Here is a 57671-nt window from a genome sequence, read left to right as displayed (position 1 = left end):
AAACTACACGTTTTTCTTTTCCATTACCAATAAAATTCGAAAGTGAACCAGAGTCATTACCTTGTTCATCTTTTAACTCTAGAATTGCATTACTTTCTCCTGTATGTTCTACTTCCGCAATAACAAATCCGGATTTTAACTCAAAAAAATCAGAAGAATTCGCACCATCACCTTCTAACGAAACACTATGATCTTGTGATAATCTCTCCACTGCACTTTTTTCTTTTATCTCTTTAGCTTTCGGGCTAGTTGTTGCTGTTTGCTGTTCAGTATTCTTATCTTTTTTTTCATTCGCTTGTACATCTTTTGTTTGCTCCGTTGAATTACAAGCAGTTAAAGATAAACATACCGCAGCAATTGTTGCTAATAATTTCTTTTTCATAATATCCTCCTATTAACATAAAACATTCTTAATAAGAATAACATATTTTTACCAATTCATCAGTTTATTAAAAATTGAATTTTATCCTAAAATAGGAAACATACTAAAAATAGAAATTAAAATAAAAAACTGCTAGAGCATAAAGCCCTAACAGTCTTATTGTTCATCACTATTAAATTTCGCTAATGCGTAAATACCTTCTTCATCATCTAATTCAAGTTGTAATCTCGCTGCGAATGAATTGACATTATATTCTCTGTCAAGCAATAAGCGTAATGCTTCGATTAAGTTTGCTTGAATTAAAATTTGCTGGCGACCATTTACCTCTACTTCCGCAGAGAAACCGTAGTTATCGTCATACATGAGTTCAACTAACACTTCTTCTGGACCCACTTGTCTTTTTTCAGCTATATATACGCAAAGCGCATTTATTAATTCTTGTTCAGAAATTTTTATTGTTTCCATGCTACTTCATCTGCCTTCTTTTTACGTTGGTCTTTGAAGTATTTAAATGCACGAACTGCTAACATTACGATACCAGCCATTACTAACATATTTACCATAAATGCTAATACAGAACCAAGAGCTCCCATATTTGCAAATAAGCTACCCATTAGTAAACCACCAAGACCACCTAGTAATAAACCTTTCATAAAGCTTCCTTTATTACTTTTTGGTGCTGTGTTTGTTGCTTTCGTTTTTGAATCTGGAGTCGTTTTTTGAGAATTTACATTTGAGTCTTTTTTGTTTAAATCAACTTTTGACTTTTGACCTGAACTTGGTGTAAATGATTTTTTACCAGATTTGTAACTTTTCGCTGCTGCATGATCTACGAACATAAAGCTGCTAGCCCCAAAGATAACCATGAATGCTGTCATTACTGCTACAAGTTTTTTCAACATATTATATCCATTCTCCTTTTATATAGATATATGTGAAATCTATCTTTCTAGTAAATTCAGAATGATAGATTTATTTTTAAGAACATTTTAAAGGTTCTTATGAACTTATTATATGAACTTTTGTCGAAATATGCAAGTATTATTTACTTTCAACAGTTTGGTGACAAAGGAAAAATTAAGCAAAACAGAATTGACTTTAAATGAAACAAAACATATTATAAGTTCATAAGAACTTTTTATTATTTTGGAGGTGAAAAGATGGAAACATTTCATCTCACACGAAACGAAATGGCTACCCTTCTTCTATCACTAAGAGGATGGAATACGAAAAAGCCTCTCGGTATTTTACAAGAAGCTTGGGCAAAGTCACATAAAAAAGATATTGAAAGCGGACAAAGCGTTACAGCTTTTATTACTACCGCACTTTCACCTATTTTTGAAAAACTGATTAAAATTGACGATACTGATGTCGGTTTTTCTTTAAATGAAATAGTTGCGCTTGGCAATCAGATTGAAAACACAAGTTTCTCTGTAACTGCTATGCAAAACTGGGTGAAACGAGATATAAAAGAAATGATTGGCTCTCCTCAAAAAGGGAAAAAATATTCGATTGAACAAGCAGCCTTACTGTTCATTGTCGAAGATTTAAAAACAGCACTTGATTTTGAATCCATTCGTAAGCTATTACGCCTTATCGTTAATGACCCAGCCGATCGAAGTGATGATTTAATCAATCCTGTTCATTTATATGTAGCATACTCTTCTCTATTTGAAGAACTCAATCAAGGGAATTGCTTACAACTAAATGCAACAGATACAGTTCATACAATTGAAAACATCGTAAAAGAAAAAGCTGATAAAATCGCAAGCAAGTTCGATCAAATTAATAACGAACAACGCGAAGCAATTCGTAACGCTATTATCATTGCGACCCTTTCTGTACATACCGCTTATGTACAAATGTTAGCAAAGCGTTACGTAACAGCAACTTTATTTTTACAGAACTTAGATGTGAAGCCTTAAAAAAACAAGCATCCCCCCCGTCATATACCTAGGACAGGGGGATGCTTGTTTTCAATCAATATAAAATACAAAAATCATTTTACATCTAAGTTTCATTATAAAATAACTCTTGATTATGTATTATGTAAAAAACATTACTAACCTAACATTCAACAATGTTCATTTCTTTCTATTAAATTCCTATCACATTTTCTCGATAAACTTAATTACTTCATCTTTATAATTATATTTGTCATTAATTTCTTGTAATAATTCAATATCATGCGTATGAGTTTTTCCTGTCTCTAACAGCTCACGATATAAATCAATGTAAGGAAGATTTTTATTCATGGCATTTTTATATTCCTTTTCTACATCGTAAAAAACCTTTTTAAACCTCACATCAGTAATCCCTGCCTCATCAATTTCAAGAATTGCATACTGAGCACGCAAGTCAGAGTTTAGCTTATTCCACTTGTAAAAAGGTTGTCCAACTGTTCCTGGGTTAATAATTAATTGATCATTGCTACTATAGCGCAACAATTGATGGTGGGTATGAGCGTAAATCGCAATATCATAATCACGATCAAATAGCCGATCAAACTGTTCCTGATTATTAGTGGGCCACAAATCTCCTCCGTAATTTTTATTTTGTAGATTATGACTAATACTGATTGATAAATCATTAACCTGTTTTGTTATATGTAATGGTAAATTTTTAACATGCTTAATATAGTTTTCATCCAGGTTTTCACATTGATACTGAACTAATCTAGAAACATAAATATCAGTTGCGTTATCAATATCAATATTTTTATTAAGAACGTCAAGAAAACTATCTTCCCAGTTTCCTTGTACATAAGTATCAACGTTAATACTTTCTAATATTTCAAACAAATCATTCGATCCAGGACCAGGCATAATTAAATCTCCTAAAAACCAATAATCAGTCACACCTTCTTTCATAGAATCTTCGATAACTGCTTTTAAAGCAGTTGCATTTCCATGTACATCTGCCAGTACAGCAATTTTATGTTTCATGTATTTTATTCCCTCCTCTAAATTTACGTTTCCATCTCATTCATTTTTTATTTTCGAACCAAATCAAATTGAATAGGCATATTCTTTTTTAGGCAATTTTACTATCTCTTGAATGAAATTTGATTTCTCTAAAATGTCCTCTAACTGCCCCTCATTATGGACGTAAATACCACCTGCATATGAACTGTACGCCTTTTTCTCAGTTATTATCGCTAAATTGTTATTTTCCTTTTTAAAATCACCCTCCACTCCTTTTTGAAATGATAAACTTTTAGTTGGTGAAACATAAAGTTGAATTAAAGATACTATTTCAACATCATCTGATTTTGCAAAGCACTGTATTTCATTTAAAATCATTTCATCTTGTAACGGAAGAAAGTCTTCTACTTCTAACTTCTCTCCTTTATGAAAGAAGTTTTGAAGTTCAGGAGTATAGAACGAAAGATTTTTCTCCTCTATCATTTTAAAAATTGTTTGCAGCAATATGTCTTTTCCTATCACAAACGGGTGGCCAAATCCATTATTGTAAAGCCCTTCTTTCATTTTCATTAATTGTTCGATGAAGGGGATTCCCGATTCTTCAATAACAAGTTTACCGTCAATTAAACGCATGTTAGCAATCAATCCTTCTATCTGTAAACCTTCTAATTCAAGCGACGAGTAATATAAATCTCTATTCCAAAAATCTAATTGATCCATTCCTAATGAATTAAATAAGAGCTCATCTATAATTGGAAAAACTCCATCTTCTGTTAAAGCTTTCGTTACATCATCTAATAATCTAGGTGTTTGATTTAAAATCGTACGTATTTCTTCGTCCTCTTGAATGATTCGTACCGTCCACTCACTATGATCTTCACCCGATATTTGCTGAAAACAATGTGAAGATGGCCCATGTCCAACATCATGTAGAAGGGCTACAGTAGATACTAGCTTTCTTTCATATTTCGATAAATGTATGTCACCAATCTCAGTAAGATGTTCTATCACTTTATTTACTAGCACATATACACCTATCGAATGTTCTTTCCTCGTATGTATTGCGTTCTCATGTAAAAAATAAGTATGTCCTTGTTGTTTAATATTCGCCAACCTTTGAAATGCTTTTGTATCTATCAATCGAAGGATATCTCTATCACGAATAGAGATTGGTCCATAAATCGGATCTGTAATATACATACGTTCTCCTCCTATTTTTGTAAATGAAAGACCTATATTATTATACTTAATTTTCAGTCTATTATCATTGATATATGAGAAATTTTTAATAATCTTTTCATTAACCCTTCATGAAAACGTAGCTTATATACTTTACTATAATACTTATGAGAGACATAAAAGAATTGAAATAGCAATCCCCTATGTAAATAAGGTATAATCTACATATAGTGAACCTTTTACGTAATTAAATAAAAGGTTCTTATACTCAAAAATTCATAAACTAGAAGGTGCAACAATGTTAAGTAGTTTTATTCATTCAGTATTAACGGTTTTTGAAGGATTAGGTTATTGGGGCATTATGCTTGGACTTATGATTGAGATTATCCCAAGTGAAATTGTCCTTGCTTATGCAGGATACTTAGTATTCAATGGAAGTATCTCATTTATAGGCGCAGTTGTATTCGGTACAATTGGCGGTGTTATTGCCCAAATCTTTATTTATTGGCTTGGACGATATGGTGGACGCCCTATATTAGAACGTTATGGAAAATATATTTTCATACATAAAAAGCAAATAGACGCTGCAGAAGATTGGTTTAATCGTTACGGAACTGGTGTCATTTTTACAGCACGCTTCATTCCAGTAGTGCGTCATGCGATTTCAATTCCTGCTGGTATTACAAAAATGCCTTTACTACGTTTCACTACACTAACAGCACTTGCGATTATCCCTTGGTCTATTATTTTCATTTATTTAGGTGAAAAGCTAGGTGAAAATTGGGAAAATATTAACGATATTGCTGGTCCGTATGTGAAATCATTCGCAATTGGTGGCGTCGTACTTATACTTTTATACTTCGTTATAAAAAAATGGACAAAAAAGCGTAAAAATCTTGCTTAAGAATATAAAAAAGCCGCTATAAATTCAGAATTATAGCGGTTTTTTATTTATATTAATCTTCAGGAATTATATAACACCTTTCCATCTACATTTATATGGATAAGCAACCATTCAATCATTTCTTTCGTATATTATCTCAAAAAGGAGTGATTCCCCTATGCATTGGCAGCAAAAAATACCATACTTAATCGGACGCCCTATCGGTATTTCCTTCATAAATGGGCAAGGAACTTCTGGTGGTATTATGTTCAGCTCATGATGGTCAATTATATGTGTATGAATACCTTATCAAGCCCAGTTCGCAATGAAACATTATGATTATAGACAGATTCAAGATATACATGCATTCCCAAATTGTCCTCACCAAAATCCTCTATACTAAAAAAATCGGAACGGCTCATAGCCATTCCGATTTCTATACTTTATTTCTCAGAATTAAATTTTTGCACTGCTTCATCAAAATAAATCCAACCTTTCCAGCCTAAATGAATCGTATCTTTTAAGAAATACTTATCATATTCATGACCAGAGAAATCAACTACTGGATATCCTGCTTTCTCAACCTGCTCTCGAACTTTTTTATAATACACTTCACGGCGTTCTTTCGGGAAGCCAGTATAATCATACCAAGGCCCATTTACAGGTACAGAAATAAAGAGTGGTTTGACATTTTTCTCTTTAAATAAATCTAAAATAATTTGTAAATCATCGTATTCTGGTGATTCATCATATGTTTCATTTGCTCTAAAGTTTTTTAAACCTTTTAGTTTTTTCTTCAGATTATTCTTATGATAATACGGATTTTCAATTCCAAATGTATTTGTAGTAGACTCTGCTTTCCCTTCTTGTTCTGCGTGTTTACGTGCGTCTTCCCAAGAAATTGAACGAAGTCCGATATTTGTTTTCTCTTTCATCGGTTCGATTTTAAATAAAGAGTTAAATAAATCTCTATGATCTAAAATATTTCGATGCATATAAGCAAGTGGTTTAACTAAACCTGCTTTTATGTTATGTTTCGTATCATTATATACAATACCTTCTAATGAATTTTTTAATATATCATCTTCTTGAACAACTTTATAATCTAATAGCCGTTTCGCGATTTGCTTCTTCATTCCTGGATTTATCTCATCATTAAAAATAAAATGATATGCTTGTTGTTTGGAGAAATTATTAGTGAAATCCCCTTGTGATACACCAGTCTTTGTAAACCATTGTGGTGAAAGAACAAACACTACTTTTTTACCTTCTAATTCATCCATAGTAGATGTCATATTTAAAATATGAGCTAAACTTTGTGTACCACCAGTTCCAATTAAAAACGGTGTAAAACCAGCTGGATTTACTTTGAAATAATTAGACGGATGATATGCATCCATTCGTAAAAATTCTGATGAACCGTACATCGGTAAATACTGTGAATTCTCTAACATTTTTTGCTGTAAGAAAACACTTTGTAATTTCTCTTTTTGTAAAGAAGTTGCCGCATCTTCTACCTTCTTATCACTAATAAGCGATACTAAACTTTTCGATGGGATTAGAATGATAATGAAAAAAAGCACACACGCTAAAATTATAGGACCAAAAGCATGCTTCATTTTCATCTTCTGTCCCTCTTTCTATCGTTATTAAATTGTAACCCTTGTTTTTGACACGTCATCTTTTCTCTCCTTTGTCTCTATACATGTTCCATTCTATTTATCTATTATATACATGTATGTATTTCCTTCCTTGTTCTATTAAGCCCTATATAAATAGCGCAAGAAAATGTTTCCATAGAAACATGTTAATTATACAAGATTCTACATAAATTTCACACTGGAATTTTAGTAATAATTTTATTTTTTAACAATGAAAAAATATATGAAATGTCTAGAATTCTTTGGATGATGTATGGAGTTCAAAATATGATAATAAGCGCCCGCTATGATCAACTTCATGAGTATATATAAACCCGAGCTTTCGTAAAAGTTTTTTCGAGCTCTCATTTGCTACTTTAACTCTAGCAATTATTCTTGTTACATTCAAAGTCTCTATTGCATATTTAATGGAAGCCTCTGCTGCTTCTAATGCATACCCATTCCTCCAATGTTCTGGGTCAAGAAGATACATAATTTCTATTTCACCTGTTTCATCTACCTTTCTTAAACCACAATGTCCTAAAAGCTTTCCTGTTTCACTATTAAATAACAACCATACCCCGAAGTCATACTGTTCCCAATGTAAGATAAGTTGCCCAATATAATCATTTGTTTCTTCCTTCGACATTCCTCTTGATTTAGCCAGCCATTTGCCAACAGTATCTTTTTTTAATATGTTATAAAACTGATCAATATCTTCTACAATTGGTTTCCTCATAAATAATCTTTTTGTATAAATTACTTTCTCTTCTTCAAACATAGACATCATTTTCCCTCCAAATACTGTTTACAGACTAATAAATTATACCATGAACTATTTTTCTAACTTTAAATAAGAAAAAACAGACTATCACATACGTGAAGTCTGTTTCCCCATTCTTTTATTTTTGTAAATCTGCCCATTTTAAACTTGTAGCTGGACCAAATTGATGTACATATAAATCTTTCACATATGGTTTTTGTAAGTAAGATAATCCACGCTGGAATACCGGTGCAATTACTGCATCATCAAGTAGCATTTTTTCAGCATCTTGCATTGCTTTCCAGCGAGCCTTTTCATCATTACCTAATTCTGTTTTAATCTTCTTAATTAATGCATCATATTCTGGATTTGCATATTCTGTATTATTAACACTGCTTCCAGAAAGGAATACTTCTAAGTAAGTCATTGGATCTGGATAATCTGGTAACCAGCGTGATAACGACATTTCATATTCTTTCTTCTTCTCAAGTGCTAATTTTTGCGTATGCGGCTGTAATTTCACATTCACTTTTAATCCTGGTAAGTTTTTCTCAAGCTGCTCTTTAATGTACTCTCCAACTTTTTTAAAGTTTTCTAAGTCATAATTTAATAATTCTAAAGTCACTTCATTTGTACCTGTCTCTTGTTTTGCTTTCTCCCAATATTCCTTCGCCTGTTTTACATTTGTCTTATTAAACTCACCAGACGTACTTCTAAAATCTTTCTTATCTGGGCCCTTTAAAAATCCTTTTGGTACGTAATAGTTCGCTGCAACCGATCCATCATTTAAAAATGAATCTGCGAGTCCCTTCTTATCAAAAACTGTACTTAGCGCAAGACGTGCATTTTTATTTTTAAGAATCGGTACATTTTCATTAAATCGGAAGAAGTACATAACTGGATCTGTATATTGTTTTAGCTCTTTATTATTTTTATATTTATCTACGAATTCTGTAGAAATAACAGCTCTATCAACTTTATCTGTTTCATATAAATTTACCGCAGTTGAAATTTCTTTTACAATTTGATAGTTTACTTCATCTAACTTCACTTCTTTTTTATCCCAATACTTATCGTTTTTCTTCATTGTAAAGCTAGCTTCATGCTTCCACTCTGATAATGTAAACGGTCCATTATATACCGCTTTATTTGCTTCTAATCCATATTTATCACCTTGCTCTTTCGCATATTTTTCGTTAATTGGATAGAAGGATGGTAAAATTAATAATTTCGTAAAATACGGTACAGGATGTTCTAGCTCTACGACGAATGTTTTATCATCCTTCGCTTTTACTCCTAATTCATCTAGACCTAGTTGTTTTTTATTTATCTTCTCAGCATTTTTTACATCGTACGCAATGTATGCATATTGAGAAGCTGTATCTGGATTAATCAATTGCTTCCAAGCGTATACGTAATCATGGGCGGTTACTGGATCTCCGTTAGACCATTTCGCATCACGCAATTGGAATGTATATGTCTTTCCATCTTTACTCACTTCATATTTTTGTGCGCCGGCTTCAATTTCTTCATCATTTTTCGATAGACGAAATAGTCCTTCCATTACGTTATTCAAAACGTTAAACGAGACTGCATCTGTTACTTTCCCTGAATTTAACGACGGAATTTCACCCGTTTCTAGTAACTGTAATACTTTCTTCTCATCTTTCGGCTTTGTTGCAGTTTTTTCTTTTGCGCAGCCAACTAAAAATGAAGAAACTAATAGAGTACTAACTAATGAGTAACGAACAACTTTTTTCATTTAAAAACCCCCTCTATTTTTAAGGTAAGTAACGACGAGCACCAGCGTATTCTTCTATATATCCTGGTGTATTTAGCGGTATAATCTCTACCGATCTTTCAGCTCTTGGTGAGTGAATCATATTGCCATCACCAATATACATTGCGACGTGATGGACACTACCTTTCCCTTGATCATGTGCAAAGAAAATTAAATCTCCCTTTTGTAGATTTTCTTTATCAACTGCAACTCCTGCTCTTGATTGCGGTCCAGAATCTCGCGGAATTGTAATGCCGTGCGATTTATAGATCGTATGCGTGAAGCCAGAGCAATCAAATCCAAAACCACTTGTACCAGCCCATATATACGGTAAACCTAAAAACATTTTCCCTGTGTTAATTAAATCATCAGCTGTCGGTTTTGGAATATCAGTTTGAGAACGGTAAACTGTTCCATCATTTTTTCGTAGCCATGCTTTCTGACCATTTGGCAACAATACACGGTATGAAATTGTGTCTTCACTTAATAGCGGCAGTCTTGTATTATAACTGACTTCAAGTGATTTATGTTTTTCAGAAGGATTTATATATAAAATCGCAGTTGGCTTTGTTATTAACACAAAAGGTTCATTTGTTTTATCTGCAAATTCTTGATTATATGTTAATTGCTTTTCAGGCATCCAGCCCGGATAACCTTCTTCATTTCGTGGTGTTGGCTGTCCATGCACTAATACCTTCACCCATTCGCCTTTCTTATCAATAACAGTTACTTCTTGACCGAGTAACGCTTGTGTTTCTAATTTATTTGCATTTGTTAACCATAGTTTCTCGTCAAGTGTCATTGATTTCGTCCATTTCCATAGATCCACTGGATTTGTTGTACTCGGTGTATCGATTGGCCTTAATGAATCAGGTACTGTCCATAACGTTGCAGCAGATACATCTATAAATGCTTTATTATCCTTCTTTTCTTCAGCATTTGCCAATGTAAACGATGAAAATATAAATAAAGTTGTTAAAAATGCAGTTCCTACTTTTTTCATATTTATCCCCCTTAAAAGATAGTTTACTAGTCTCTTCTCCTAAGACTTACTATTCACTGTCGATTGAAGGTTTACCTTTGATCCAGAATAAGTCATTCCTTCTGGCTCTTCCATTAACCAAAGCGGTGCATCAAGATCAAAATAATGTATATTAGGATGCGCTGCCGCTAAATGCGCAACAGCACTAACGGAAAGTGAAGATTCCATCATGCTGCCCACCATACACTTCACACCAGCTGTTTCTGCGATATCTGCAATACGCCATGCTTCACGTATACCACCACATTTCATTAATTTAATATTAATGAAGTCTGCATATCTTCCTTGAACGAGCTTTAATGCGTCACTTGCTGAAAATATACTTTCATCGGCCATAATTGGCGTTTGCACACGATCTTTGACATACTTTAACCCATCCCAATCTTTCGCGTGTACTGGTTGTTCAATAAATTCTATATTTAAATTACGATTTTCCATTTCTTGAATAATAGAGACCGCTTCTTTTGGACTCCAACCTTGATTCGCATCTAAACGTAATATCGTATTTCTTGGTACCACATTTCGAATTGCCTCAATACGTTCCAAATCTAAATGCGCCTCTTTACCCACTTTAATCTTTAATGTTTGAAATCCTTTTTCTATATGTTTCTTCGCTTCTTTTGCCATTAATACAGGCTCATCCACACTCACTGTAATATCGGTATGAATTTCTTTCTTCCCGCCTAACAAGGCATATAACGGCACATTTTGATATTGGCAATATACATCATATAAAGCGATATCTACCGCTGCTTTGGCACTTGAATTTCCAATACAACTCATTTGAATGCCCTGTAGTAACTGCTGAAACTGAATGATATTTTGACCAATTAAACATGAACGCATCGGTCCTAAAATCGCTTCTTCCATTCCGCTGGTGAAATCCCCCGTAATAACTGGCGTTGCGGCTGCAGCCCCCTTACCAATCACTCCTTCGTCTGTATGAATATAAACATCTATACTTTCAATTTCTGTTACAGTACGAAGCGCGGTTTTAAACGGTGTATGCAGTTTTACACGTCTACGATTTACTTTTACATCTGTAATTTTCATTTTGTTCATCCTTTCATTCTCCAATGAAGTGAAATTTTAATCCACCGGAGATTTATACCCACGGATTATTAGGTAAACCTATTGGGCATTTACTCTTCTATCTCTCTACTTTGTTTTCGTTCACTTTTGATGTAGGACGATAATGTGAAATAAAAAAATCCAGCCATAAGAATGATTCTTACGGCTGGATTTTGTCTATGATTGAGTAGACAAAGCAGCAATCTGATTATATTTTTTCTGTGCATCTTTTAGCGCTACAAGTAACGCTTTTTGAGAAGAACCGAAATATCGGTTCTTTACTTCCATTACTAACGCCGGGTCATTTATATTTTTATGTAGAAATAAATATTTAACAAATTGAGATGTTAATGCAATTGTCGCTGAGCAGTCTGCATCTACAATTTCCCCTGTATCCTTAACAAGTATAAATGCTACGAAATAGCTTTTAAACTTTTCAGTAATGGGATTATTTTGAGGTGCTTTCGCATCCCCTACGATATAAATTGTATTTGAAGCGTACACAGCTATCTTCCTTTCTTATACGAGGATAACGGGTTTCTTAATAGTCGTATGAGCGAGGAACTCAACGTTGATTAAAAAATGTATCCGCTTACCTTGTATTATAATATAATTGACAGAATTTTAACAACATTTATTTTAGTGCATATTCCATATTTATGAAAATAGCTTAAACTCTTCATTTCTACAATATGTGATTGTTCCTTGTACCATGACATTCATACATAAAAAACTGCACCCCCAATTGTTAGACGGTGTCTAACAATTGGGGGTGCAGTTCAATGGCTAACTGTTTTTATTACTTTGGCATCACAAATATAGTTTCATTTGACTTAGAAAATTGATACTCTTTTCTCGCTAACTTCAAAATTTCTTCCTCATCGTCTGTTAAATTTTCTATGTTAGTCTTTAAAGAATCTTTATCTTTCTTTAAAGATACTAATTGTTTCTTTTGATCCGTAATCGTATCTTTCTTTTTATCAATTACTTCTTGTTGTTTCGTTAAAATATATTGAACATATAGAGTAGTTGCCGCAATAAAAAGGACCATTAAAATAAGTCGCCTTAACTTCTTTTTATTTATCCTACGCTTGTCACTAGGTTGTGATAATTGCTCTGGTATATTAGGAACATTTACTCGCTCGAGTTTCCTCATTCAAATCCCCCTAACCCATATTTTTCACTACCATCGGCACGTTTTCTTACTAAACTAAATTCTATTCTTATAAAATAAACTCCTTCACAAAAATATCCCATAAATTAACCAATTAAAGATAGCATTCGACGACATTTCCATATTTACACCGATTTTTTTTATACATGCTGCTATAAAATAGTAGTTTCTGTAATTCTTTTTCTACTATTGTAGAAGAGTTTTTTCACACACAAAATTCCTTCCCCACATATCCATGTTATAACATGCTTACAAGGAGGGGGAATATGCATTACCGCACATTAGGTAAAACTGGAATAACTGTTTCTGAAATAGGTTTTGGCGCATGGGCAATCGGTGGTGATGAATGGGGACCTGTTAACGATAAACAATCTATAACCGCTATAAAAAAAGCAATTGAGTGTGGTGTGAATTTTATTGATACTGCGGATGTGTATGGTTTAGGACATAGTGAAAAGTTGGTAGCTACCGCGATTAAAGGACATCGTAATGATATTATCCTATCAACGAAAGGTGGTTTAATCGGACATCACTACGACCCTAATGGAGTTCCTGTATATGATACTCCCGAAAAAATCATCGCCGTATTCGAAACAAGTTTACAACGTCTTCAAACAGATTATATTGATCTTTATTTTTGTCATATTTGGTGGCATAATCGTAGAGAAACAGAAGCATTTCTACGTGCATTTGACATATTAAAACGTGATGGCAAAGTAAGAGCAGTCGGTGTTTCGACTCATGATTTACAATACATTCATCATTTCAATAACAACAACGAAATTGATATCGTACAACTTGATTACAATATATTAAATCGAAAACCAGAAAAAGATATATTACCATTCTTACAAGAGAAAAATCTAGGAGCTGTTATTCGTGGTCCATTAAAAATGGGCATTTTAACTGGAAAATTCACAAATAAAACAATTTTTCCAGATGGAGATTTACGCAAAGATTGGCCAAATGAAACTTGGTTTCAAGAAGACTTACAAACCGTAGAGAAACTTCGGCTGCTCTCAAATAAAAATCAGACCCTAGGGCAACTTGCACTTCGCTATGTACTCTCTCATCCGGCAGTAAGTGTTGTAATTCCTGGTGCAAAAACAGGAACACAAGCACAAGAAAATGCAAATGCATCTGTTCGCCCTATTTTGAGTGATGAAGAGCTTAACTATATTCATTCAATATAAAAAGCCCAATCCGGGCTTTTTAATTTGGCAAACTAATATCATACTCCATTCGCTTCGCTGTGTCCTCCGCAACATGCACACCTAACAAGTTTTTCACAATATGAAATGCCATATTAATTCCAGCTGAAATTCCGGCAGATGTTATAATATGTCCTTCATCTACAAACTTTACATTTTCTATAACTTCAACATTTTGAAACTCATTTTTAAACTTTTCAATACTAGCCCAATGTGTTGTTGCTTTTAAACCTTCCAGTAAACCTGCTTTCGCCAGTAATAGCGCTCCTGTACAAACTGAAGTCATCAGCTTTACTTCTTTCATTTGTTGGCGAATCCATTTTATTACTATTTCATTTTTTATTTCATATTTTCTAGCATCTAGCCCACCCGGAATTATTAAAATATCCACTGGTGGTAAATTTTCAATACTATAATCTGGCTGTACCTTCAATCCATTCCTTGCTGTAATCATTTCCCCATTCTCGCTAACTGTATAAACAGTAAATGTTTTTTCTTCATTCACCTCAGTTACAGAAAAAACTTCAAATGGCCCTGCAAAGTCTAACACTTCTACTTCATTAAATAAAAATATACCAACACTCCATTTATTCATCATAAGTTCACTTCCTGTTTCAAATGATGTAAAAGGTGATTATATCCTTTTTCTAATGCAATATCATACGCTGTTTTCCCATCATTTTTCTTAATCATCTTATTAGCTCCATTTTTAAGGAGCAACATAATTATTTCTTCATTTCCTAATAATGCTGCTTCGTGGAGTCCTGTCCAGCCACCACTTTGCATAATATTTACATCTGATCCTTTTTCAATTAAGAAAGCGACAAGTTCACTTTGCTTGTTCGCAATTGCCGCTTGCAAAGGTGTATTTTCATTTTCATTTTTCGCTCTACTATGTATATCTGCACCGCTTTCTAAAAGAAAACTCGCTATTTCTTTCTGTCCAAAATAAGCTGCTAAATGAAGTGGTGTCCAGCCATCTTCACTACATTCGTTAACAATACTTGGACTCGCCTTTATAAACTTCACTACTTTTTCCTTATTACCACTTATAACAGCTTGTGCTATTGATTGTAAACGCTCCATAATAATCTCCCATCCTTCAAAATATTTAAGCATCTCCTTCTACATGTTCTATTAATTATTATATTTTCCTTTTAAAATCTTAAGTTTACATAATAATATTATATATATTACTTTTTTGTGCTTAATGCTGAATAGCAATAATGTTAAAAATACTGCCTTTAAACAATGAAGACCATAATTTCATTAGAGTTACTGAAAAAGCAAGCAAAAAACTATACACATAGTTTTCATCATATTTGTTCATTTGCATAAAATAAAACAGGTAATGTCTATTCTGCTATTCATGCTTTCAACATATCAAATAATATTATTCCAATAAAAAAACAATCCCTTTTTAAAATGGATTGTTTTTTTATTTCTTTTTTATACTGTTTATTTCTTTTTTGTATTTTCAATGATGAAATAATTACATTTACAAAAATGAAACGCTACTATCTTAACCCCTCTTATAGTAATTTTTTCGTTTGAAAACAAAAAACACACTTCCACCTTACGATTGAAAAAACATATGTAAAAGTCTCTAAACCAGCTGCCTTATCATACTAATCTATAGCAGTTCTGTCTTCTTCCCTTACCCGTTTCCTTTAACACATACGATTTTAAAACTAGCGCCGTTAATGAATCTGTTAATGTTTTATATGATAAATTTGATAATGCCAATAGATCGTTCGTATATAGCATTCTATGCTTCTCTAATAATAATAGTACTAATCGTTCAGACGGTTTTAATGCCTCATCACTTTCTAGTATAAAGTCTATATTTTTCATTTCTCTAATTATTACTCCTTATATCAAAAAATACTTTAGACGCTTATTTAATATAAAAATAATACATAACAAAATTATAAATATATTAAAATAGCACCATCTAAAAACACTATTATACTATAACATAGAAGTAGTGTTTCCCCAAATAGGAAATGCTTTTTTTATATCGCTTATAAGATTCTTGCAAACCTACATAATATTTTGTACCATTACCCACCAAGTTTTCTTCTAATTTCGCTGCTCATCCTGATGTATTTGTAATCAATGAAGTTCTTCTAAATTTATAAACAAATAAAAAACGGTTCGTCTATCATGCCCTAAACATGAATGACAACCGTTTTCCAGCTTCTTCTTAATTAACATGTTCTATCTTAAATATTTCTTGCAATATGCGGCTTACTGTAATGACTTGTTCCACCGCCACCAACTACTACTTTACCGCCTTTTTCGAAAATTAATAATTTACTTGAACCATCTGCAAGAAGCACTATTACTTCAGCATTATTACTTGTTGCTACATAAATTACATAACCACTCTTTGATATACAAGTTTCCCAATTCGAATCAAATTCTGATCTTACTATACGATTTGAATACACTTGATTTTCAATTCTATCTTGTTCTACGTTTTCCAAATTGATTCCTCCCACTTCACTAAAATAGCATTTATAGGAAAATAACAGCCCTATATAAAATAGTAGCCGACTTTAACATAAATAGTATATGTAATTAGTAGGAGAATGCTTGGACAACGAAAACGAAATAGACTTCAAAAATTTCACAATTGAAACTTCTCTTTAATCATTTCCGCTACTTCTTTTGCACTCAAATACGTGTTATTAATTTTTATATACTCTTCTTTTTCAATTTCACCATGAAGAGAGTTTAATCTATGCTTTTTCATCGTTTCTTTTAAATTATTTTCAGACCACTCAATATCTCTTTTTTTCGGTTTATGTTCTAATCTATTCGGGCTTTTATTTCGTTCTAATCTTTCATCTAATTCCGCTTCCAGCTCTACAAAATGCACTGTCCCACCTTTTGATTCAAAAATACTTTCTACATGATGTATATAATCCCAATCCGCTTGGAGGTCAAATGCCCATATATACGTAAAAATCATTCCAGATAAATCACTTTTAGATACTTCTTCAAATATTTCATTACGAAATAAACTTACTAGTCTTTTTGCTTCTTTCGTACTGTAATCAAAAATTGGACTTACTAAATCAATTGTCATGTGGTTATGAAAAAGTTTTAAACCGGTTAATGTTGCTAATTCTTGCCCCACTGTCATTTTTCCAACTGCTTGTGGGCCAAATATTAATATAAGTTTCATTTATTTCCCTCCAATCTTTCTCTATAAACCATTACATAAAATAAAAAATAAGGCAGCCGATTTTAAATCGATTGCCTTATTTTTTATTCATAGTTTTAGTTCTATTCTTTTCGCACAGCTTCAAAAGTAATCATTTGATTTGCATTTGACGGTTCTTTTTCATAATCATATTCAGCAGAGCACGTAATATTAGAGAAACCTATACTTTCTAAAAGAAGTTTAAACTCTTCTATTCCATACCAGCGCAGCGCAAAGCGTTGTAGTTCTGTTTGTACTAACTGTCCTTTACTCCACTTTTCATATTTCAAATATGATACAGTAACTTGGTTCAGCCAATCTATTTCAATTGATTTATTTTCTAATGTGATTCCGTCTCCACTCGGCAAAGAGAAAGTCGATGTATGAATTTCCCCAGTCTTCCAGTCATGCGGAAGCATAATATCTACGATTAATCGTCCATCTGGATTAAGATGTTCATAAAAACATTTCAATGCATTTATAGAATCCACACGATTTTCAATTAAACAAAAAGATCCAGTAGGAATGATAATTGCGTCATATTTATGCGGAAGTGAAAATTGTTGCAAGCTTCCTTCATATAAATTAGGATGTAAGCCTCTCTCTTTACAGCGATTACGGCAAGAATCTAGCATTTCAGGTGAATAATCTATCCCATCCACTTTAAAACCAGCCTCTAGAAGCGGAATGATGACACGTCCTGAACCTACTGCGGCTTCGAGGATTCTTCCTCTACAATCTTTTAAACGTTTTTTGTAATACTCAATATCACCATTTAAAGAATAACCGACTGGTTTTGTGTAATCATACAGTTCTGTACAAAGTGTACTATAAAAGCTAAACATTTATTTTCTCCTCCGTTTTTACGTACGGAAGATTTCAATTCAACTAATCTTCCTGCACCTCTGATTTTAATGATATTTCGAAAGAGCTGACTGTCATAATATATCACTCACTTTCCATAGAATATAATGATATTGTATTACATAACCTTCCAATTTGAAATATAAAAATTAAAAATTCAGACTACAAATTAAAGAGCTTACTTTAGTAAACTCTTTAGAAAAAATATTTATTTCACAATCGGCAATGTCACTTCACTTAATTTCACTGTAAGTTTCGTGCCAGCTTTCGGTCTAATTGTATAATCATAATCACTTGCAATTAAAACAACTCCGATTTGATGCCCCGCTTTAAATACATAATCATCTGGCTGCATGTCCCATGTAAATGTATAATCTTTGCCCGGTTGAATCGCTGTTGAATTTTCTATACTCTTTAAGTTTTGTGGATCCATCCAGCCTCTCGTTACGATTTCCGGCTTCGCTCCTCCATAGTCAACAAGTAATGCTGTTAAATTTGATACAGATCGATCAATATTTCCTGTAATTGAAATCTTTGGTGTACCACTTATACGCGTATCTTTTTGCAGTACAGGCATTGTATATACTAATCGATTTGCTACTTCTAATTCTGGGTTTGCTACTAATTGGTTTGATTTCATTTGTGCATCATCTAAGACTGAGAAAACTTTATTAGCCGCTCCCATACTTAATGGTAAATTGACTGATTTATTACTTAAATACATACGGATTTTTGAAGGTACAGTTGCTGGATCTGGCCAATTTTTTATCTTTTGCCACGTTTTATTTTCTCGTTGCACATCAACCATTGGTTCTTCCATAATTCCATTTTCAATTCCGTACAACCAATAATCTAACCATTTATTTTGTGTTTGCTGCCAGTTATTACTTGATGTCCCACCATGACCACCTTGGTGTAGCCACATTTTACGAGGAACATTATTTTCCGCAAGTGCTTCCCACCATTGCGCGAACTGTTTCGTCTTAACATTCCAATCGTTTAAACCATGAACAACAAATACACTCGCTTTTACATTTTTAGCATCTTTTACATAGTTACGTTTATCCCAAAAATCATTATAATTACCTGTTTTTCGGTCTTGTCCAGCCGTTAATTCTTTTATAACTTGTCCGCAAACTTCAGGATTTTCCCTTGTCAGTACTGCTTCTGCCATATTATCTGTATCTTCTCCTTGATATCCGCCTGGAGCAATGACTGCACCATTTGCACGATAATAATCATACCAACTACTAATTGCTGCGATTGGAATAATTGTTTTTAAACCTTCGACTCCAGTAGTCGCAACAGCATTTGGTAAAGTACCATTATAGGAAGCTCCAGTCATACCTACATTTCCTGTAGACCAATTTGCCTGAACTTCCTCACCCTGTTCTGTAAATGCTTTCGCGCGACCGTTTACCCAATCAATAACAGATTTTGTCCCGAGTATCTCTTGTTCATCTCCAGTTGTAGGGCATCCATCTGATTTTCCAGTACCGATACTTTCGCCTAGAATAACTGCATAACCTCTTGGCACGTAATAGTTCCCATACGAACCAAGATTAACCGCTCCATACGGTTTTCCTTCATACGCATACAATTCTTCATCTACATTATATACAGGAACATCTTTTAATCCAGATCGATATGGACTCATTTCATAAATAACAGGAACTTTCACATTCGGATCTGTCTTTGGACGCATAACTTTTATCGATACTCTGTCTTTCTTACCGTCTCGATCACTATCAACTTCTGTCTCTACATATAAATTTTCGATAATAGCTTCATCGAGAGAATAAATCGGTTTTGTCATCCCATTTTCTAATTCAATTTTCGTACTTTTAGTTTCTTCCTTCTTCTCTGCATGCACATCCATAGTAAAGCTAGGTATAATTGTTGCAGATAGCATTGCTGACAGTGTAATTGCCATTTTCTTTTTACTCAAAATGTTCCCTCCCCTTATTCGTTCTCTTTTACTATATAACAAAATAACTGAAAATTCAGTTTTATTTTTATATAAAAGTTGAGAAACTCAAAGATTTCTTATTAAGTAAAATTTAATGCAGGTATGAAAGTATTTTCCCACTTCCTCCTTCTTTATAAAGTGAAACTTTAATCAGCCCTCACCAATTGGGCGTTTACGAGCAGCAGGGCCACTTCTTTGTTTTCGCTGGATTTTGAGGTGGGGTCTTACTGCCCGGCAAATAGCGGGATAAATAGAGAAAAAGACAACCGATATTTCTATCGCTTGCCTTACATTCCATTTATTATTTTTCTAACTCTTTAAAGGTATCTTTCAAGTCTTTATCAGATACCTTTATATCTGCATTTTTAAGCAGATCTCTAGTAACTTGTTGATGGAATTGAGGATCTTGTATACGTTGCTGTTCTAATTCTTTACGAATATTCTCTTTCTCTTCCTCATACGGTTTAAGCTCTTTTTTATCCGTTAGCTTAATAATATGATATCCGAAAGAAGATTTAACAGGTTCACTCAATTGACCAACTTCTAACTTATACGCAGCATCCTCAAATTCTTTCACCATCATACCAGGTCCAAATTCAGATAGTTCCCCACCTTTTTCTTTAGAACCTGGATCCTCTGAATATTGTTTAGCCAATGCCGCGAAATCTTCGCCACTATTTAATTTTTCTTTAATTTCTTTTGCTGTCTTTTCATCTTTTACTAAAATATGGCTAACTTGAAGCTTTGGCTTATAATGATCTTTAATATCTTTTTCCGTTACGGTTGCTTTAATAGCTTTTTCAAAAGCAAAAGTAAGCTTTAATTTCTCTTTCAACTGATCTTCATTTTTCACACCATTGGATTCCATATATGTATTAAAATTATCGCCCATCTTGTCTTTTAATTCTTTTAGTTGTTTCGTTACCTCTTCATCCGTAACTTTATATTTATCATTTAATACTTTTTCTACTACCATTTCAGATAAATTCTGTTTACCGTAGTTTTCTTTTAATTTTTTGTTAAAATCACTTTCTGAAATGCTTCCTGATTTTGTCGTTACAATATTATCTGATGAACCACATGCAGATAAAGATAACGTCATACCCATTAAAATGCTACCAATTACTAATTTCTTTCTTTTCAAATCTGAATACCTCACTTCATTAAATTCAAATATAACTATGTAAATATAACGTTTTCCTGTGAACTTCACGTGAATTTAATGAAAGTAGAACATTTGCTAATTCTCCATTTAATACATCAATTTTGAAAATTATGGTGATTCATCCTATATCGCTAATCTCTAAAGCTGCAAAAAGGACTAATATTTTCATTAGTCCTTTTTCACATTTATATAAAATTGAATTTCTCCATCTATAGAGGAAACTCCATATTCAAAACCATGCCTTTCTAAAATACTTTTCACTATCGCTAAACCTAATCCTGTACCTGATTTTTCTTTACTACGAGAAGATTCTAGTACATAAAAAGGCTCCCAAATTTTCTCGATATCCTTAATTTTATCCGTAGGAATGCCATTTTTTATTTGGAAATATATACTTTTATTTCTATCTTCTAATGTAATTATTATGTTTTGATTTGCTGTATATTTTATCGCATTAGAAATTAAATTTTGAAACACCATTCTCATTTTATTTAAATCTGCATAAACGATTGTATCGCCCGCATTACAATTTACTTGCAAGTTAATTTCTTTCGAATCCAGTTCAATCTGATGCTTATCTAATATACTCTGGACCAGTGGTTCAATGGGGAATTCTTCTTTTTGTAAAATATCTCTTTCTAGTTTAGAAAATCGTAATAATTCTTCAATTAAGTTTGATATTTGATCTGTTTGTTTAATAATTGTATCTACATAAGTCCCATCATCTAATCCATCTTTAATCCCCATAGAGTATGCTTTTACTAATGCGATCGGTGTCTTTAATTCATGCGTTACATCACCCATAAATCGTTTTAAATGTTCATTACGATCAGTTAAGTCTTGATGTGCTTCATGTAGTTTTTCACTCATGATATTAATACTATTGGCCAACTCTCCTATTTCATCATTCGTTTTCACTTTCGTTCTTTTAAACTGCAAATGTGAAATATCCTGAGCCACATCACTTAACTCTTTCAGTGGTGTCGTTATTATTTTTGAAAGTATCCACACAAGTAAAATAATAAGAATCAGCGAGAAACATACGATGTATAAGTAAAATGTATTTAACGTATTTATAATTTCATTTGAATTCGCAATGGAAGTTCCAATTAAAATTATCGTATCATCTTTCGCAATATATTTAGCAAAAAAACTCGCTTTTACCTTTCCTTGATCGTACAGTTTATTCGATTGCCCTTCCGTCTTCACTTTCATAACTTCGTCTTTCGTAATCCAAAGCTTATTTAACGTCACTTTCTTTTTCGTAAGTTGCATGCGTAACGCGTCGTTCATAGCATCTTCTGACTGATTAATTGGCGTATACGCAATTGTAACATTATTTTCACTTTCAATTGTATGAATAACATCTTCTAAATCATTGACTGGCGTATTTTGTATTTGAGTTGTAAATTCATTTAAGTTTTCACGTGTTTTATAAATATTATATTTCGGCAGGAGAAAGTTAATTAATAATAAAGAAATTGTAAATATAAGAATAACGGTTAAAGAAATGCTGAGAAATAGCTTTTTCCCAAGTTTATTCACTTTGTTCCTCCAAACTATAACCCAGCCCACGATGCGTCTTAATAATATTTTCTCCAATTTTTTTACGCAGCCTTCTTACATGTGTATCAACCGTTCTCTCTTCTCCAAAATAGTCAAATCCCCATACAATGTCTAACAATTTTTTACGAGTTAAAATAGTTCCTTTATGATTTAAAAAGCATTTTATTAATTCGAGCTCTGTTTTTGTAATTTCTAACTCTATATCATTTTTATATACTTTATTTTTGGCGAAATTTATCTTTACATCTTGTACTTGAATAATATCATCATGCTGAATAAGTTTTTTCGCTCGTGTAATTAGTACTCCTGGATGAAATGGTTTTTTTACGTACTCATCTGCCCCACTTTGAAGCGCTGCTAATTCATCTTCACTTTCACTTTTCGCCGTAAGCATTAATACTTTTACGCTTGAATTCTTTTTTATTTCCTGACAGACAGTAATACCACTATGTTTCGGCATCATCCAATCCAAAATAGCTAAATCAATTTTTTCATCATAAAATATTTGAAGTGCTTCCTCTCCGTCTTTCGCTAATAATACTTCAAAGCCTTCTTTTTCAAAATAAGCTTTTAAAATCCTTAACATATCTTGTTCGTCATCTGCAATTAAAACTTTCATATTTTTTCCTCCATTGCTTTTAAACAAAAACCAATTGTATCATACAACATCTTTGTTACATGAATGTGACAGAAAAATATTTAAAGCTTTTGAGGGGATAGTAATGGTGAGGTGTTGTACTATGATAAAAAAAATCGGGGTCATTTCTCTTCTTCTATTTCTATTATCAACAAATGCGTTCGCAAATACAAATCAACAAATTGAAGTATTTGATTGTCAAAAAGAAATGGTCATTCAAAAACAATCTTTAGATCCAATAGTCCAAAAAGAAGCAGTTCAATACGCTAAAGCAATTACTGGTCCATTTAAAAACTTAAATGTCGTTCCAAAAGATGGCTATATGATAAAAATCCCATTATCTAAGCCGGTTTCTATTACTAATCAATGGTTACACACTACAATAGACGAAGTACTTATACTGCTCCCACTAAATGAAAAGCCTTATATTATGCTTTATGATGATGAAAATAACCCGCATTTTTATTATGTAAAAGGTAAACCAGGATTATTATTGAAACAAATGAACGTTAAAACATAATTGACTGAAAAGGAGTCACCTTATAAGCTAAATTTTAAAAGCTAAGGTGCTCTTTTTTATAATAACAATTTAGTAAATGAAATTATAAAAGTTGTCTTTTAATATAAGGATCGCAACTTCATATATCAGCGATTTTTAAGATATATCGATTTACCAACAAAAAACCTGTTCGTAGCTATTATTTGGATAGCAATCTCTATAATAGTTTGTAGTGACTCGATCCCTTATATAATCCCCCTTTTACAAATCCATTCGCAGTATAAAACACATCCCCTTGCTTCGTGTCAGTATGTAAAACAATCACTTCAAAATATTTTTCCGCATGACATAATAGTTGGTTTAATAATAAGTTCCCTAACCCTATACGCCGATAATCCCTTGAAATATAAAATCTCCTTAACCGCCCAATCTTATTGTCTTTTGTGTACGGATCCTCATTTAAACCTCCAACTCCAATTAACATATCACCTTGGAAAACACCATATAAACATTCTCCAGTTTTATTGAATACATTTATTTTGTTTTTATATTCATTTATTAGCCTTATAAGGAAACTAAAACCTTCTTCTTCACTTTCTTGAACGAGATGACTGAATTCATATTCCATTAAATTTTCTATTTGTTGAATATGTATATCTTTTAAGTCCATTCCCCCTAAGTATGAAAATACATAAAAATGCTCGAGAATCATTTATTCTGAGCATTTTTATGCTTATTACTTTATTTAATTCATAGTATGCATATACTTCACTTCATATGTAAATCGATAATACAGTTGATTAATTTTATTATGAAAATATAAGAGCCTTGTTACAATCTAGTGTGTCATAAGGCTCTTTAAAGTTTTTTAATTCTTATTGAACTAAAGCATCTGTTTGTTTAAGTGTATACATTCACCATTTATAATTTCTCTCAAATATACTATCAGTTTATATATTCCTCATTCTTCTCTAACAGGTTCAAGATAAATTATAATTTGTTAATCGATATGTTTGTGTAACCACTGTTCAAATATCTTTAACTGTTCTTCGGTATGAAAGTAATGTTCACCCGTCTCCATAACTTCTAATTCACAACGATGTTTTTCTGTAAAATAGTTAATAGTTTCAAGTTCACACAGTTCATCCTTAGCTCCGTACATAATATATGTATCTATATTCCATATATTAATAGGATGCTCTTTTACATAGCATAAATAATCCCAATATAACTTTTGACCAATAGGTGTCTCTATAGTCATTTCTTTTTGCAAAAGCTCTGGTGTTACATTAAACCATTTCATCATATTTTCGATAATTCGTTCCATATTAACTACTGGTGATAAAAATAATGCCTTTTCTACCACATCATTTTGATAAGCTAAAAGGCTAAAATACGCTCCCATACTACATGCAAACACGTTTATTTCTTTCCAATGTTCTTTTGCATAATTCATAATTATAGATAATTCACTAACACAAATCTGTACTTTGCAAGGAGTATTATCATCTTTTCTTTCTCCATGCTCAGGTAAATCAAAGCTTAATACTTGATAACCTTTTTGTTTGGCTTCTTCAGCTAATATTTGAATAATCGTATCTTCCTTATTTGATATATTTCCATGTACTGCAATAAAAATTTTATCACTCTTATCTCCCCATAAAACCGTAGGAATATTACTAATTTTAAAATTATTTTCAATCATATTACCTCCATAAACTAAGACATATAGGACTTGGAAAAAATGCACACACTTTATTTATCTCTGTACAGCAGGCAGTATCCGCTTTAACTCTATTAAATCATCTATTACTATATCAGCGTGAGCAAGTTCATCTTCTTGCGCAAAATCAAAATTGCACCCAATTGCAAGTAAACCGTTGTCTTTCGCTGCATTTATATCAGATAGCCGGTCACCAACTACCGCTACCTCTTTTATATCATATTTATTCATAATACTTTTAACTAAGTCACCTTTATTTAGCGATTGTATTTGTTCAATACTAAACGTTTCTGTCACCCACTTGTCTAAAGCATAATAAGTTACGATTGCTCGTAAATATTCTTTCAAACCATTACTAGCAATGTAAATTGAACAATTATTTTCTTTTATATATGTAAATATTTCTTTTACATTTGGATATAAAGCGCCTTTTCCGCTTTTTATGTTTTCAATAAGTCTATCTAAAAAATATGCATCTGTTTGTTCTCTTATTTCAATAGAATGGTCCGGTAATAAAGCTTCCCAAACTTTCGGTAACGGCACACCCATAATTTCTCTATATTTATCAATTGGTGTTACTGTATCCCATAATTGTAATGATCTTAAGTTATCAAAAGTATCATCTAATGATAATTCTAAAATTTTATCTGTTTGAAATAACGTACCATCCATATCAAAAATTAATGCTTGTAACATTCCTATCTCTCCTTTTGGACTATGGTTTTACCAGATATATTTTTAAGCATCTCAATAATAATTTCTGAGCAATAATTCGCAGCAGTTTTCGCGAAGTCATCATAAGAAATTTGAGCTTCATCATCTGCGCTGTCAGAAATACATCTTATAATGAGAAACGGTATATCATTTATATAGGCAACATGTCCAATTGCTGCCCCTTCCATTTCTGTACAATGAGGTGCGTATTCGTCTATTAATTTCGCCTTTAACTTTGAATCTTCAACAAAACATTCACCGCTGACAATTCTTCCTTCATGAACTGCAATCTGTAAACTACTACTAATACAAGCTTTACGTGCTAACTCTACCAATTCCTTACTTGCAATAAATTCCTCTTGGAACGGAAATAAGTTTTTCATTTGAGTTTTACTTACATCATGATGAGTAACATTCGTTGAAATAACTATATCGCCGACTTTTACATCTGAATGTAATCCGCCAGCAACGCCCGTATTAATGATAGAGTCTACATCAAATTTATGAATTAATGTTTGCGCGCATGCAGCTGCATTTACTTTCCCTACACCAGAACGTGTAATAATTACTTCTGTTCCCATGAATTCTCCAATATAAAAAGGCATTCCCGCTATTGTCTGTTCCTCTTGTATAACTAGTTTTTCTAAAAGTAAATCTATTTCAATTTGCATTGCTCCAATAATGCCGATTCTGTTCATGTATGTAGTCTCCTCTTTATTTATAAGTCAGCCAATATATTATGTAATACACCATAATTTTCAGCTATCCAATTCATTTCATCTGCAAAGCGTGAAGGTGGTACACTATGCTGATCCATATTGGCATGGATCCACCAAGTACTCTCCATGTACCAAAGCATTTGAATTGCCCGAACAATATTCCCTACTGGAAAGTCTACTTCATTGCGGTACCCTTCTAAAAATGATGCAACAAGACTCTTATTTAATACTCCGTCACTTAATGCGCACGATATAACTACACGGCCAATATCTAACTCTACATAATCGTAATCCATGCGATCAAAATCAAGAATCGCTGATACTTTATCATTAAGAAACAAGAAATTATCTACCCATAAATCACGATGCACCCATCCCCGTTGGCTATTATGAAATTGTTCTGTATTTACCAATTGTGTTGCTTCTTGTTGTAATTTTATATAAGGGAGAATGTGCTCTTTTCCTAGCTTCTCTACTTCTCTCCTTTTATCTTCCCAATGTTTCAATCTCGCCTCTTTAGTAGGTGGAACAAATTTAGGATTTTCTCCTTTTATTAAAGAGCCATCATTTAACAAGTTATGCATATAGCCTATCGTCTGACCAAGAGAGTGAATTTCCTTTTGATTCACTTTTCCTGGTGAAACTAAGCTACCTTCCTTATGTTCTAATACTATAAATCTTTCATCACTTTTTGATATATGCATTACATTATTTTTATAAACTAATACTTTTGGACAACTTACACTATTATTATGTAATCTTTGCTGTTGTTGTAATGCTTGTATTAAAAGGTCTGAGTTATACATTTTGTACCGTTCTTGATTATATTGCTTTAATACAAAATCCCCTGCATCCGTTTCGAGTTTCCACTTCAAATTTAGCCAACCACGATGAATAGGTATTGCATTTCGAATTTTAAATTCAAATAAAGTTTCACATTCTACTTTCAACTCTTGAAAAATCATTGTAGCTTTTTCATTAGATAACGGCTCTATCATCTTACTTGTCCTTTCTTAACTTGGCATTCCTTTCACTCTCTCTAACATAACCGATAATAAAAATTTCGGAAGTACAAGTTGTCGCTTTAATCTTTTCGGCTGTGAGAGTAACCTATACAGCCATTCAGTTCCAGTATCCCTCATTATTTTTGGTGCTCTTTTTACAGTACCAGATATTATATCAATCATGCCTCCGATACCAATAGATAGCGGAACGTTTAATGTTTGTATGTTTTCATAGATGAACTCTTCTTGTTTTGGTGAGCCTAGTCCTACGAGTAGTAAATGCGGCTTGAACTGCTTAATTTTCATTTTTATTTCTTCTATTTCTTCACCATTTACAAATCCATGCTGTCCTTTAAATTGTGCTCCTGGGAACTGCTCATTTAATTTTTCTAATGCCTTTTTATTACTTTCTGGCGCAGCTCCAAAAAGAAAGACACGATATTCATTGTCGTTACAATATTTTATTAAATCGTGAGTTAAATCCGCCCCAGTAACACGTTCTTTCAAAGTTCCTTTTAATATTTTCGAGCCAATTATGACACCAATCCCATCCGCTGTTATTAAATCCGCAGATAGTAACATCTTTTTAAACTCCTTTGATTTTTCCGTATTTTCCTTTGCAGACATAACAATTTCAGGATTTGCAGTTACTACAAACCTTGGTTTCCCTTGTTGTTCATGTAGCCAACCTTTTAATAAACTTATAGCTTTTGCATATTCTAAAGTTGAAAAAGGTATACCTTTTATAAACTGCTGATCCACTGTACTCTCCCCTTACATAAGCTGCAAATATTCATCAATGTCTTTAGAAATTTGAATAAAAGCTTTATTCCAAAATTCATAATTTCTTATATCTATTTCAAAATGTTTTTTCATAAGCTCCTCTACTGGAGCCTTTCCTGTTTCTCGTAAGAACTCTTTATATTTCGAATGAAAAGTACTTTTACCTTCTTGAGCTATTTCTAATAAGCTAAAACTTACTAAATATCCAAATGTGTATGGATAATTGTAAAAAGGAACATCTGCTATATAAAATTGAATATATTTCATCCATACAAACGGCTGGTATTCACTTAAAGCTTTTCCATAAGCTTCTTTTTGTGCAATTATAGATAATTTCTCAATTTCATCAGCACTTAAAGGACCCTCTTTACATTTTTCATAAAATGTTTTTTCAAACTGATACGATGCTCGTATTGCCATTACATAATTAAAACTATTTCTTATTTTCCAGCTAAGTAATGACTTCTTCATATCTTTACTATCCGTTGTTTCAATTAGATAATTTAAGAGTACCGTTTCAAAGAAAATAGATGCTGATTCAGCCGTACTCATTGGCAAATAATCATCTAAAAAAGATGTAGATTGTTCAAAACTCATATTATAAAAATGCCAAGCATGTCCTAATTCATGAGCGAGCACTCTTACACTATCTATACTCCCATCATAACGAATGGAAATTCGCGATTCTTTCTCACTGAAAAATGGAGCACAAAACCCACCTGGTGGTTTATTCTCTCTCGGTTCAGCATCTACCCAACCACTTTCTATCGCATTACATGCAAATTCTGCTAATTCTTCATCAATATTCTTACATGCATCATAAACGTTTTGTATTGCTACTGAAAAAGGAATCATGATCTCATTACTTTCCTTTACCGTCATAAGTTCATGCCATGTAATTGAAGCTTTTCCTTTCTTATACAAGTTTAAAGCACTTACTAATTTATCAAGGTTTTCTTCTGTCGCATTCCACATTTGGAATAATACAGTTTCTGAAATGCCATTCGCATGAAAAGATTGTGTTAAAATCTCTCTATCTTCTATTTCATTACTCTTTGCATTACGCAATCTCCCTATTTGATTTAATACAGTAGCAAAGATTTCTTTTTCCTTATGTAAAGTACTTGTAAGTAACTCGAATACTTCTAATCTTTCCTTTTCATTATCACTATTCATTGCAATAGTATTTGCTTGTCCAAAGGATAGTTGTTTATTATTGCGCTCTATTTCTATCCTATCCCGTAATTGTATGTACATATTTTCCCACACATTAAGCTCATCTTTTATTAACTTAGTATTATCTGAAGTTTCCACTTCATTATGTTTTATTACTTGCTGTAATTCATTTTTTAGTTCCTTCACTTTCACGGTCAATTTAGTAAGGTCAGATGGTACACTTTCTTCAACTGATCTACAGTACAAATAGTATTCTGCTTTTTCAATAGCTTGTATTAGCTTTGAAAGAACCTCTACATCTTTTGTTACAAAATATTGCTCTTTCAACTCCAAAATCGGAAATAGAATATCCTCATTCGAATACAATCGATTTAAATCCCATCTAACAATTTCTTGCATTTTTATAGCCACCCCCTATTTTTACAAATAGTTACAGATATTTCTCCACACACAATTATATATGAAATGGCAAAATTTTGATATCTTCAAATATTTAAATTCCTATAAATACATTCTTATTTCTACTCTTTTCTTCTACCATTAAGTATCATTCCACATATAAAAAATACTCCTTCTACAAGAGAGCAATTCATATAGGAAAACTTCAAAGATTTTATCTTCACCAATACCATATCGACCGGTAATCACAGATTAAAGAAAAAAGGATTGATCAAATGATCAATCCTTTACTCTACTTCATTTAAGAAAAATAACGTTATAACGCCAGGTCCTGTATGTGCTCCGATTGCTGCACCAATTGTATTTACGATAAATACTTCACAACCGAATCTTTCCGTAATTAATGATTTTAATGCTTCCGCTGTTTCTAAGTCATCACCATGAGTGATACCGATTGTTTGACCTTTAAGGTCTTTACCACGCTCTTCCATAATATCAACAATTCGGCTTAATACTTTCTTTTTCCCTCTTACCTTTTCAAGTGGTACAAGTTTTCCTTCTTCCACGTTTAAGATAGGCTTAATGTTTAGTAAACCACCGATAAAACCAGCTACTTTACTTAAACGTCCACCTCTAACAAGGTACTGTAAGTCAGCTACAGTGAAGATGTGCTCCATATGGTTCATTAGAAAAGCGACACGGTTTAAAATATCTTCTTTTGATGCGCCGTCTTTTGCCATTTTAGCAGCTTCTAAAACGACAAGACCTTGACCAAGCGAAGCACATTTTGTATCAATAATTTCTAAATCTAAATCTGCATATGTTTCTTTTACTTCCTCTTTAATGACAACTGATGATTGATATGTACCAGACAGTTCAGATGAAAAAGCTAAATATATACAAGGATTACCTTCTTTTGCATAAGAAACAAATTTTTCTTGGAAAGTTTCAAGTGAAGGCAATGATGTTCTATAAACAGCGCCTTCTCTCATTTTTTGTAATAATGTAACTGACTCTAATGTTACTCCATCTAAATACTCTGTTTCTGCTTCATCATATACACGGAGTGGAATTAAATCAATATCATATGCTTGCAGCAATTCTACTGGTAAATCCGCCGCACTATCCGTAATGATTTTAACACTCATTTTTAAACCTCTATTCTGTTATAAATATAAAATAATAAAATAAAAATAGTACTTTTAAATTATATACGTAAAACTTAAATGAAGAAAGGAAAACACTTTATATTGTATGCACTATTCTTCAAAACTTGAACTATTAATGAAAATGATTCTATTTTAAACACCTTTTTCTTATTATTTTTCTATAACACGAGTAATTTTATAAGTATTTTGTATCCGTATATTTTACTTCTTTAACTTAATATTAACTTTTCAAATTCATACTGTTTAAAATTGAAAAGCCAAATCCAATAAAGGAAATGGCTTTTCAATTTTCATAAAATAACCAAACTTTATTTTCCATCACATTGTTTGTTTACATTCATACTTTGGTGATGTTGAATATTAGTCCAGTTATGATAAATATTTATAGCCTGTACTATAATTAAAACAGTGAATATTTACCTGTAAGATGCACTATATCTAAATAAGGTTAAACATTTTATAAAATATTTAATTTTACTAGTAAAGCTAATAAAATTTGGAGAAGAATTTGAACATTTACTGCTATGTCTGTATCTGTAGTCGTAACTGTAACATTTCTAGAATTTCTAATAACAGTTTCTTGTTTATTAATTTGTTTAATAGATGATTTTTGAAACAATTCTTGTGCTACACGGTCAGCTTTTTCACTATCTGCTATAGAAATACTTATTATAACCACGATAGCTGCTTGTAATGCAGCTTGAATAGATAACGCAGCTTTTGTATCTGTAGTAGTAACTTCTACATCTGCTGAATCAACTATTGTAATAGATTCTTCAGAAATTTGGTAAGTTTTACTTTCTTGTGCTGCAGCTTCTGAAACGGTAGCATTTTTAAAAGATGGATGAGGATTTGAGGAGTCTAATGCACTCCACCTTTTATTTTCATCTGAATGACATGTTTTTTTCATACATTCACCCCCTTTCAATCTAAATAATTATTAACTTGTGATTGTATTTCAGAAACAATACTTTTAATTTGCTGCTTTTTTTCTGGCGATAAATTTTTTAGTTTTTCTTCATTTATCCCATGCCTATTAAAAATATCTGAGAGTAAAAGGTCTATAATTATATTCTTTTGATCCTTATCAAACTTAAAGAAAGAAAATTTATTTAAATCATCCATTTACAATATTCACTCCTATCAGTTTTCTATAAAAATTTAGATTAACTACCAGCATTATATGTATTTAAATAAAAAATGCTTGGACAAGTAACTTAATCTTTTATTTTCACGGCTTTTTACTAATAAAATCAAAAAGCTGTCTTCTAATACGAAGACAGCTTTCCTTTACTTCACATATATAAGTTTTATTCACTGTTAAATAATAGGTTCACCTTTGTTATTGTGTAGTTTTCCACACTTAATTTCCCATCAATCTTGAATATTAATTCAGTCATAATGAGAAGGTCCAAGCTTGTACCACATATTACAACAAAAAATATTTACTTAGAGTGAACCCTTATAGCTAAATATAAATAGGATAGACACTTTATAAAATGTTTAGTTTAACTAGTAACGCTAATAAAATTTGAAGAAGAATTTGAATATTCACTGCAATATCTGTATCAGTAGTTGTTACGGTTACGTTTCTGGAATTTTTAATAAATGTTTTTTGTCTATTAATTTGTTTAATAGATGATTTTTGAAACAATTCTTGTGTTATTTTATCTGCCTTTTCACTATCTGCTATAGAAATACTTACTACAACCACAATAGCTGCTTGTAACGCGGCTTGGATAGATAGTGCAGCTTTTGTATCTGTAGTAGTAACTTGTACATCTGCTGAATCTACTATTTCAATATATTCCTCAGAAACTTGATCGATTTCATCTGTTTGTATAGCTTCTTCTAAAAAATTTGCATTTTTACTAAATGAATAAGAATTTACTGATTCGGAATCCTGTTTTTTTGGTTCAGAACCCCGATTTAATGGATCACGTTTTTTCTTTCTTCTACAAACTTCACAATCACACATAAAATCACCCCTTTTAGTCTAAAAAATTAGCAATATAAAAATATTGGCTAACTACTAGCATTTTATGTATTTTTAAAAAAATTGTTTGGACAAGTAACTGAATTTATATTTTATTTCTAATTCTTTTTTGTAATAACAAAAAGCTGCCTTCTAATAAGAAGACAACCCTCTTTTATTTCACATTTATATAAAAGACCCATACTTAAATACATTTAACTTCATATGATATATTGCATCCTTTCTTTTTAGAATGAGTAGTCGTTACTGAAGGGCACTTTTCGAAGTGCTCTTATCTTTAATCCCCCTCTTTTTCAGGAAGAATTTTTTTTACTAAATCCTAATATGATTTGTATCACTAGGGCTGGCGATTACCACATTTCCTTAATAGCTTCAATGAATACAGTAGCTACTAATTAAAATAACCCTATGATTTTCTCTACACTTAAACAATCGTGCGTTACCGAACACATAAACTAATTTTTATTTTGACTATGTAACACTAAATTTACAAGATTATTATCCTATGTTTGGTGAAGCCATCATTTCAATGCCAGCAATCCCACACTTTTAACTAATAACTTAAACAAATGTGCTATCTCAAGGTTCTTTTGATATAGTATCTTATGTTCTATATAATGAAGAGAGCGCTAGTATTCCGAAGGAGGATGTATATGAGTATTCAATTGGCCACATCTAACGATTTAGAATGGATTAATAACCAATATGACTCAATAGGATTTGTACGGAGTGATTTAAAGAGAGATAAAGTTGCAATTATTACATATAACAACGAGTATGCAGGCGTTGGCCGATTAGTCCAAATAGATGAAGATACTTTAGAAATGGGCGGAATTTTTATTCTGCCTCAATTTAGAGGGCTACAATTAGCTGGTGAGCTTGTTTTATTTTTAGTAGAAACTGCAAAAAAATCACAAATACAAAATGTATATTGTCTTCCTTTTGAGGAATTAGAAAACTTTTATAAGAAATATGGATATACTGAAGTCAATACTACGAAAGAAGCAGTCCATCCAATTATTCTAAAAAAATATAATTGGTGTTTGGAGAATTACGATAAACACGTTCTACTCTTCAAATTGTAAATGTAATAAAAAAATATATTCTCAATCGTTTTTCTATCAGTACTCCTAATCGGAGCTAAGGATTAATCAAAGATATTTTATCTCTCCTTTTATAAATGGCTGATTAAAACTCAATGTTCTGTCAATACTATAGGTAACATGATTGTATTTCTCCATTCCCCCTTGGAGAAGAGCAGTTGGCTTTTGCTAACTGCTCTTTTATTTTTTCAAAAAGTCACATAAATATCTTTAATTCCAAACATTCAAAAGATAAAATGTGATAAAATTGTTATGAAGATATTTACCAACTAATACATGCGCCCTAGACTTACGTACTAGGGCGCATGTATTTTTTAGTATGTAACTCCTTCACTCATCTATTATCTACAAAATAAGTATCATATGCCTTATCAAATTCATATCCTAACTTTTCTGCTAGTTTAGCAGATGTAGTATTCGCTGCGTCCCAGTTTGGATACTTTCCATTTTCTAAGCAATCCAATATAATAGCTGCACTAACTACAGTTGCCAAGCCCTCTCTTCTATGATTGTGATCAGTCGCAACTTCAATTTCAATCCCATCATTATAAATACTATAGGAGGATGCACCACATACAACTTCTCCATTATATAAAATGCTATAACCTATACCACGGTTTATATAATCTTCTATCGAATGAAATTGACTTGTAAAATCTTCAGATATCTTATGTAATTTGGGGCTATTTGCGATATGCTCATCTATTCTTCTTAACTCATATTCTTTTGGAAGTGCTGATATAAAAGATTGTAATTTTGAACGATTAAAAACTTCTGGATTTCGTTTGAATTTATAACGTAAAAACTTATCTATTTTTCTTTCATGGAATGTTTCTAAGCGTTGTTTCCACTCTTCACTATTTACGATAACTAAAATTCTTTCTGGAATATTACGTAATAACTCTTCTGTTTCTTTCGTATTTGGGTCTCCAGCGTAAAATGTAAAAATTCCTACCGTAACTTGTGCTACTGTTGGATTTTCAAGATCATTTACCCAAGCAGTACCCATATGCCCTTGTAAATAAGAAAGTAAAACAACGTTATTGAAATCCTCAAACATAGAAACTAGTTTTTTTCTTGTATGTATATTCGCTTCATATATCATTTACATTCCCGCCTTCTTTAGAATCAACTACTCTTAACATTTTCATGAGCGCTCCATAATTCGTATTCATATACACACCCACCTGTTCATCATAAAAGCAATTGACTATTAAATTGAAACTTCGAATATTTATAAAATATCAGTAAACATAAAATGATTATAACATCTACTAACTATGAAATGATCAACCTATAAAATAAGTCAACAATAAATATATTTCTTACTCGTTAACAAATGGCTTAAAGGATCAACATAATTAATTATGTAACAACCCTCAACAATAGTTTGAGGGTGCATTTAAATACATGTATTATAACTCATTTTTATAAATAAAAGATTCCGTCTCACCGTTCTTATATACTTTAGTCAATTTAACAACTGACTTGTACGTATTATCGTCATCCTCTATCATTTTTTCATCTCTTCTATTTCGGCATCACCAGTTCCGCCCTCTATTTTTAAACAGTTCGAAATGGCAAGGTATCCGCTTGATGCCAATATAAAAATAAAAATCGTATCAGGAAAATTAATAAATAATAATCCGTAGTTTAAAGGGTCTCCAGCTGGATGTGATAAAAGTAATCGAAAACCTACCAGTTCAGGTACTTGAACAAAATCTCTAGAAACTCTCGGTTCACAACCCACTTACACTCCATCCCTTCTCTATATAGAATTGCTACTACATACATATAGGAAGAAAATAAGAAAAGCTTGGACAATATAACTTTAACGTAACATTATCGTTACCTACTCGTACATTTATATGGAAATCACACCAATTTTGAGTAAGGACACATAATTTTTACTATAAATACATATAACAATTTCATCTTTCATAAAAAAAACGTTATAATGAGGTGTAGCCTCTACGATTACGTTATAAAGGAGATTAAAATTATGGCTAAAATTAAAGTGTACCAAGCAAAAGAAGAAAATATGGATGCAGTAAAAAATATCATTGATGTTGAGGAACAAAACCCAACTGCTGAAAATTTACAAAATCTATATGCGTGTGTATTAGATACTGAAGATATGGCATTGCCTGAATCATATATTGAAGAAGATATCTTAATTGATTCTATTGAAGTTATGGTTAACGCTTCTCAAAGCAAAGTAAGAGACTTAGGCGCATACGATGTAATCGAAGTTCAAAACAAAGGCAAGAAAACGCAAATTTTATTACTTGCAGACGAAGAATACGAAATTATCGAAGGCTAATCTAACACCGTACATACGAAAAAGCTCCTTTCCAATTGGAAAGGAGCTTTTTCATTACGCTTTTGATGTTTCACTCTTTTTATTCATTTGTTCTTTCTTAATTACCATACGCTCATTTCCCATAAAGAAAATGAACATGAATGCTAATCCAGCTGGTACCAATGCCCACATGAATGTTTGAACAATTGAACTAGAAAGAGCGTCAATAATCTTATCTAATATTTGCGGAGGGATTTGAGATCTTGCCGATTCTGATAAAATGGCTCTTGAATCCCCTAATTTTGTATTCATTCCCCCGCTCATCCCTTTAAATGCTTCTTCTAATTGATCTTGGAAACCTGTTCTTTGGATCATTCCGAAGATTGTAATACCTAGTGTCATTCCTAATGAACGAATGAAGTTACTCGTTGAAGTTGCAGATCCACGCTGTTCCATACCGAAGTTATGAATTGAAGCCATACTTAGTACAGAGAATGAGAAACCTACTCCAAATCCGATAATAATCATATAAACCGTTAATAATGCACGACTTGTTTCTGGCGTTAATGTACTTAATAAAAATAATCCGATTAACATAATAACAGCAGAAATAATCATAATGTTTCGGTAGCTCAGCTTAGTCGTTAAAAATCCACCTAACTGCGCTGTTACGACTGATCCTAGCATCATAGGTAAAAGTAATAATCCTGAGTTTGTTGCAGTCCCGCCGTATACACCTTGAATGAATAACGGAATGTAAACAGTTGCTGACATAAATGCAGCACCGTAACATAATGCAATAATTGTACTCATTCCGAATAAGCGCTGCTTAAACATCTCAAATGAAATAATTGGTTCTTCTACTTTTCGTTCAATAAAAATGAATGCGATGATTAAAATAGCGAATCCACCAAATAAACTTAAAATAAAGCTAGAATCCCAATCATATTTTTGTCCGCCTAGTTCAAGCGCAAACATTAAAGAAACTACTGCACCAACTAAAGTAATTGCGCCAAACCAATCAATCTTTTGCTTTCTATGAACGCGTGATTCTTTATAAAAGAATGTAATAAAAATAAGTGCTAAAATGCCAAGTGGTAAGTTAATATAAAATACCCAGTGCCAGCTAATGTAATCGGTAATATATGCGCCAAGTAATGGCCCGAAAATACTAGATAATCCAAATACAGCTCCGAATAAACCACCCATTTTCCCGCGTTTTTCAGGTGGAAAAATATCAAAAACGATAGTAAACGCGATCGGCACTAATGCCCCGCCGCCAATACCTTGAATGGCACGATAAATACCTAACTGTGTAATATTTTCAGCAGTACCACAAAGTGCCGAACCAATCATAAAGACAATTAAACCGAAAATAAAGAATCTCTTTCTACCATACATATCTGATAGCTTACCGAAAATAGGCATGCCTGCCATTTCTGCGACCATATAGGCAGAAACGACCCATACAAAGTTTTCGAGGCCTCCTAAGTCACCAACGATTGTTCCCATCGCCGTTACGACAATGGTATTATCCATCGATGCCATTAAAATACCTAGCAATAAGCCCGCCACAACAAAGCCGAGCTTATTATTCTTCTCAACCATATCTCTTGCTCTCCCTCATACTACTTATATTTGTTTATGTTCTTTTACGACTGCATTACCTTTTTGATTAAAACTAGTATGATATTCTACAACACTAATTTCACATCCAGGACCAATTGTGACGTTGTTGCCTCTTACAACTTCAGCAATCGTATGTTCTAAATAGATATCATCTCCTTCAACAATTGAAGTTTGGAGGTTTCCAGCATGACTAGTAAAAGGAATAAATCTCGCTTTTTTACGAACGGTAATTTTTTTACCACCAATTTCTCTTACCTTACTGCCTTCATAACGAAGTGAGATTTGAATATTTTCAGCATTAAGTAATCCATCACTTTCAAGACCACCAGTTAATGATAAATCTTCTACTTCAATATCTCCCTTTACATTTAAAGCACCTTTTACATCTACGAAATCACCTGAAAACTTTCCTTCAATATTTATCATACCTCTAACTTTTGTTTTTTCAATATGAGCATCACCATGAATTTGTGTATTACCATATACTTTTACATATTCCGCATCTACATTTCCTTGTACTTCGTTATCTCCATACACGACATAGTTTTTCACTTTCACATTACCGCGTACATCACTCGTTCCGTACGTTTTAAACTCATTGCAACTCATATCATTCGTAATTGTTCCTTCACCGCGAATCTTCACTTTATTATAATCTCCGCCTGCTGAATTACCAGAACCATTTACTGTGAGACTATGTGGATGTTCCATACTGATTTCTCCCTTCCGTTAAACCTGCTTAATTTCTTTTACATTTGCATTTTTATCAACAGTAAGAACACCGGTATATTCAATCAGTTCAATCTCACAGTTTGCTCCTACTGTAACATTGTTTCCTCTTACCGTTCTTATGTGAGCATAATCAATATCGATATTGTCACCTTCTAATAGTTCAGCTTCTAACTGCAAGCCAAATACTGTTTTAAATAGCCTACTAAATGTACCTGATCTATGTCTTACTTTAATCGTTTGACCACCAATTTCTTTCGCTCGACATGTACCGTGAATATTTATATTAATTTCATCTGCGCTTAATAAACCACCGATTGTAAATTGTCCTTCTGAAGAAAAAGTATCCACTTCACAATTACCGTCAATTGTAGCTTGACCATTGACTTTAAATTCTTCACCAGTGACATTTCCACCTATCGTACCTTTTCCTGCAATTTTTAAACTGTTTGCTTTTACATTTTGCGTAATTGTTGCTTTTCCATCAATTCGCATCGTTTCAGCATGAACTGTGCCATCAACTTTACCAGATCCGCTAATTCGTGCACTGCTACTTTTCAAATCGCCAGTAACTGCACCGTAACCGTTACATTCAAATTGCTCACATTCAACATTTCCATTCACAGTTCCTTTTCCGTTTAATTGCACTTTATGAAACTCGCCACCATTCGATGAACCGTAACCATTTATAATCAAATTATCTGTACGCATACTTTCTCCTCCACTACAACAATTTAGTTTTTAATGCTTCGGTATATTTCATAATCGCTTCGCGTAAAACGATTTTGGTGCCTTTTTCAAAAATTAAATCGTCCACGTTTGAAACTAATAAACATGTAGAAATCCCTAACTTTCGGACAATAATTAAGTCACAAGTTTTATGTTTAATTGCTTCATAATTTTCACGTAAAACTTGCAAGACCATTTTTCCTTCTTCTAAACTAATCTCTCCTGATTGCAGTAATTCTTCTAACATGTACACATAAAGAATATCTACAAATTGAAACTCTGCTCTTTTATTCGTTTGTTCTATGAAAAATTGTAAAACTGGTTCTGATGCAATCCCCTTGCATAAAATGTCTTCCTTTGTTAAAAGAATTTCTCTCACACTCGGCGAAAACATGTTCGCTAGTTCATCAAGTGATAAATCCTCTTTCATCGTTTGGATTTTATCGATACGCTCTAATATCTTTTCTTTCGGAAAAAATGTCTCTTGACCTGTAAACGTTGATTTTCGTACAAACCAATCTTCCGGAATTAAATTTTTTCTTTTCCACCTATATAACTGTCCGTATGAAATACCAGTTAGTTCTAATAAATCTTTTTTTGAAATTAAATCTGTACTCAACTGTATAACACTCCTTCCTGATAACAATGTAACATAACACTGTTACGCTGTAAATAAACTTTTATCACAAGTAGCGTAACAATGTGTAAAACAAACCTATTCCTACATACAAAAAAGGCTCTTACACACCTTATGAAAATGTGCAAAAGCCCTTATATATCAAGACTTAAACCAAATATTATAAAAATCAATCCAACCTTGTGAATTAATCATTATATTTTGAACTTTTTCATGTGTACTTACCTCTTGTTTATTACGATATAAAGGAATAATATGAATTTGACGTAACAAAGTATCCTCGATATCGCGTAACAGTGTAACTCTTTTCTCTAATTCTTCTTGTCTAAAATAAGGAGACAACTTTTCATGAAAGTCCATGCTGCTTTGTCCATGAATAAAACTATTTTTTGTAAGAAACATATATAATAGACTATCTTCTATTCGTTCACTAATTGTAGCACTATCATGCATCATATCGGCCTTTTGTATCGTACTTACTTCCAATAGCTCTTCTATATCAAGAAAATTATTTTCTACACGAATCCCGTATTTCGCACACTCTTTTTGTATCCACTGTGCATCTTCAACATGATCTCGTCCTGTAAATGTGTAGAGTTGTAGCACTTCATTATGATAAGTACTCCTTTTAGTTAAACTTTCTACATCTTCCTCAATCTCTACAATGCTTTCACCTGCTAATATTAGTTTTTTTGCCACTTCTCCACGTTCTCCGCCGAGTTCTTGAACGATTGTATAACCATGAATGATGTTATATAACGCTTTCCGAAATAACGCATCTTGCATTGGTCCTTCTTTCGTAAGATTACATGTTATATATGTCACGTTCGACTCAAGCCGAGACAATTCTTTATTATGTTTTTCTTTATCTTTATACTGCGCCTTTACTAAAACATCGTATGTACTTACACCTTGTTCTACATTCCACAACTCAATACGATCTAAAAAAGGTCTTTCACGAAAATATAAAGGATGTCCTTCTAAAATGAACAGATTTTCATTACTTTTATATAATTGAAAAGGCCCTGTTCCAATTAGCTCTCCTGCTTCATCTTCATTCACGATAGAACACTGTTCTGCACTTAGCATATGTAAAAACATTCGATTTTCCGTATGTAATTGAATTTCGAAAACGTAGTCATCCACTGAACGGATATTTTCAACGTGTTGTAACATCCATGCGTGTGCATTATTTTCCAGCTTCATAAATCGATTCAACGAGTATATAACATCATGTGCAGTAAGTTGTTTTCCATTATGAAAGTGAACTCCTTTTCGTAAGTAAAACGTCCATATTTTTTCAGCGTCATTATATTCCCAGTGAAATGCAAGTCTTGGCTCTATAATGTTTGTATTACCGTCTACATACACGAGTGTGTCGAATATATGTTTTACCATATGGCATTCTGAACGCATTGTAGCGTATACAGGATCTAATGTGATATCTAAATTCATTTGTACTTGCAACCGGAGTACATCTCTTCTCCCTTCAGATGTCATTTCAACCTTATGACCAAATATTGAATCCACCCAGGAATGATATTCTCCCTTTACTGATGGAAAATGTGAGCTATAGCGTTCCACAAATATACTTCCGCTTTTCACATCCCCTTTTTTCGTTATTTCTTTTCCTCTATCTAAAATTAAAGACATCGGGTGCTTTTGAAATATTAACTTGGACCGATTTCCTCTGCCGCGACCTGGAAACCACTTGATCCAATTTAACTCATCTAATTTTTTTATAATTAATTTACTATTGCGCTCTGTACAAAATAATGTACCAGATATATTTTGCACTGTTACTTCCAATCGTTCTCCCTCTTTTTTTCCTTTTCCATAAGCAATCCATAGTTCAATGTATTGATCTAAAATAAACATCATACTCCCCCTAAAAGGTGAAAAATCCTCCCTATAGTCTCTACCCTTTTTCCAACTCTCCTTTCATCTTATCATTTCAATATAGAAAGGAGGAATTAATATTGAATTATCTCTTACTTCGTTACAATAAACCTATTTTTATTAGATTGTGTGGTGAATTATTAACCCGAACGACTGAATCTATGTTAGCTCTCATTATGATTATTTACGTCAATAAAATGTTAAACGGCAATGTAATAATAACTATGCTAATTTTCGGATTACAGCCACTTTCAGACATTTTATTTACACTTATTGCTGGAGGAATTACTGATAAATATGGCCGAAAAAAGATTATGTTACTCGGATTATTACTACAAGGTGTTGCAATCGGCAGTTTCGTTTTCGCTCAATCCGTTTTTATATTTGCACTGTTATATGTCATTAATGGTATTGGCCGTTCCTTATACATTCCAGCTCAGCGTGCACAAATTGCTGATTTAACAAAACAAGAGCAGCAAGCAGAAGTTTTTGCTCTCCTACAAACGATGGGAGCAATTGGATCCGTAGTCGGCCCTTTAATAGGTGCAAGTTTTTATAATACTCACCCAGAATATTTATTTATCGTGCAAAGTGTAACCCTTACGATATATGCCGTTGTTGTTTGGACCCAGCTCCCAGAAACCGTTCCACCTATGAGTAAGTCGAAACAAACAGTTGAGGCAAGTTCACCAAAGCAATTTATTTTTAAACATTATGCCATATTCGGTCTTATGGTTTCTACACTTCCTATTAGCTTTTTTTATGCACAAACTGAGACGAATTATCGTATTTTTGCAGAACATGTATTTCCTAATCTCGTATTCATACTCGCATTTATTTCAACATGCAAAGCCATTTTGGAAATCATTCTACAAATCTTCCTCGTAAAATGGTCTGAACGATTTTCTATGGCGAAAATCATCCTTATTTCTTACGCCTGCTATACAATAGCTGCAGTTGGCTTTAGTTATTCAACGACGATATTCTCGTTGTTCTTCACCTTACTCTTTTTAGTCATTGGAGAAAGTATTGCTCTAAACCATTTATTACGATTCGTTTCAGAAATTGCACCTCACAATAAACGTGGTTTATATTTTTCAATTTACGGTATACACTGGGATATATCTCGAACATGCGGACCAGTTATTGGTGCAGTTTTATTAAGTAATTTAAATGGAAGTATGCTGTTTTATATTTGTGCTAGTTTCTTATTAATTGGAGGTATTGTTCAAGCACTGTTTGTTCAAAATTTAGAACGTAAAAAAATCATGAACCAGCCTACACATAATTTATAGGTTACTACTTTTTCAGTAGATCAATATTTCTTATTGGATGAATATTAAAAAACAAAAGTGAAGTATTTCGCGTATGAAAGTATGTTTTATATGGCAGGAGACGTTCCTTATTTACAACTAAAAACACCTCACTTAAGGAAAGTGAGGTGTTTTTGAAATCACTTAATTTCTTATCCTGCCATTTTATTAATACTATCCTCTGGTGAAAATACAGAAATATGATCTACCTTACCAGTCGATTTTGGAATGACAAATTTCAGCTCATACTGGTTATTTACTTTGTATACATATATTTTATCTTCACCATTCTCTTTAACTGAAGATGGTTTTCCTAATGCTTTTTCAATTTCTTGTAATGTAATCAATTTTAGTTCTGCATGATATGAGCGTACATCAAAAACTTGTGACCCTTTATTAAATCCGAAAACAATATTTTTATTTGTAAAAGTTGCGTACATTCCGTTCCCTGCATATTCGGTTTTATTTGCTTTCCCCCACGCTTTTTCAATTTCTTCAATATCCCCTGTATGGGCTCCAAATGGTACATTAGGTACTTTTCCTTCTTTTGCGAGTTCAAACAAATCTTTAACGTGGTTAATTGATTTTTGATTAAGTGTTCTATTTTTCGAATCTGGGTCAGGCGATGGTTTTGTTGTTTTTTCATTGCTTGGTTTTGCTTCAGGATTTTTCTGTTCTTCTGAAAAATTACTTTGTTCATTTTTATTATTTTCCGAGGTTGGATTTGTTTCCTTTTTTTCGTCTGTCTCTTTACATGCGGCTAGTGCAAACATACATGTAAACACCAAAAATAACATAACTATTTTTAAATATATTTTCATCATCTTTACCCCCTATTGCATCTTATTCATTTCGTTAACCAACCCATTACACTACTTTTCAAATTATGTTTGTTCCAAAAAAGTCAGTGCTTCACTCTCTCCAAAAGCTTGTACAAAATATATTACAAAAGCTGTTTCTAAAAAGTAACCAAGTCTGTTATATCCGAAGTAACTACCTCCTGATAAACGAAACCATTTTCATCTCCTTATTTAAACCTTCTCTTCTCAATGATAATATCCTCTATCTATAACTTAAAACATGCTCTCACAACAGCTCCTTGAAACAGAAAAAAACCAGTAGGAAGTGATTACTCTTTTCCTACTGGTTAAAATAAAATTATACGGTAAATCTTAGCTTCTTAAAAAATGTAGCGATAGTATTTTTTACAGTTTCAAAATTATAAGCAAACGTGTTATCTCCACTTAATGATGAAATACATGTTAAACCTGCAGCTTTAATAAAAGCTTTTACATCTACAAGCATAAAATTAGCCTCCATGAATTTAATTACAATCATTATAACAGGTGTTTTACGATGCTAACATGAAAGTAATAAATAAATTTCTATTATTAATTTATCCCGCTATTTGCCGGGCAGTAAGATCCCCACCTCAAAATTCAGCGGAAACAAAGAAGTTAGGTGGGGGCCCTGCTGTCCGTAAAAGCCCGATTGGTGAGGGCTGATAATCAGTGGGGATGAACACCCCACTGATTAAAGTTTCACTTTATTTAGCTCACAGTACACCATTCCAATGTCATATAAAAAAGCTGCCCAAAAAGGGCAGCTTCAAATATGTATATTACACTTCGATTGATTTACCATCTTCAACAATATGATAAAGTAAATGCGCTAAATGATGAATTGGACCGTATTCTTCCTCTTCCTCATCTGTTTCACCTTGGAACTCAAGATCGTTTAAGTACAGTGCTAAAAATTGATAGTATAGTTTTAAATCAAATCCGTAGCACGCAGTTGGCTCTTCATGATCACCTTCGTATTGTAACATTAAGTATTGATCGTTTCCTTCTGCATCTTCTGCATCAAAGAATACGAAGAATCCAACGTTTGTATCTAAATCAAATAGATGACGAGTGCCTTTTTCTGTTGCTTTGTTAAAGTCCTCTTCACTTAATTTATGTACTGTTGTCGCTTTAGCATTATCTTCTTGATGGAAATTTACTGTGAATGTTTTCAATGCTGACACCTCCTGATTGTATAATACTAGCATAACATATAAAAAGGACTGCTTACAAATGTAAACAGTCCTTACATTCATTTTCGCATTGCTCGTAATAAGAAGCTTACGATGAAAATTAAAATGATCGCACCGATTAAAGCTGGAATAATTGCATATCCGCCAATGACTGGACCAAAACTACCAAGTAATTTCGAACCAACCCAAGAACCGATAATACCAGCAATAATATTACCTATTACACCACCAGGTACGTCCTTTCCAGTAATTAAGCTCGCAAGCCACCCTAATATACCACCGACGATTAAAGACCAAATCATATAATAACCTCCTTTACATTTCACCAATCAAAATATAATTAGAAACAATTGCTTACCATTAGTTATGTGACATTTTTCATAAGTTATTCATGTTGTTCAACTTTAAGATTTTTGAGAATAATACACACAGATTAAACCTTTTTTTGAACTAACGAATTATCCGACTTGTTATTACACACATTAAGGACAATCTGGCTTCAATATTGTTCGCATAAACTCTTCTTTAAAAGCTGCATAGTTAAAACCAACAGCAATTCTTTGAATCGGCCGATCATCAAACCTTGTTGGCTCAGCTATTTTTCTAAAGTCTGCTACACTTTGGCCCCTAGTCACATCATTTGTCGTACTAATCCACACTGCCGATTTTTTATATTCGAAAATACTGTCATTTATAAACGAGATAAACGGTAATAAATCGTGTATAGGACTCCCACCAATACCCGGATATTCTTTTTTATAAAAGTTCTCATAATAAAAATCAATCATTGGTTTAATGAGTTTCGCCTGTCCAGTTCCTTGTTTATCTATTATATTGGCCATTTCAGGTGTTATAAGCGCGCCCTGTGTTACATTTAACGGGTATATGCTAGCGTTTTTCGCATATTTCATAACAATATTTGCTGCAATTGGATCACCATAAAAATTCGCTTCAGATACTGGTGTAACATTACCTGGAAATAGGAAAGCGCCGCCCATTATATAATACGAACAAATACGATCCATTATATTTGGATACAATAAAAATAACGTAGCAAGCGTCGTTAGTCTCCCTGTCGCCACAATTATAATATCTTCTGGACAAGGTTCGATTAATTTGATTAATTCACAAAAATTTTCTCGTTTACAAATTCTCATCTCAGGTGGAATAATAGGACCTAAACCGTGATCCCCGTGGATTTCAGGGAAAAACAAAGGCTCTTCAGCTGTCATCGGTCTACTCGCACCTTCAATAATTTTCACTTGTGTAGCATAATACCTTTCTAAAAAATAAACATTTTCCGTAACGATATCTCGTGATACATTCCCATACTCAGCAACAATACCTAGAATATCTAATTTACATGTTTTATTTGCATAAATTAACGCTACGGCGTCATCAATACCAAAGTCTCCAAAAAAGATAATTTTCTTATTAACTATTCTCACCCCTCTTGAGCATAATCTACTATTATTATTATGTGAAAAAGACAAGGCGGTGAAACAGCGCAAACTAAAAAAGCCGCCTATTTATTGGCGACTTCAATCTTTTTATAAGACAAATATGCAAGTACATTTTTACTTGAATCGTATTTCGGGTTATTTCCTTTTCTCGGCTCTCTCATATGTGTCTTTTCAAATCCAGGAATGTCTGGCATTTTCCCCATAAATTCAAGCATTTCTTCCTCAGTACCTTCAATGCGTACACGAATCATTATAACTATTCCTCAATTCTCAGTTTCTCTGTACTAAGTATATCGTACTTCAGAAAGACTGCAACACATTTATCTTTTTAACGTTGTACTTTTTTTACATATAAACATAGCCATTTCAGTATAGAACGATTCTACTTTATTATTTTTAAATTGAATATTAAAATATCCCTTCATTTCGTTTGGTGCTTTCATCATACATTCTGTTAATTTTTCACGCTTTTGTAAAGGGACATCCATCATATTACACCACCAGTCAAAATTAAACTTCTTATCAAAAGTAAGACATGACTGCATTTGCAAACCATTTTTTTCTAATAAAGTAAGCCATTCTGTCTTTTTTAGAGCTCGTTCATGACTTGGGTCACGCTTTTTTTCTATAAAATTATAAAATGTATCATATTCATTATTTTCTGGCGAAACATTATCTATTAAGATGAATAATCCATTATCCTCCAACGTACGATTTACTTCATAAATAAATTGAGCCGGACTCGTAAAATGATGGGCTGCAATCCGGCATGTAATTGTATCAAAAAAATGGTCTGCAAATGGTAAATTCTCTGCATTTCCTGCTACAAAAGATACATTTTCATGACCATTCTGCTTTATAAAAACTTTTGCTTTTTCTAACATCTGTTCTGTTAAATCAAGTGCAACTACTTCTTCAAACATAGGTGCTAACATATTTGCCACATGCCCGCCACCAGTAGCAACATCAAGAAGACGATTATTATGACGAGACTCAACTTGTTGAACTACATATTGTAAATCCAGTCCTTTAGCATGTATTTTACTATTTACATATTTATCTGCATTGCTGCCAAACTGTTTTTTCACAAGCTCTTCTTTACTCATATTATCATCTTCTTTCTATTGTTATTTACATATACGACTCATATAATTATTACAATTCTCTTAATGTATTTTCAAATCCTCTTTTCATCTCACTTCTTATCATATTTACCTTTCATTAAAATAATATAATTTTGCATTTTATTATTAAACAAAAAAAGGCTATGGGAACTTCCCCCTAACCTGAATAAATATTTACTACATTTTTATTTCTTCGTATATGTCTATATAATATAAATCCTCTTTCAACTTCATAATAACATCTACTTCGTTATAAGTAGCCTCACGAGCATGTAAACCAAATTGATCCATACCAATCCATATCCACCCAGGTGTAAGATATAAAACATCTATATTAAAATAATCTAACTTAGTAAGCTCCGATGTAATAAATTTATCTTTATTAGCGATTTGTTTATCTATTAAACCGTATTCTTTCCCATTTTCAAATAGCGATATAAACTTCCCTACAATCGGATGTTCACGAACAATAAAATGATATTCTTTTTCCTCTATATTTACCACAATCAAACGAGAAACAGATAAATCAGGCCCTGAATTCGACATATTTGTTTATTCACCTCCTTATATAGGCTTCTTAAATATGATAACAAATGAATATTCAAATTAAGTTAATATAATGTAAAAAATAAAAAAGCTGATTTCCCTTTAGAAATCAGCCTTTATAATTTGATCAACTTTATTCTTTTACAAATTATTATAATGTTTCTTTTTCCTCATCATTTCCAGAAACTAAATTTCCTATAGCATCTGCTGTTACTTCCACTACAAATTCACAAATACCAGCTACAACTTCTCCAAGTATTTCATCCATCTTTTTACCCCCTTATTTTATGTAACCTATTTGCATTATAGAAGAAATTGGTAAATACAAACTATCGAAAAAGGTGACATAAACCTTACAGAATTGTAAGCTCTTTTATCCCTTTACTTATCCCCTTTGAAACTCCAAGTATTTTTAGCAGACATATAGGCCATCATAATATGAAGCAAGTAATAATCTAGTGTCAGGAGGCGTTTAATATGTATTACGTAAAATTAATTAAAGGTCAATCTTTCTACGCTTTTGATCATCGTTTCTTAGTGTCTGAAGAAGAAGAGGTTTCAGAGAAAATTTATAATTACTTGCGACGTAATGAATTTTTTGAAGTACGTAAAGAAGAATATTCTGCTTAATTACAAAAAGCATTAAGAAAAATATCATCTTATTGTGATATATTCTTAATGCTTTTATGTGAATTTCTTCTTTTCAATAATTATTGTTGACTCTATTAAATAATCCAGTATTTGTCCAAGCTAATTCTTCACTATTTTCATATTCTAGTATATGAGGAGGTGAAGAATATGACTCATATCATTGATTACCAAGCTACTCAGCCTATAAGTAAAACTGGTGAAACAACTTTTGCAATCCCAGCTTCTCCAAATAAAGCAATTTTAGCAAATTTGAAATTGAGAATTTCAAGTAGAGATTCACGTAATAATCGAGTAGAATTAATCGCTACAATTGGTGTAGAAGGTATAACTGAGACTTCACAAGTTTTATTCCGAATTTTCCGTGATAACATTGAAATTTTTAATGCACAAGTAGGTATTGAATCTACAGATTCTGAACAATTCTACGTACAAACATTTCAAGCTATAGATCAAAACGTTAGCAGTGGAACACACGAATATTCATTAACTGTTGAAAACCTTACTAGTGGTGCAAGTGCAGAAGTTGTTGGCCCACTATCTTTTAGCGCTTTAGCTATTGGACAAGAGCGTAAATGTTGCTAAGTGAATCTAATATTTAATTTTGTACTTGAGAAAAGCGAGGCGTAGTTATACGTTCTTGCTTTTTTATATGTATCCTTACTTTCTATTAGCTTTAATCATAAATTTTTTACGTTTTGATTCACTTATTTCATCAATTAACACATCAAATTTTTGACAAATCAAAAAGATTGAAATCCAATTATGAAACACGTAATATAGACTCTGACTCTAAAAAAGTTCGTATGAAAATAATGCATAAATAAGGAGGTTTTATATACGAGTTTTTCATTTTTAAAAGACGGAGAGGTTTTATGTTATGTGGCGTAATAAAAACGTTTGGATTGTTCTAATTGGGGAGTTTATTGCAGGTCTAGGATTATGGCTTGGTATTCTTGGCAACCTTGAATTTATGCAAAAATATGTCCCTTCTGATTTCATGAAATCAGTTATATTATTTATCGGACTATTAGCCGGTGTTCTAGTTGGACCTATGGCTGGCCGCGTCATCGATCAGTATGAAAAGAAAAAAGTTCTTCTTTACGCTGGGTTTGGTCGAGTTTTAAGTGTTATTTTCATGTTTTTTGCTATTCAATTTGAAAGTATCGCATTTATGATCGCATTTATGGTTGCTCTTCAAATTTCAGCAGCATTTTATTTCCCTGCATTACAATCTGTAATTCCACTCATCGTACGTGAGCATGAGTTATTACAAATGAACGGTGTACATATGAATGTTGGTACAATTGCTCGTATTGCAGGCACTTCACTAGGTGGAATTCTTTTAGTTGTGATGAGTTTACAGTACATGTATGCCTTCTCAATGGCAGCATACGCCTTATTATTCCTCTCGACTTTCTTCCTACAATTCGAAGACAAGAAATCAACAACACCAAGTAAACAAGCTGCAAAAGATAATAGCTTTATGGAAGTATTTCGTATTTTAAAAGGAATTCCTATTGCTTTTACAGCACTTATATTAAGTATCATCCCTCTATTATTTATAGCTGGGTTTAATTTAATGGTTATTAACATTAGCGAAATGCAACATGATCCTACGATTAAAGGGTTCATATATACAATTGAAGGTGTCGCATTTATGTTAGGTGCCTTCGTAATTAAACGTCTATCTGATCATTTCAAACCTGAAAAATTACTATATTTCTTCGCAGTTTGTACTGCTTTTGCACATCTGTCATTGTTCTTTAGCGATATAAAATGGATGGCTCTTACATCATTTGGTTTGTTTGGGTTTAGTGTTGGCTGCTTCTTCCCTATTATGTCGACGATTTTCCAAACGAAAGTGGAAAAAAGTTATCACGGTCGCCTCTTCTCATTCCGTAATATGTTTGAGAGGGTTATGTTCCAAATCGTCTTACTTGGCACAGGCTTCTTCTTAGATACAATTGGGTTACAATATATGGTTCTCATCTTTGGAGTCGTTTCATTATTGATTATTTCTATTTCCCTTTCTAAGCAGAAACATTATGAAAAACAGCATTCGCAATCTGCAAATTTATAAAATAAACAAAGAAGTATGGGTCTAATATTGAATCCATACTTCTTTGTTTTATAATACGCCTATTTATTACGTTTATTGAAATTACCTAAAGGAGTATCCCCCTTTTATTTCGAATAGATTATAAAAAGTACTCTTTATAAAAGGAGTGGTAAAATGTCTGATGGCATCGAAGTATTTATTGTCCTGCTCTTTGCAATTGCTCTGTTTAGCATCCTAAACTTTTTAGCCATTTCCTTATCTGGACATAGTTTTAAAAAAAGAATCGTGGCAGGTTTCATATTTTTACTACTGACTCCCATTATCTTTTTGACTATCGCAACATTTGCTTCTATATTCGATAAAGCAGGATTTGGCGCAGGTACGTTAGCCTTTATGACCGCAAGCGTATATATATTAAATGGAATAGTGATTCTGCTTTCCTCTTTATTTATCCTCAAAAAAGACATAACATAGGCTATAGTACTAGCATGAATCTGACTTTACACTAGATTCATGCTTATTTAATTTCTCCTAAATTTTTATATGAAATTAAATAATTCTTTAAAAAAATTTAAACTTTATTTATTATAATATCCCTATCGTATTCGCACGTTTATTCAAATTTAAAAGAAAGGAGCACAAAATGAAAAAGGTTCTACTTACAATTCCTATACTAATCATCCTACTTAGTGGATGCAGCAATAACGATATATACGGTTCTTGGGAAGTCGTTGACAATAAAAAAGGTGAATGCCCTGTATATTATAAATTTGAAACAGTTGTCAAAAAAGAAAATAAAGAGGAAATTGTGCAAAATTTAGTAGAAATGCAAACAACAAAGAATAAAGACGATTTATATAAAGGCTCATTTGTCAAAAATTCTAATGTATATCACATTGATTATGGTAATTCATTTACATCGGACCAAACTTTAAAAGTTGCCGACGGTACATTAAATGTATACTTTTTGACAGCCGAAAAATTATGCACATATAAAAAGAAATGATTACATTTCAGAGGAGACGCAGAAAATATTTTCTGCGTTATTTCACTTTAGAAATCGTCCGCAAAAATAGCCCTTGTTTTCGTATTCTTTTTCATTCAAAACATGAGAAATATACTTAATAAAAGCTAGAAAATACCTTAAGTTATATAAAATGAATCATATAATACACATTTCAATTAATATATCTACGCTATTTACATCGTTACTTTTCAAAATAGGCTAATCCTACCTCTAAATTTGTCAATCGTTTTAATTTTCATAAAAAAATGATAAAATGTAAACATGTGTTTTCAGAATAATTAAAAACGCAGAATGAAAGCACTGTTTTTAGGAGGGGTTTTGATGACTTACACGTTAGCAACTAGAATGAAAGCATTCCAATCTTCTATATTTAGTGAATTAGGAGCCTATAAAAAAGAAAAAATTGCAGCAGGTCATAACATGATTGATTTGAGCATCGGAAATCCTGATATGCCGCCCGCTGATTTTGTAAGAGAAACAATGGTACATACAGCGAGTGAAAAAGAGAGCTATGGGTATACATTATCAGGTATTCAAGAATTTCACGAAGCTGTAACTGAATATTACAACAACACTCATAACGTTTTATTAAATGCGGATAAAGAAGTTTTATTATTAATGGGTTCACAAGACGGGCTCGTTCATTTACCTATGGTTTATGCAAATCCAGGTGATATTATATTAGTTCCTGATCCAGGATATACAGCTTATGAAACAGGTATTCAAATGGCTGGTGCAACATCTTACTACATGCCTTTAAAGAAAGAGAATGATTTCTTACCAGACTTAGAAGTCATCCCTGAAGAAATTGCCGATCAAGCGAAGATGATGATTTTAAACTTCCCAGGGAATCCCGTTCCAGCAATGGCTCATGAAGATTTCTTTAAAGAAGTAATCGCATTCGCGAAAAAGCATAATATTATCGTTGTCCATGATTTTGCTTATGCTGAATTTTATTTCGATGGTAATAAGCCAATTAGCTTTCTCTCTGTACCTGGTGCTAAAGAAGTTGGTGTAGAAATCAATTCTTTGTCAAAAAGTTATAGTTTAGCAGGTAGCCGTATTGGATATATGATTGGAAACGAAGAAATTGTTCGTGCACTTACTCAATTTAAATCTAATACCGATTACGGTGTATTTTTACCAATTCAAAAAGCGGCATCTGTAGCACTAAGAAATGGCGCTGCATTTTGTGAGAAAAACCGCGATATTTATCAAGAACGGAGAGATACTTTAGTCGATGGATTCCGAACATTTGGCTGGAATGTCGATAAGCCAGCTGGTAGTATGTTTGTCTGGGCTGAAATTCCACAAGGATGGACTTCTCTAGACTTCGCTTATGCATTAATGGATCGTGCGAATGTCGTTGTTACACCTGGTCATGCATTTGGACCTCATGGAGAAGGCTTCGTACGTATTGCACTCGTTCAAGATAAAGAAGTGTTGCAACAAGTTGTTGAAAATATTAGAAATAGCGGCATTTTCGTCCTTGAAAAAGTAGATGAATTAGTTAAAAATTAGTTCCCACTCCCCTGCTTAACTTTAGCAGGGGTATTATTAATTGGAGGTACTTTCATATGCATATTAAAGACACGCTTCCCCATCGTTATCCATTTTTAATGATTGATAAAGTAACAAATGTAAAACAAGGTGAATCCGTTACAGGATATAAACTCATTACAAATAACGAATGGTTTATAAATGATAGTCAAAAACATATGCCTCATATGTTAATTGTAGAATCACTTGCCCAGCTTAGTGCATTTGTACATACAAGTGATTCTGAAGGACTAGGATTTCTCTCCTCTTTAGATGGAGTTGAATTCCACGGAAAAGCATATCCCGGTGATAAACTTGATTTACATTATGAGCTAACGCGCAATCGCCGAGGTTTTATTCTTGGTAAAGGTATTGCAACTGTAAACGACCAGCCTATTGTAACTATAGAAAAACTATTAATATATCAAGCAGATTAAAGTGTTCCTTATATCAGTTGGAAATATCTATTCTCAACCAATTAAGTAAATAGGAAAACATATTACGTAGTTAGGAGCAGGAAAATGGAACGTACTATCGGTATCGATGCTGGAGGCACATTAACGAAAATAGCTTATTTTAACGAAAAAAAGCTATTAACTTTTGAAAAATTTTATTCACATGAACAACATAAAATAATAGATTGGATTAAAAACAACAATGGCATAAAACAAATATGTATTACGGGTGGTAAATCGAAACTATTACAGCATCTGCTTACAGGTTCATATAAAATAATAGAGCTAAACGAATTTGAATCTACTCTTGCAGGTGTCCAATACATATTAAAAGAAGAAAAACACACTATAAACAATTTTATTTTAACCAATATCGGTACAGGTACTTCTATCCATTATGTTTATAATGAACAATATATTCGCGCTGGTGGAACCGGAGTTGGCGGTGGGACTATTATGGGACTTTCAAAATTGTTAACAAATATAGATCATTTTGAAGATGTAATTCCTCTAACAAAAGTAGGATCTAGAAAAGAACTAGATATTACGGTTGGAGATATTTATGGTGGTATTCTCTCACCTATTGATAATAGCTTAACTGCTAGCAATTTTGGTAAAGCCGCTATTTCAGAATCGAAATATAATAGCTCAGACATACTTGCTACTATACAAGGACTTGTCGGTGAAGTCGTTACTGCATTAAGCCTTCAATTCGCTGAAACAAAAAACATTAAACATATTATTTATATTGGTTCGACTTTATGTAATAACGTACAACTTCAACATATTATAAGTAGCTACACCGAATATCAAAATAAAACACCAATCTTTTTACAAGATGGTGGTAATAGCGGTGCAATTGGTGCATTACTTCATGCTACGAAATAAAAAGCTGACTTTTGTCAGCTTTTTAAAAATGGCACTTCAAATTCAATAATTGATTCCCCGTTCTCTTTAATTCGCTCCACGCTTATTCTATCAATCACACAATTTAACTTCCCATGAAAACTAGGAATCTCCTTCACTACTTCAGCAGCTAATTTGGCACTTTCTTTTCTTCCGACTGTTACATGCGGGATGTACGGAATGTCTTCTTTCAAAAATTGTAATAAAGGTCCTGCATTCTATGATAAGAAATTTTGTATACTAACTCCATCTTCTCCCCTCCATTATTTCAACTGGCTCACTGGATATTTAGCAAATAAAGATTTCCGAAAATCTTTATCTTCCACAAGCATTTTAATTTTTTCTTCATTGCCGTTAAAGAACTTTATAACTTTATTTTTATCCCATATATCTTTTTCTTTTGGAAAATCATCGAATATTCTATGCAAAATTGATAACATTTCTTCCCTCGTTATCTTAAAGTTTTTATTCTCTACCTGAAACTCATAAATTTTTGCATTTGGCACTAAAATCACTAAATATATAGCATTAAAGAAAAAATTCTTCTTCATCGTATCCTTCTCATCAAACCAATACGTCTCAATCATTTCTTCTGTAAGAGCCCCACTTTCTTTTGCGCCATAGTTCACTTTTATATTTTCATTTTCTAAACTTATACTTTGAACTGTTCCACCACCGGGTAAATGATTAACAATTGCAACCACATCTGAATTATTACCAACGTATGTCCCAGTATATTTCTTAAAATCATCTGACCTAATATCATATATATCTTTTATTCTTTCTCCATTAGAACAAGCCGCAATGAATAAAAAAATTGTTAGCATAACGATCATGTTATGATGCATATATTTCATTTAGCATCCCCCATTTTTATCGATATTTCGTTAATTACAATATTTACTTTCAAATCCCTTTTAAATATACGCATTTTAATCAAAATTAAAAATTTTCATTTTTTATGTTTACAATTATCCATTAATTGTATATACTTACTAACGTAAGAAAAAAATTCTAAAAGGAGGTCGAAGGAAATGATGAAATTACAATTACATGCATTAACTTTAGCGTTAACTGCACCTGTGTTTTCTGGACAATTAAATATGAATTCGACCACCCTAATGGAGAATTGAAAATCGTACTTTATTTCATTTAATTCATAAATTCGCCACAGGAGGCCGTATACTTTCCTGTGGCTTTTTCACGCCCAGCCATAGGAGAACTGTATCTTCCTGTGGTTTTTTTGCGCGATTTTTTAGTCTCTTACATTATTTTTCTAAGAAAGGAGCAACATTCAATGACTATTAGCGTATTGTTTTTAAGTATTACGATTCAAAGAAATATAATTTCCAAAGATGAAATTCTTCATAATGAGCAAATTGAAAAAGCTATGAATGATGTTAAGGAGCGCCAAGCACTTTACTGTGATCACCTGTAATTCCTTTTCGAAAGGAGGAATTCATTTATGACTTTTCATATTTTCTTTTTTACGACTGTACTTCAAAAAAATAATTTATCTGAAAATGAAATCAATCGTAAACAACAGTTAAAACAACTGACTGATAAAATAACTGACATTAAAAGTTCATACTACACTCAAATGTATTAAAAATATATTTTAAAGGGGTAATATATTCATGAAATTTAAAGCATTCTTTTTAACAATCACTATTCAAAAACGTAAGCTCTCACAGAAAGAGATTTTACGTGAACAACACATTCAAAACATTATGGACGAAGTAAAAGAGCTTCAATCTTCTTATTACACTCGTCTTTTCTAAACCACTTATAAAGGGGTAATTATCCTATGAAATTTAAAGTATTCTTTTTAACCATTACCATTCAAAAAAATAAATTGTCCGAGTCTGAAATGCTTCATGAG

At 32.5% G+C, this 57671-nt stretch carries 67 protein-coding genes and 4 pseudogenes (1 of these 71 only partly in view); 20 read left to right on the top strand and 51 right to left on the bottom strand.

All coding sequences use genetic code 11. From position 1 onward, the window contains the following. The 3 genes from ACK1U5_RS04325 to ACK1U5_RS04315 form a co-directional block, all read right to left on the bottom strand. On the bottom strand, positions 1-382 hold the 5' portion of the coding sequence (locus tag ACK1U5_RS04325) for a hypothetical protein (RefSeq protein WP_000727976.1). The gene continues 341 nt to the left of window position 1, outside the view; only the first 382 of its 723 coding nucleotides appear in the window; the start codon lies at positions 380-382; its stop codon lies off the left edge, out of view. Positions 383-538: 156 nt separating this feature from the next. Continuing rightward, positions 539-847: a YxcD family protein gene (locus ACK1U5_RS04320; protein WP_000447766.1), complete on the bottom strand. Its 309-nt coding sequence runs from the start codon at positions 845-847 to the stop codon at positions 539-541. Continuing rightward, complete coding sequence (locus ACK1U5_RS04315; RefSeq protein ID WP_000914478.1) at positions 835-1284, bottom strand: hypothetical protein; 450 nt, start codon at positions 1282-1284, stop codon at positions 835-837. The genes ACK1U5_RS04320 and ACK1U5_RS04315 overlap by 13 nt, the downstream gene beginning before the upstream one ends. A gap of 258 nt (positions 1285-1542) precedes the next feature. Between ACK1U5_RS04315 and ACK1U5_RS04310 the strand changes: the two genes are divergently transcribed. Beyond that, positions 1543-2307: a DUF1836 domain-containing protein gene (locus tag ACK1U5_RS04310; protein ID WP_000447231.1), complete on the top strand. Its 765-nt coding sequence runs from the start codon at positions 1543-1545 to the stop codon at positions 2305-2307. 183 nt (positions 2308-2490) lie between these two features. On the opposite strand, the gene ACK1U5_RS04305 is transcribed toward ACK1U5_RS04310, so the two are convergent. Next, positions 2491-3327 carry a metallophosphoesterase family protein gene (locus ACK1U5_RS04305; protein ID WP_025709494.1) on the bottom strand — a complete coding sequence of 279 codons (837 nt, stop codon included), beginning with the start codon at positions 3325-3327 and terminating at the stop codon, positions 2491-2493. A 63-nt stretch (positions 3328-3390) separates the two neighbouring features. After that, positions 3391-4506 carry an HD domain-containing protein gene (locus ACK1U5_RS04300; protein ID WP_069605330.1) on the bottom strand — a complete coding sequence of 372 codons (1116 nt, stop codon included), beginning with the start codon at positions 4504-4506 and terminating at the stop codon, positions 3391-3393. 277 nt (positions 4507-4783) lie between these two features. On the opposite strand from ACK1U5_RS04300, the gene ACK1U5_RS04295 reads away from it, so the two are divergent. Both ACK1U5_RS04295 and ACK1U5_RS04290 read left to right on the top strand, forming a co-directional pair. Then, positions 4784-5389 (top strand): DedA family protein, encoded by a 606-nt coding sequence (locus ACK1U5_RS04295; protein WP_048567589.1) that lies wholly within the window; start codon positions 4784-4786, stop codon positions 5387-5389. 157 nt (positions 5390-5546) lie between these two features. Then, positions 5547-5771, top strand: a pseudogene (locus ACK1U5_RS04290) (hypothetical protein). A gap of 40 nt (positions 5772-5811) precedes the next feature. Here ACK1U5_RS04290 and dltD read toward each other — a convergent pair. The 7 genes from dltD to ACK1U5_RS04255 form a co-directional block, all read right to left on the bottom strand. Next, complete coding sequence (gene dltD, locus ACK1U5_RS04285) at positions 5812-6993, bottom strand: D-alanyl-lipoteichoic acid biosynthesis protein DltD (protein WP_000782305.1); 1182 nt, start codon at positions 6991-6993, stop codon at positions 5812-5814. A 268-nt stretch (positions 6994-7261) separates the two neighbouring features. Continuing rightward, positions 7262-7795 (bottom strand): GNAT family N-acetyltransferase, encoded by a 534-nt coding sequence (locus ACK1U5_RS04280; RefSeq protein WP_000061613.1) that lies wholly within the window; start codon positions 7793-7795, stop codon positions 7262-7264. 115 nt (positions 7796-7910) lie between these two features. After that, the gene (locus tag ACK1U5_RS04275) at positions 7911-9533 is read right to left on the bottom strand and encodes a peptide ABC transporter substrate-binding protein (protein ID WP_000758254.1); all 1623 of its coding nucleotides are present in this window, start codon (positions 9531-9533) and stop codon (positions 7911-7913) included. Positions 9534-9552: 19 nt separating this feature from the next. Beyond that, the gene (locus tag ACK1U5_RS04270) at positions 9553-10554 is read right to left on the bottom strand and encodes a C40 family peptidase (RefSeq protein WP_069605331.1); all 1002 of its coding nucleotides are present in this window, start codon (positions 10552-10554) and stop codon (positions 9553-9555) included. Between the two features lie 39 nt (positions 10555-10593). Continuing rightward, a complete protein-coding gene (locus ACK1U5_RS04265; RefSeq protein ID WP_001038458.1) occupies positions 10594-11655 on the bottom strand; it encodes a dipeptide epimerase in 1062 nt (353 codons plus the stop codon). Positions 11656-11841: 186 nt separating this feature from the next. Further along, complete coding sequence (locus ACK1U5_RS04260; protein ID WP_000271312.1) at positions 11842-12168, bottom strand: DUF3870 domain-containing protein; 327 nt, start codon at positions 12166-12168, stop codon at positions 11842-11844. 295 nt (positions 12169-12463) lie between these two features. Further along, on the bottom strand, positions 12464-12820 hold the full coding sequence (locus tag ACK1U5_RS04255; protein ID WP_001228371.1) for an FtsB family cell division protein: 357 nt from the start codon (positions 12818-12820) through the stop codon (positions 12464-12466). A 284-nt stretch (positions 12821-13104) separates the two neighbouring features. Between ACK1U5_RS04255 and ACK1U5_RS04250 the strand changes: the two genes are divergently transcribed. Then, positions 13105-14031 carry an aldo/keto reductase gene (locus ACK1U5_RS04250; RefSeq protein WP_000559359.1) on the top strand — a complete coding sequence of 309 codons (927 nt, stop codon included), beginning with the start codon at positions 13105-13107 and terminating at the stop codon, positions 14029-14031. Positions 14032-14050: 19 nt separating this feature from the next. Here ACK1U5_RS04250 and ACK1U5_RS04245 read toward each other — a convergent pair whose 3' ends face one another. From ACK1U5_RS04245 to ACK1U5_RS04200, 10 genes are all read right to left on the bottom strand, one after another. Next, entirely contained in the window at positions 14051-14647 is a 597-nt protein-coding gene (locus ACK1U5_RS04245; RefSeq protein ID WP_044584555.1) for a DJ-1/PfpI family protein, read from the bottom strand. Continuing rightward, positions 14644-15135, bottom strand: coding sequence for an ankyrin repeat domain-containing protein (locus ACK1U5_RS04240; RefSeq protein WP_030025963.1), 492 nt, complete (start codon positions 15133-15135; stop codon positions 14644-14646). The genes ACK1U5_RS04245 and ACK1U5_RS04240 overlap by 4 nt, the downstream gene beginning before the upstream one ends. Positions 15136-15672: 537 nt before the next feature. Further along, positions 15673-15903: a hypothetical protein gene (locus ACK1U5_RS04235; RefSeq protein WP_000789031.1), complete on the bottom strand. Its 231-nt coding sequence runs from the start codon at positions 15901-15903 to the stop codon at positions 15673-15675. Between the two features lie 371 nt (positions 15904-16274). Beyond that, the gene (locus ACK1U5_RS04230; RefSeq protein WP_113710672.1) at positions 16275-16538 is read right to left on the bottom strand and encodes a hypothetical protein; all 264 of its coding nucleotides are present in this window, start codon (positions 16536-16538) and stop codon (positions 16275-16277) included. Between the two features lie 143 nt (positions 16539-16681). Next, positions 16682-17242 (bottom strand): AAA family ATPase, encoded by a 561-nt coding sequence (locus ACK1U5_RS04225; protein WP_000767061.1) that lies wholly within the window; start codon positions 17240-17242, stop codon positions 16682-16684. Between the two features lie 101 nt (positions 17243-17343). Continuing rightward, complete coding sequence (locus ACK1U5_RS04220) at positions 17344-18105, bottom strand: class I SAM-dependent methyltransferase (RefSeq protein ID WP_069604861.1); 762 nt, start codon at positions 18103-18105, stop codon at positions 17344-17346. Positions 18106-18332: 227 nt separating this feature from the next. Next, positions 18333-20072: a Xaa-Pro dipeptidyl-peptidase gene (locus ACK1U5_RS04215; RefSeq protein WP_113710671.1), complete on the bottom strand. Its 1740-nt coding sequence runs from the start codon at positions 20070-20072 to the stop codon at positions 18333-18335. A 322-nt stretch (positions 20073-20394) separates the two neighbouring features. Further along, on the bottom strand, positions 20395-21237 hold the full coding sequence (locus ACK1U5_RS04210; RefSeq protein WP_001987511.1) for a peptidylprolyl isomerase PrsA: 843 nt from the start codon (positions 21235-21237) through the stop codon (positions 20395-20397). A gap of 189 nt (positions 21238-21426) precedes the next feature. Next, positions 21427-22803 carry a sensor histidine kinase gene (locus ACK1U5_RS04205; protein ID WP_069604859.1) on the bottom strand — a complete coding sequence of 459 codons (1377 nt, stop codon included), beginning with the start codon at positions 22801-22803 and terminating at the stop codon, positions 21427-21429. Then, positions 22796-23443 (bottom strand): response regulator transcription factor, encoded by a 648-nt coding sequence (locus ACK1U5_RS04200; protein WP_000865979.1) that lies wholly within the window; start codon positions 23441-23443, stop codon positions 22796-22798. Before ACK1U5_RS04200 ends, ACK1U5_RS04205 begins: the two co-directional genes overlap by 8 nt. Positions 23444-23564: 121 nt before the next feature. Between ACK1U5_RS04200 and ACK1U5_RS04195 the strand changes: the two genes are divergently transcribed. After that, positions 23565-23981 carry a hypothetical protein gene (locus tag ACK1U5_RS04195; RefSeq protein WP_000591761.1) on the top strand — a complete coding sequence of 139 codons (417 nt, stop codon included), beginning with the start codon at positions 23565-23567 and terminating at the stop codon, positions 23979-23981. A 196-nt stretch (positions 23982-24177) separates the two neighbouring features. Here the strand turns inward: ACK1U5_RS04195 and ACK1U5_RS04190 are convergent, their stop codons facing one another. From ACK1U5_RS04190 to ACK1U5_RS04140, 11 genes are all read right to left on the bottom strand, one after another. Continuing rightward, complete coding sequence (locus ACK1U5_RS04190; RefSeq protein WP_002103229.1) at positions 24178-24672, bottom strand: GNAT family N-acetyltransferase; 495 nt, start codon at positions 24670-24672, stop codon at positions 24178-24180. A gap of 288 nt (positions 24673-24960) precedes the next feature. Further along, positions 24961-25665 carry an alpha/beta hydrolase gene (locus ACK1U5_RS04185; protein WP_069604858.1) on the bottom strand — a complete coding sequence of 235 codons (705 nt, stop codon included), beginning with the start codon at positions 25663-25665 and terminating at the stop codon, positions 24961-24963. A gap of 54 nt (positions 25666-25719) precedes the next feature. Then, a complete protein-coding gene (locus ACK1U5_RS04180) occupies positions 25720-26379 on the bottom strand; it encodes an HAD hydrolase-like protein (RefSeq protein ID WP_069604857.1) in 660 nt (219 codons plus the stop codon). A gap of 2 nt (positions 26380-26381) precedes the next feature. Beyond that, a complete protein-coding gene (locus tag ACK1U5_RS04175; RefSeq protein WP_001079722.1) occupies positions 26382-27095 on the bottom strand; it encodes a 5'-methylthioadenosine/adenosylhomocysteine nucleosidase in 714 nt (237 codons plus the stop codon). 20 nt (positions 27096-27115) lie between these two features. Continuing rightward, positions 27116-28114 (bottom strand): phosphotransferase, encoded by a 999-nt coding sequence (locus tag ACK1U5_RS04170; protein WP_069604856.1) that lies wholly within the window; start codon positions 28112-28114, stop codon positions 27116-27118. A gap of 15 nt (positions 28115-28129) precedes the next feature. Then, complete coding sequence (locus ACK1U5_RS04165) at positions 28130-28882, bottom strand: WecB/TagA/CpsF family glycosyltransferase (protein ID WP_069604855.1); 753 nt, start codon at positions 28880-28882, stop codon at positions 28130-28132. Between the two features lie 12 nt (positions 28883-28894). Next, entirely contained in the window at positions 28895-30478 is a 1584-nt protein-coding gene (locus ACK1U5_RS04160) for a M3 family metallopeptidase (protein WP_069604854.1), read from the bottom strand. Positions 30479-30765: 287 nt separating this feature from the next. After that, positions 30766-31626: a DegV family protein gene (locus ACK1U5_RS04155; protein WP_000111645.1), complete on the bottom strand. Its 861-nt coding sequence runs from the start codon at positions 31624-31626 to the stop codon at positions 30766-30768. Between the two features lie 478 nt (positions 31627-32104). Next, a complete protein-coding gene (locus ACK1U5_RS04150) occupies positions 32105-32557 on the bottom strand; it encodes a spore coat protein (protein ID WP_000750486.1) in 453 nt (150 codons plus the stop codon). 14 nt (positions 32558-32571) lie between these two features. Next, complete coding sequence (locus ACK1U5_RS04145; RefSeq protein WP_069604940.1) at positions 32572-32772, bottom strand: spore coat protein; 201 nt, start codon at positions 32770-32772, stop codon at positions 32572-32574. A 367-nt stretch (positions 32773-33139) separates the two neighbouring features. Beyond that, a complete protein-coding gene (locus tag ACK1U5_RS04140; RefSeq protein WP_000332786.1) occupies positions 33140-33625 on the bottom strand; it encodes a spore coat protein in 486 nt (161 codons plus the stop codon). 671 nt (positions 33626-34296) lie between these two features. Between ACK1U5_RS04140 and ACK1U5_RS04135 the strand changes: the two genes are divergently transcribed. Then, complete coding sequence (locus ACK1U5_RS04135; protein WP_000027150.1) at positions 34297-34728, top strand: GNAT family N-acetyltransferase; 432 nt, start codon at positions 34297-34299, stop codon at positions 34726-34728. A gap of 352 nt (positions 34729-35080) precedes the next feature. Here the strand turns inward: ACK1U5_RS04135 and ACK1U5_RS04130 are convergent, their stop codons facing one another. Further along, positions 35081-35851 carry a GNAT family N-acetyltransferase gene (locus tag ACK1U5_RS04130; protein ID WP_000638734.1) on the bottom strand — a complete coding sequence of 257 codons (771 nt, stop codon included), beginning with the start codon at positions 35849-35851 and terminating at the stop codon, positions 35081-35083. A 310-nt stretch (positions 35852-36161) separates the two neighbouring features. Next, positions 36162-36487, bottom strand: a pseudogene (locus ACK1U5_RS04125) (BC_2878 family exosporium-associated protein); the annotation flags it as partial. A gap of 261 nt (positions 36488-36748) precedes the next feature. Between ACK1U5_RS04125 and ACK1U5_RS04120 the strand changes: the two are divergent. Beyond that, positions 36749-37069, top strand: a complete 321-nt coding sequence (locus tag ACK1U5_RS04120) for a hypothetical protein (protein ID WP_001062727.1) — start codon at positions 36749-36751, stop codon at positions 37067-37069. Between the two features lie 54 nt (positions 37070-37123). Here ACK1U5_RS04120 and ACK1U5_RS04115 read toward each other — a convergent pair whose 3' ends face one another. From ACK1U5_RS04115 to ACK1U5_RS04095, 5 genes are all read right to left on the bottom strand, one after another. Next, complete coding sequence (locus ACK1U5_RS04115; RefSeq protein WP_000229619.1) at positions 37124-38656, bottom strand: MDR family MFS transporter; 1533 nt, start codon at positions 38654-38656, stop codon at positions 37124-37126. Between the two features lie 24 nt (positions 38657-38680). Then, a complete protein-coding gene (locus ACK1U5_RS04110) occupies positions 38681-39388 on the bottom strand; it encodes a hypothetical protein (protein ID WP_000400911.1) in 708 nt (235 codons plus the stop codon). A gap of 18 nt (positions 39389-39406) precedes the next feature. Further along, the gene (locus tag ACK1U5_RS04105; protein WP_001258384.1) at positions 39407-40117 is read right to left on the bottom strand and encodes a bactofilin family protein; all 711 of its coding nucleotides are present in this window, start codon (positions 40115-40117) and stop codon (positions 39407-39409) included. A 13-nt stretch (positions 40118-40130) separates the two neighbouring features. After that, positions 40131-40754 carry a YhbD family protein gene (locus ACK1U5_RS04100; RefSeq protein ID WP_000102238.1) on the bottom strand — a complete coding sequence of 208 codons (624 nt, stop codon included), beginning with the start codon at positions 40752-40754 and terminating at the stop codon, positions 40131-40133. A gap of 159 nt (positions 40755-40913) precedes the next feature. After that, positions 40914-42650 carry an ABC transporter substrate-binding protein gene (locus ACK1U5_RS04095; RefSeq protein WP_448814769.1) on the bottom strand — a complete coding sequence of 579 codons (1737 nt, stop codon included), beginning with the start codon at positions 42648-42650 and terminating at the stop codon, positions 40914-40916. 101 nt (positions 42651-42751) lie between these two features. Here ACK1U5_RS04095 and ACK1U5_RS04090 point away from each other — a divergent pair, with 101 nt between their 5' ends. Then, on the top strand, positions 42752-43966 hold the full coding sequence (locus tag ACK1U5_RS04090) for an MDR family MFS transporter (RefSeq protein WP_065703873.1): 1215 nt from the start codon (positions 42752-42754) through the stop codon (positions 43964-43966). Between the two features lie 170 nt (positions 43967-44136). Here the strand turns inward: ACK1U5_RS04090 and ACK1U5_RS04085 are convergent, their stop codons facing one another. The 9 genes and pseudogenes from ACK1U5_RS04085 to ACK1U5_RS04045 all read right to left on the bottom strand — a co-directional run bounded on the left by ACK1U5_RS04085 (position 44137) and on the right by ACK1U5_RS04045 (position 49152). Then, positions 44137-44808, bottom strand: coding sequence for a YjgB family protein (locus ACK1U5_RS04085; RefSeq protein WP_001987496.1), 672 nt, complete (start codon positions 44806-44808; stop codon positions 44137-44139). 23 nt (positions 44809-44831) lie between these two features. After that, positions 44832-45003 (bottom strand): annotated as a pseudogene (locus ACK1U5_RS04080) (aminopeptidase); the annotation flags it as partial. 139 nt (positions 45004-45142) lie between these two features. Beyond that, a complete protein-coding gene (locus tag ACK1U5_RS04075; protein WP_000959548.1) occupies positions 45143-45289 on the bottom strand; it encodes a hypothetical protein in 147 nt (48 codons plus the stop codon). A 316-nt stretch (positions 45290-45605) separates the two neighbouring features. Then, the gene (locus ACK1U5_RS04070; RefSeq protein ID WP_000847587.1) at positions 45606-46001 is read right to left on the bottom strand and encodes a hypothetical protein; all 396 of its coding nucleotides are present in this window, start codon (positions 45999-46001) and stop codon (positions 45606-45608) included. A gap of 77 nt (positions 46002-46078) precedes the next feature. Further along, entirely contained in the window at positions 46079-46321 is a 243-nt protein-coding gene (locus ACK1U5_RS04065) for a GlsB/YeaQ/YmgE family stress response membrane protein (protein WP_000638306.1), read from the bottom strand. 180 nt (positions 46322-46501) lie between these two features. Next, on the bottom strand, positions 46502-47467 hold the full coding sequence (locus tag ACK1U5_RS04060) for a nucleoside hydrolase (protein WP_001223681.1): 966 nt from the start codon (positions 47465-47467) through the stop codon (positions 46502-46504). A 77-nt stretch (positions 47468-47544) separates the two neighbouring features. Then, positions 47545-47733, bottom strand: a complete 189-nt coding sequence (locus ACK1U5_RS04055) for a DUF3970 family protein (RefSeq protein ID WP_000621885.1) — start codon at positions 47731-47733, stop codon at positions 47545-47547. A gap of 69 nt (positions 47734-47802) precedes the next feature. Next, the gene (locus ACK1U5_RS04050; RefSeq protein WP_048567579.1) at positions 47803-48588 is read right to left on the bottom strand and encodes a class I SAM-dependent methyltransferase; all 786 of its coding nucleotides are present in this window, start codon (positions 48586-48588) and stop codon (positions 47803-47805) included. Positions 48589-48783: 195 nt separating this feature from the next. Beyond that, positions 48784-49152 (bottom strand): hypothetical protein, encoded by a 369-nt coding sequence (locus ACK1U5_RS04045; RefSeq protein WP_000071478.1) that lies wholly within the window; start codon positions 49150-49152, stop codon positions 48784-48786. Between the two features lie 477 nt (positions 49153-49629). Between ACK1U5_RS04045 and ACK1U5_RS04040 the strand changes: the two genes are divergently transcribed. The 8 genes from ACK1U5_RS04040 to coaW all read left to right on the top strand — a co-directional run bounded on the left by ACK1U5_RS04040 (position 49630) and on the right by coaW (position 55771). After that, positions 49630-49782, top strand: a complete 153-nt coding sequence (locus ACK1U5_RS04040) for a YqbF domain-containing protein (RefSeq protein WP_000291905.1) — start codon at positions 49630-49632, stop codon at positions 49780-49782. Between the two features lie 168 nt (positions 49783-49950). After that, positions 49951-50385, top strand: coding sequence for an exosporium protein ExsC (gene exsC / locus ACK1U5_RS04035; protein ID WP_000148797.1), 435 nt, complete (start codon positions 49951-49953; stop codon positions 50383-50385). Between the two features lie 295 nt (positions 50386-50680). Beyond that, positions 50681-51883 carry an MFS transporter gene (locus tag ACK1U5_RS04030; RefSeq protein ID WP_000269261.1) on the top strand — a complete coding sequence of 401 codons (1203 nt, stop codon included), beginning with the start codon at positions 50681-50683 and terminating at the stop codon, positions 51881-51883. 153 nt (positions 51884-52036) lie between these two features. Next, positions 52037-52336: a hypothetical protein gene (locus ACK1U5_RS04025; protein ID WP_001279464.1), complete on the top strand. Its 300-nt coding sequence runs from the start codon at positions 52037-52039 to the stop codon at positions 52334-52336. A 169-nt stretch (positions 52337-52505) separates the two neighbouring features. Further along, complete coding sequence (locus ACK1U5_RS04020; RefSeq protein ID WP_000757017.1) at positions 52506-52868, top strand: hypothetical protein; 363 nt, start codon at positions 52506-52508, stop codon at positions 52866-52868. A 342-nt stretch (positions 52869-53210) separates the two neighbouring features. Then, positions 53211-54410 carry an LL-diaminopimelate aminotransferase gene (locus ACK1U5_RS04015; RefSeq protein WP_000222700.1) on the top strand — a complete coding sequence of 400 codons (1200 nt, stop codon included), beginning with the start codon at positions 53211-53213 and terminating at the stop codon, positions 54408-54410. Positions 54411-54466: 56 nt separating this feature from the next. Beyond that, positions 54467-54865, top strand: a complete 399-nt coding sequence (locus ACK1U5_RS04010) for a 3-hydroxyacyl-ACP dehydratase FabZ family protein (protein ID WP_000547659.1) — start codon at positions 54467-54469, stop codon at positions 54863-54865. 84 nt (positions 54866-54949) lie between these two features. Beyond that, positions 54950-55771, top strand: coding sequence for a type II pantothenate kinase (gene coaW, locus ACK1U5_RS04005; protein ID WP_000442493.1), 822 nt, complete (start codon positions 54950-54952; stop codon positions 55769-55771). A 14-nt stretch (positions 55772-55785) separates the two neighbouring features. On the opposite strand, the pseudogene ACK1U5_RS04000 reads toward coaW, so the two are convergent. Next, positions 55786-56001 (bottom strand): annotated as a pseudogene (locus ACK1U5_RS04000) (2'-5' RNA ligase family protein); the annotation flags it as partial. 51 nt (positions 56002-56052) lie between these two features. Continuing rightward, positions 56053-56646, bottom strand: coding sequence for a DUF4825 domain-containing protein (locus ACK1U5_RS03995; RefSeq protein WP_000876535.1), 594 nt, complete (start codon positions 56644-56646; stop codon positions 56053-56055). 440 nt (positions 56647-57086) lie between these two features. Here ACK1U5_RS03995 and ACK1U5_RS03990 point away from each other — a divergent pair, with 440 nt between their 5' ends. From ACK1U5_RS03990 to ACK1U5_RS03975, 4 genes are all read left to right on the top strand, one after another. Further along, a complete protein-coding gene (locus ACK1U5_RS03990) occupies positions 57087-57227 on the top strand; it encodes a YrzI family small protein (RefSeq protein ID WP_000156176.1) in 141 nt (46 codons plus the stop codon). 27 nt (positions 57228-57254) lie between these two features. Next, the gene (locus tag ACK1U5_RS03985; protein ID WP_000142715.1) at positions 57255-57398 is read left to right on the top strand and encodes a YrzI family small protein; all 144 of its coding nucleotides are present in this window, start codon (positions 57255-57257) and stop codon (positions 57396-57398) included. Between the two features lie 28 nt (positions 57399-57426). Beyond that, on the top strand, positions 57427-57570 hold the full coding sequence (locus tag ACK1U5_RS03980) for a YrzI family small protein (RefSeq protein WP_000668961.1): 144 nt from the start codon (positions 57427-57429) through the stop codon (positions 57568-57570). 26 nt (positions 57571-57596) lie between these two features. Further along, positions 57597-57671, top strand: a 75-nt coding sequence (locus ACK1U5_RS03975; RefSeq protein ID WP_274415936.1) for a YrzI family small protein, incomplete at its 3' end; no start/stop codon positions are given.

This window comes from Bacillus sp. XB1 (genome assembly GCF_053557995.1).
This window is presented reverse-complemented; position numbering and strand designations above follow the sequence as displayed.

What these genes read in the sequence shown, in the direction of transcription:
- ACK1U5_RS04320 (WP_000447766.1), bottom strand. Translation starts at nt 847, where the DNA reads ATGGAAACAATAAAAATTTCTGAACAAGAATTAATAAATGCGCTTTGC.
- ACK1U5_RS04315 (WP_000914478.1), bottom strand. Translation starts at nt 1,284, where the DNA reads ATGTTGAAAAAACTTGTAGCAGTAATGACAGCATTCATGGTTATCTTT.
- ACK1U5_RS04310 (WP_000447231.1), top strand. Translation starts at nt 1,543, where the DNA reads ATGGAAACATTTCATCTCACACGAAACGAAATGGCTACCCTTCTTCTA.
- ACK1U5_RS04305 (WP_025709494.1), bottom strand. Translation starts at nt 3,327, where the DNA reads ATGAAACATAAAATTGCTGTACTGGCAGATGTACATGGAAATGCAACT.
- ACK1U5_RS04300 (WP_069605330.1), bottom strand. Translation starts at nt 4,506, where the DNA reads ATGTATATTACAGATCCGATTTATGGACCAATCTCTATTCGTGATAGA.
- ACK1U5_RS04295 (WP_048567589.1), top strand. Translation starts at nt 4,784, where the DNA reads ATGTTAAGTAGTTTTATTCATTCAGTATTAACGGTTTTTGAAGGATTA.
- dltD (WP_000782305.1), bottom strand. Translation starts at nt 6,993, where the DNA reads ATGAAAATGAAGCATGCTTTTGGTCCTATAATTTTAGCGTGTGTGCTT.
- ACK1U5_RS04280 (WP_000061613.1), bottom strand. Translation starts at nt 7,795, where the DNA reads ATGTCTATGTTTGAAGAAGAGAAAGTAATTTATACAAAAAGATTATTT.
- ACK1U5_RS04275 (WP_000758254.1), bottom strand. Translation starts at nt 9,533, where the DNA reads ATGAAAAAAGTTGTTCGTTACTCATTAGTTAGTACTCTATTAGTTTCT.
- ACK1U5_RS04270 (WP_069605331.1), bottom strand. Translation starts at nt 10,554, where the DNA reads ATGAAAAAAGTAGGAACTGCATTTTTAACAACTTTATTTATATTTTCA.
- ACK1U5_RS04265 (WP_001038458.1), bottom strand. Translation starts at nt 11,655, where the DNA reads ATGAACAAAATGAAAATTACAGATGTAAAAGTAAATCGTAGACGTGTA.
- ACK1U5_RS04255 (WP_001228371.1), bottom strand. Translation starts at nt 12,820, where the DNA reads ATGAGGAAACTCGAGCGAGTAAATGTTCCTAATATACCAGAGCAATTA.
- ACK1U5_RS04250 (WP_000559359.1), top strand. Translation starts at nt 13,105, where the DNA reads ATGCATTACCGCACATTAGGTAAAACTGGAATAACTGTTTCTGAAATA.
- ACK1U5_RS04245 (WP_044584555.1), bottom strand. Translation starts at nt 14,647, where the DNA reads ATGATGAATAAATGGAGTGTTGGTATATTTTTATTTAATGAAGTAGAA.
- ACK1U5_RS04240 (WP_030025963.1), bottom strand. Translation starts at nt 15,135, where the DNA reads ATGGAGCGTTTACAATCAATAGCACAAGCTGTTATAAGTGGTAATAAG.
- ACK1U5_RS04235 (WP_000789031.1), bottom strand. Translation starts at nt 15,903, where the DNA reads ATGAAAAATATAGACTTTATACTAGAAAGTGATGAGGCATTAAAACCG.
- ACK1U5_RS04225 (WP_000767061.1), bottom strand. Translation starts at nt 17,242, where the DNA reads ATGAAACTTATATTAATATTTGGCCCACAAGCAGTTGGAAAAATGACA.
- ACK1U5_RS04220 (WP_069604861.1), bottom strand. Translation starts at nt 18,105, where the DNA reads ATGTTTAGCTTTTATAGTACACTTTGTACAGAACTGTATGATTACACA.
- ACK1U5_RS04200 (WP_000865979.1), bottom strand. Translation starts at nt 23,443, where the DNA reads ATGAAAGTTTTAATTGCAGATGACGAACAAGATATGTTAAGGATTTTA.
- ACK1U5_RS04195 (WP_000591761.1), top strand. Translation starts at nt 23,565, where the DNA reads ATGATAAAAAAAATCGGGGTCATTTCTCTTCTTCTATTTCTATTATCA.
- ACK1U5_RS04190 (WP_002103229.1), bottom strand. Translation starts at nt 24,672, where the DNA reads ATGATTCTCGAGCATTTTTATGTATTTTCATACTTAGGGGGAATGGAC.
- ACK1U5_RS04185 (WP_069604858.1), bottom strand. Translation starts at nt 25,665, where the DNA reads ATGATTGAAAATAATTTTAAAATTAGTAATATTCCTACGGTTTTATGG.
- ACK1U5_RS04180 (WP_069604857.1), bottom strand. Translation starts at nt 26,379, where the DNA reads ATGTTACAAGCATTAATTTTTGATATGGATGGTACGTTATTTCAAACA.
- ACK1U5_RS04175 (WP_001079722.1), bottom strand. Translation starts at nt 27,095, where the DNA reads ATGAACAGAATCGGCATTATTGGAGCAATGCAAATTGAAATAGATTTA.
- ACK1U5_RS04170 (WP_069604856.1), bottom strand. Translation starts at nt 28,114, where the DNA reads ATGATAGAGCCGTTATCTAATGAAAAAGCTACAATGATTTTTCAAGAG.
- ACK1U5_RS04160 (WP_069604854.1), bottom strand. Translation starts at nt 30,478, where the DNA reads ATGCAAGAAATTGTTAGATGGGATTTAAATCGATTGTATTCGAATGAG.
- ACK1U5_RS04155 (WP_000111645.1), bottom strand. Translation starts at nt 31,626, where the DNA reads ATGAGTGTTAAAATCATTACGGATAGTGCGGCGGATTTACCAGTAGAA.
- ACK1U5_RS04150 (WP_000750486.1), bottom strand. Translation starts at nt 32,557, where the DNA reads ATGAAAAAAACATGTCATTCAGATGAAAATAAAAGGTGGAGTGCATTA.
- ACK1U5_RS04145 (WP_069604940.1), bottom strand. Translation starts at nt 32,772, where the DNA reads ATGGATGATTTAAATAAATTTTCTTTCTTTAAGTTTGATAAGGATCAA.
- ACK1U5_RS04140 (WP_000332786.1), bottom strand. Translation starts at nt 33,625, where the DNA reads ATGTGTGATTGTGAAGTTTGTAGAAGAAAGAAAAAACGTGATCCATTA.
- ACK1U5_RS04135 (WP_000027150.1), top strand. Translation starts at nt 34,297, where the DNA reads ATGAGTATTCAATTGGCCACATCTAACGATTTAGAATGGATTAATAAC.
- ACK1U5_RS04130 (WP_000638734.1), bottom strand. Translation starts at nt 35,851, where the DNA reads ATGATATATGAAGCGAATATACATACAAGAAAAAAACTAGTTTCTATG.
- ACK1U5_RS04120 (WP_001062727.1), top strand. Translation starts at nt 36,749, where the DNA reads ATGGCTAAAATTAAAGTGTACCAAGCAAAAGAAGAAAATATGGATGCA.
- ACK1U5_RS04115 (WP_000229619.1), bottom strand. Translation starts at nt 38,656, where the DNA reads ATGGTTGAGAAGAATAATAAGCTCGGCTTTGTTGTGGCGGGCTTATTG.
- ACK1U5_RS04110 (WP_000400911.1), bottom strand. Translation starts at nt 39,388, where the DNA reads ATGGAACATCCACATAGTCTCACAGTAAATGGTTCTGGTAATTCAGCA.
- ACK1U5_RS04105 (WP_001258384.1), bottom strand. Translation starts at nt 40,117, where the DNA reads ATGCGTACAGATAATTTGATTATAAATGGTTACGGTTCATCGAATGGT.
- ACK1U5_RS04095 (WP_448814769.1), bottom strand. Translation starts at nt 42,650, where the DNA reads ATGTTTATTTTAGATCAATACATTGAACTATGGATTGCTTATGGAAAA.
- ACK1U5_RS04085 (WP_001987496.1), bottom strand. Translation starts at nt 44,808, where the DNA reads ATGATGAAAATATATTTAAAAATAGTTATGTTATTTTTGGTGTTTACA.
- ACK1U5_RS04075 (WP_000959548.1), bottom strand. Translation starts at nt 45,289, where the DNA reads ATGCTTGTAGATGTAAAAGCTTTTATTAAAGCTGCAGGTTTAACATGT.
- ACK1U5_RS04065 (WP_000638306.1), bottom strand. Translation starts at nt 46,321, where the DNA reads ATGATTTGGTCTTTAATCGTCGGTGGTATATTAGGGTGGCTTGCGAGC.
- ACK1U5_RS04055 (WP_000621885.1), bottom strand. Translation starts at nt 47,733, where the DNA reads ATGATTCGTGTACGCATTGAAGGTACTGAGGAAGAAATGCTTGAATTT.
- ACK1U5_RS04050 (WP_048567579.1), bottom strand. Translation starts at nt 48,588, where the DNA reads ATGAGTAAAGAAGAGCTTGTGAAAAAACAGTTTGGCAGCAATGCAGAT.
- ACK1U5_RS04045 (WP_000071478.1), bottom strand. Translation starts at nt 49,152, where the DNA reads ATGTCGAATTCAGGGCCTGATTTATCTGTTTCTCGTTTGATTGTGGTA.
- ACK1U5_RS04040 (WP_000291905.1), top strand. Translation starts at nt 49,630, where the DNA reads ATGTATTACGTAAAATTAATTAAAGGTCAATCTTTCTACGCTTTTGAT.
- exsC (WP_000148797.1), top strand. Translation starts at nt 49,951, where the DNA reads ATGACTCATATCATTGATTACCAAGCTACTCAGCCTATAAGTAAAACT.
- ACK1U5_RS04030 (WP_000269261.1), top strand. Translation starts at nt 50,681, where the DNA reads ATGTGGCGTAATAAAAACGTTTGGATTGTTCTAATTGGGGAGTTTATT.
- ACK1U5_RS04025 (WP_001279464.1), top strand. Translation starts at nt 52,037, where the DNA reads ATGTCTGATGGCATCGAAGTATTTATTGTCCTGCTCTTTGCAATTGCT.
- ACK1U5_RS04020 (WP_000757017.1), top strand. Translation starts at nt 52,506, where the DNA reads ATGAAAAAGGTTCTACTTACAATTCCTATACTAATCATCCTACTTAGT.
- ACK1U5_RS04015 (WP_000222700.1), top strand. Translation starts at nt 53,211, where the DNA reads ATGACTTACACGTTAGCAACTAGAATGAAAGCATTCCAATCTTCTATA.
- ACK1U5_RS04010 (WP_000547659.1), top strand. Translation starts at nt 54,467, where the DNA reads ATGCATATTAAAGACACGCTTCCCCATCGTTATCCATTTTTAATGATT.
- coaW (WP_000442493.1), top strand. Translation starts at nt 54,950, where the DNA reads ATGGAACGTACTATCGGTATCGATGCTGGAGGCACATTAACGAAAATA.
- ACK1U5_RS03995 (WP_000876535.1), bottom strand. Translation starts at nt 56,646, where the DNA reads ATGAAATATATGCATCATAACATGATCGTTATGCTAACAATTTTTTTA.
- ACK1U5_RS03990 (WP_000156176.1), top strand. Translation starts at nt 57,087, where the DNA reads ATGACTATTAGCGTATTGTTTTTAAGTATTACGATTCAAAGAAATATA.
- ACK1U5_RS03985 (WP_000142715.1), top strand. Translation starts at nt 57,255, where the DNA reads ATGACTTTTCATATTTTCTTTTTTACGACTGTACTTCAAAAAAATAAT.
- ACK1U5_RS03980 (WP_000668961.1), top strand. Translation starts at nt 57,427, where the DNA reads ATGAAATTTAAAGCATTCTTTTTAACAATCACTATTCAAAAACGTAAG.